44 protein-coding genes and 13 pseudogenes (1 of these 57 running past the window's edge) are annotated in these 57671 nt (G+C 41.9%); 14 read left to right on the plus strand and 43 right to left on the minus strand.

Going from position 1 to position 57671, the window contains the following annotated elements; translation table 11 throughout:
• Positions 1-114: 114 nt before the first annotated feature.
• Positions 115-1004, minus strand: a pseudogene (locus tag PGLA_RS29420) (ISL3 family transposase); the annotation flags it as partial.
• Positions 1005-1266: 262 nt separating this feature from the next.
• Here PGLA_RS29420 and PGLA_RS14780 point away from each other — a divergent pair.
• Complete coding sequence (locus tag PGLA_RS14780; protein WP_161487913.1) at positions 1267-1656, plus strand: hypothetical protein; 390 nt, start codon at positions 1267-1269, stop codon at positions 1654-1656.
• A gap of 904 nt (positions 1657-2560) precedes the next feature.
• Here the strand turns inward: PGLA_RS14780 and PGLA_RS26855 are convergent.
• From PGLA_RS26855 to PGLA_RS29000, 20 genes and pseudogenes are all read right to left on the minus strand, one after another.
• Positions 2561-2680: pseudogene (locus PGLA_RS26855) on the minus strand (ATP-binding cassette domain-containing protein); the annotation flags it as partial.
• Positions 2681-3142: 462 nt separating this feature from the next.
• The gene (locus tag PGLA_RS14785) at positions 3143-3427 is read right to left on the minus strand and encodes a site-specific integrase (RefSeq protein WP_068534027.1); all 285 of its coding nucleotides are present in this window, start codon (positions 3425-3427) and stop codon (positions 3143-3145) included.
• Positions 3428-3620: 193 nt separating this feature from the next.
• On the minus strand, positions 3621-3833 hold the full coding sequence (locus PGLA_RS14790) for a hypothetical protein (RefSeq protein ID WP_145939565.1): 213 nt from the start codon (positions 3831-3833) through the stop codon (positions 3621-3623).
• 271 nt (positions 3834-4104) lie between these two features.
• Positions 4105-5322 (minus strand): annotated as a pseudogene (locus PGLA_RS14795) (macrolide family glycosyltransferase).
• Between the two features lie 69 nt (positions 5323-5391).
• The gene (locus PGLA_RS14800; protein WP_084411137.1) at positions 5392-6756 is read right to left on the minus strand and encodes an MFS transporter; all 1365 of its coding nucleotides are present in this window, start codon (positions 6754-6756) and stop codon (positions 5392-5394) included.
• A gap of 942 nt (positions 6757-7698) precedes the next feature.
• Positions 7699-7911 carry a hypothetical protein gene (locus PGLA_RS28050; protein WP_068534033.1) on the minus strand — a complete coding sequence of 71 codons (213 nt, stop codon included), beginning with the start codon at positions 7909-7911 and terminating at the stop codon, positions 7699-7701.
• Positions 7912-8233: 322 nt separating this feature from the next.
• Positions 8234-8890: a response regulator transcription factor gene (locus PGLA_RS14810; RefSeq protein WP_068534035.1), complete on the minus strand. Its 657-nt coding sequence runs from the start codon at positions 8888-8890 to the stop codon at positions 8234-8236.
• Positions 8890-9960, minus strand: coding sequence for a sensor histidine kinase (locus PGLA_RS14815; RefSeq protein ID WP_068534037.1), 1071 nt, complete (start codon positions 9958-9960; stop codon positions 8890-8892). Before PGLA_RS14815 ends, PGLA_RS14810 begins: the two co-directional genes overlap by 1 nt.
• Before the next feature lie 121 nt (positions 9961-10081).
• Positions 10082-10858, minus strand: coding sequence for a CPBP family intramembrane glutamic endopeptidase (locus tag PGLA_RS14820; RefSeq protein ID WP_068534039.1), 777 nt, complete (start codon positions 10856-10858; stop codon positions 10082-10084).
• A gap of 624 nt (positions 10859-11482) precedes the next feature.
• The gene (secA2, locus tag PGLA_RS14825; protein WP_068534041.1) at positions 11483-13765 is read right to left on the minus strand and encodes an accessory Sec system translocase SecA2; all 2283 of its coding nucleotides are present in this window, start codon (positions 13763-13765) and stop codon (positions 11483-11485) included.
• 39 nt (positions 13766-13804) lie between these two features.
• Positions 13805-14518: an ABC transporter permease gene (locus tag PGLA_RS14830; RefSeq protein ID WP_068534043.1), complete on the minus strand. Its 714-nt coding sequence runs from the start codon at positions 14516-14518 to the stop codon at positions 13805-13807.
• Complete coding sequence (locus PGLA_RS14835) at positions 14515-15360, minus strand: ABC transporter ATP-binding protein (protein ID WP_068534045.1); 846 nt, start codon at positions 15358-15360, stop codon at positions 14515-14517. The genes PGLA_RS14830 and PGLA_RS14835 overlap by 4 nt, the downstream gene beginning before the upstream one ends.
• A 178-nt stretch (positions 15361-15538) precedes the next feature.
• Entirely contained in the window at positions 15539-16474 is a 936-nt protein-coding gene (locus PGLA_RS14840; protein WP_068534047.1) for a LytTR family transcriptional regulator DNA-binding domain-containing protein, read from the minus strand.
• Between the two features lie 400 nt (positions 16475-16874).
• Positions 16875-17383 (minus strand): annotated as a pseudogene (locus PGLA_RS14845) (IS110 family transposase); the annotation flags it as partial.
• A 602-nt stretch (positions 17384-17985) separates the two neighbouring features.
• The gene (locus PGLA_RS14850; RefSeq protein WP_068534049.1) at positions 17986-18759 is read right to left on the minus strand and encodes a sugar phosphate isomerase/epimerase family protein; all 774 of its coding nucleotides are present in this window, start codon (positions 18757-18759) and stop codon (positions 17986-17988) included.
• 638 nt (positions 18760-19397) lie between these two features.
• Positions 19398-19661 (minus strand): efflux RND transporter periplasmic adaptor subunit, encoded by a 264-nt coding sequence (locus PGLA_RS14855; protein ID WP_068534051.1) that lies wholly within the window; start codon positions 19659-19661, stop codon positions 19398-19400.
• An 80-nt stretch (positions 19662-19741) separates the two neighbouring features.
• Positions 19742-19924, minus strand: a complete 183-nt coding sequence (locus PGLA_RS14860; RefSeq protein ID WP_068534053.1) for a hypothetical protein — start codon at positions 19922-19924, stop codon at positions 19742-19744.
• A gap of 78 nt (positions 19925-20002) precedes the next feature.
• The gene (locus PGLA_RS14865) at positions 20003-21430 is read right to left on the minus strand and encodes an ABC transporter substrate-binding protein (protein WP_068534054.1); all 1428 of its coding nucleotides are present in this window, start codon (positions 21428-21430) and stop codon (positions 20003-20005) included.
• A gap of 192 nt (positions 21431-21622) precedes the next feature.
• Positions 21623-21778 carry a hypothetical protein gene (locus PGLA_RS28055; RefSeq protein ID WP_161487914.1) on the minus strand — a complete coding sequence of 52 codons (156 nt, stop codon included), beginning with the start codon at positions 21776-21778 and terminating at the stop codon, positions 21623-21625.
• A 187-nt stretch (positions 21779-21965) separates the two neighbouring features.
• A pseudogene (locus PGLA_RS29000) lies at positions 21966-22121 on the minus strand (transcriptional regulator); the annotation flags it as partial.
• 112 nt (positions 22122-22233) lie between these two features.
• On the opposite strand from PGLA_RS29000, the pseudogene PGLA_RS29755 reads away from it, so the two are divergent.
• The 7 genes and pseudogenes from PGLA_RS29755 to PGLA_RS14895 form a co-directional block, all read left to right on the plus strand.
• Positions 22234-22299, plus strand: a pseudogene (locus PGLA_RS29755) (MerR family transcriptional regulator); the annotation flags it as partial.
• Between the two features lie 243 nt (positions 22300-22542).
• Positions 22543-22997: pseudogene (locus PGLA_RS29005) on the plus strand (EamA family transporter); the annotation flags it as partial.
• 908 nt (positions 22998-23905) lie between these two features.
• Positions 23906-24718 carry a helix-turn-helix domain-containing protein gene (locus PGLA_RS14875; protein WP_068534058.1) on the plus strand — a complete coding sequence of 271 codons (813 nt, stop codon included), beginning with the start codon at positions 23906-23908 and terminating at the stop codon, positions 24716-24718.
• Positions 24693-25106, plus strand: coding sequence for a hypothetical protein (locus PGLA_RS14880; RefSeq protein WP_068534061.1), 414 nt, complete (start codon positions 24693-24695; stop codon positions 25104-25106). The genes PGLA_RS14875 and PGLA_RS14880 overlap by 26 nt, the downstream gene beginning before the upstream one ends.
• 87 nt (positions 25107-25193) lie before the next feature.
• The gene (locus PGLA_RS14885) at positions 25194-26207 is read left to right on the plus strand and encodes an alpha/beta hydrolase family protein (RefSeq protein ID WP_068534063.1); all 1014 of its coding nucleotides are present in this window, start codon (positions 25194-25196) and stop codon (positions 26205-26207) included.
• Between the two features lie 175 nt (positions 26208-26382).
• Positions 26383-27396 (plus strand): alpha/beta hydrolase family protein, encoded by a 1014-nt coding sequence (locus tag PGLA_RS14890; RefSeq protein WP_068534065.1) that lies wholly within the window; start codon positions 26383-26385, stop codon positions 27394-27396.
• Positions 27397-27682: 286 nt separating this feature from the next.
• On the plus strand, positions 27683-28351 hold the full coding sequence (locus tag PGLA_RS14895) for a YqeB family protein (protein WP_068534067.1): 669 nt from the start codon (positions 27683-27685) through the stop codon (positions 28349-28351).
• 66 nt (positions 28352-28417) lie between these two features.
• Here the strand turns inward: PGLA_RS14895 and PGLA_RS29760 are convergent.
• The 3 genes and pseudogenes from PGLA_RS29760 to PGLA_RS14900 all read right to left on the minus strand — a co-directional run.
• Positions 28418-28605 (minus strand): annotated as a pseudogene (locus PGLA_RS29760) (IS4 family transposase); the annotation flags it as partial.
• Between the two features lie 317 nt (positions 28606-28922).
• The gene (locus PGLA_RS29765; protein ID WP_084411121.1) at positions 28923-29057 is read right to left on the minus strand and encodes a DUF418 domain-containing protein; all 135 of its coding nucleotides are present in this window, start codon (positions 29055-29057) and stop codon (positions 28923-28925) included.
• 24 nt (positions 29058-29081) lie between these two features.
• Positions 29082-30002, minus strand: a complete 921-nt coding sequence (locus tag PGLA_RS14900) for a DUF418 domain-containing protein (protein ID WP_084411123.1) — start codon at positions 30000-30002, stop codon at positions 29082-29084.
• A 36-nt stretch (positions 30003-30038) separates the two neighbouring features.
• On the opposite strand from PGLA_RS14900, the gene PGLA_RS26880 reads away from it, so the two are divergent.
• Complete coding sequence (locus PGLA_RS26880; RefSeq protein ID WP_245699948.1) at positions 30039-30227, plus strand: GrpB family protein; 189 nt, start codon at positions 30039-30041, stop codon at positions 30225-30227.
• A gap of 120 nt (positions 30228-30347) precedes the next feature.
• On the opposite strand, the gene PGLA_RS14905 is transcribed toward PGLA_RS26880, so the two are convergent.
• The 5 genes from PGLA_RS14905 to PGLA_RS14920 form a co-directional block, all read right to left on the minus strand.
• Positions 30348-31532, minus strand: coding sequence for a TolC family protein (locus PGLA_RS14905; RefSeq protein WP_161487916.1), 1185 nt, complete (start codon positions 31530-31532; stop codon positions 30348-30350).
• 384 nt (positions 31533-31916) lie between these two features.
• Complete coding sequence (locus tag PGLA_RS14910; RefSeq protein WP_068534071.1) at positions 31917-35042, minus strand: efflux RND transporter permease subunit; 3126 nt, start codon at positions 35040-35042, stop codon at positions 31917-31919.
• Positions 35042-36364: an efflux RND transporter periplasmic adaptor subunit gene (locus PGLA_RS14915; RefSeq protein ID WP_161487917.1), complete on the minus strand. Its 1323-nt coding sequence runs from the start codon at positions 36362-36364 to the stop codon at positions 35042-35044. The genes PGLA_RS14910 and PGLA_RS14915 overlap by 1 nt, the downstream gene beginning before the upstream one ends.
• Positions 36365-37036: 672 nt before the next feature.
• Positions 37037-37150 (minus strand): MerR family DNA-binding transcriptional regulator, encoded by a 114-nt coding sequence (locus PGLA_RS29770; RefSeq protein ID WP_425415384.1) that lies wholly within the window; start codon positions 37148-37150, stop codon positions 37037-37039.
• 163 nt (positions 37151-37313) lie between these two features.
• Complete coding sequence (locus tag PGLA_RS14920; protein WP_068534075.1) at positions 37314-39362, minus strand: serine hydrolase domain-containing protein; 2049 nt, start codon at positions 39360-39362, stop codon at positions 37314-37316.
• A gap of 440 nt (positions 39363-39802) precedes the next feature.
• Here PGLA_RS14920 and PGLA_RS14925 point away from each other — a divergent pair, with 440 nt between their 5' ends.
• Positions 39803-40435: a TetR/AcrR family transcriptional regulator gene (locus PGLA_RS14925; RefSeq protein ID WP_068534077.1), complete on the plus strand. Its 633-nt coding sequence runs from the start codon at positions 39803-39805 to the stop codon at positions 40433-40435.
• Between the two features lie 131 nt (positions 40436-40566).
• Here PGLA_RS14925 and PGLA_RS14930 read toward each other — a convergent pair whose 3' ends face one another.
• The 7 genes and pseudogenes from PGLA_RS14930 to PGLA_RS14960 all read right to left on the minus strand — a co-directional run bounded on the left by PGLA_RS14930 (position 40567) and on the right by PGLA_RS14960 (position 50050).
• Positions 40567-41454 (minus strand): IS30 family transposase, encoded by an 888-nt coding sequence (locus PGLA_RS14930; RefSeq protein ID WP_068534079.1) that lies wholly within the window; start codon positions 41452-41454, stop codon positions 40567-40569.
• Positions 41455-42045: 591 nt separating this feature from the next.
• A complete protein-coding gene (locus tag PGLA_RS14935) occupies positions 42046-44115 on the minus strand; it encodes a serine hydrolase domain-containing protein (protein ID WP_068534082.1) in 2070 nt (689 codons plus the stop codon).
• Between the two features lie 270 nt (positions 44116-44385).
• A complete protein-coding gene (locus PGLA_RS14940) occupies positions 44386-44940 on the minus strand; it encodes a DUF1700 domain-containing protein (protein ID WP_068534084.1) in 555 nt (184 codons plus the stop codon).
• A gap of 120 nt (positions 44941-45060) precedes the next feature.
• A pseudogene (locus tag PGLA_RS14945) lies at positions 45061-46232 on the minus strand (serine hydrolase domain-containing protein).
• A gap of 76 nt (positions 46233-46308) precedes the next feature.
• Positions 46309-47900 (minus strand): annotated as a pseudogene (locus tag PGLA_RS14950) (serine hydrolase domain-containing protein).
• 121 nt (positions 47901-48021) lie between these two features.
• Positions 48022-49308, minus strand: a complete 1287-nt coding sequence (locus PGLA_RS14955; RefSeq protein WP_068534086.1) for an ATP-binding protein — start codon at positions 49306-49308, stop codon at positions 48022-48024.
• 1 nt (position 49309) lies between these two features.
• The gene (locus tag PGLA_RS14960; RefSeq protein ID WP_068534088.1) at positions 49310-50050 is read right to left on the minus strand and encodes a LytR/AlgR family response regulator transcription factor; all 741 of its coding nucleotides are present in this window, start codon (positions 50048-50050) and stop codon (positions 49310-49312) included.
• 373 nt (positions 50051-50423) lie between these two features.
• Here PGLA_RS14960 and PGLA_RS14965 point away from each other — a divergent pair.
• Positions 50424-51276: pseudogene (locus tag PGLA_RS14965) on the plus strand (transposase); the annotation flags it as partial.
• Between the two features lie 156 nt (positions 51277-51432).
• On the opposite strand, the gene PGLA_RS14970 reads toward PGLA_RS14965, so the two are convergent.
• The 5 genes and pseudogenes from PGLA_RS14970 to PGLA_RS29775 form a co-directional block, all read right to left on the minus strand.
• A complete protein-coding gene (locus tag PGLA_RS14970) occupies positions 51433-52005 on the minus strand; it encodes a DJ-1/PfpI family protein (protein ID WP_068534092.1) in 573 nt (190 codons plus the stop codon).
• Positions 52006-52176: 171 nt separating this feature from the next.
• Entirely contained in the window at positions 52177-52308 is a 132-nt protein-coding gene (locus PGLA_RS29425) for a hypothetical protein (RefSeq protein ID WP_281197351.1), read from the minus strand.
• A 16-nt stretch (positions 52309-52324) separates the two neighbouring features.
• A pseudogene (locus PGLA_RS29015) lies at positions 52325-52449 on the minus strand (MerR family transcriptional regulator); the annotation flags it as partial.
• A gap of 683 nt (positions 52450-53132) precedes the next feature.
• Entirely contained in the window at positions 53133-53789 is a 657-nt protein-coding gene (gene vat(I), locus PGLA_RS14980; RefSeq protein ID WP_068534131.1) for a streptogramin A O-acetyltransferase Vat(I), read from the minus strand.
• 156 nt (positions 53790-53945) lie between these two features.
• A pseudogene (locus PGLA_RS29775) lies at positions 53946-54107 on the minus strand (serine hydrolase domain-containing protein); the annotation flags it as partial.
• Between the two features lie 108 nt (positions 54108-54215).
• Between PGLA_RS29775 and PGLA_RS14990 the strand changes: the two are divergent.
• The 3 genes from PGLA_RS14990 (at position 54216) to PGLA_RS15000 (ending at position 56904) form a co-directional block, all read left to right on the plus strand.
• Complete coding sequence (locus PGLA_RS14990) at positions 54216-55028, plus strand: helix-turn-helix domain-containing protein (protein ID WP_068534098.1); 813 nt, start codon at positions 54216-54218, stop codon at positions 55026-55028.
• Positions 55003-55629 (plus strand): GNAT family N-acetyltransferase, encoded by a 627-nt coding sequence (locus PGLA_RS14995; protein ID WP_068534100.1) that lies wholly within the window; start codon positions 55003-55005, stop codon positions 55627-55629. The genes PGLA_RS14990 and PGLA_RS14995 overlap by 26 nt, the downstream gene beginning before the upstream one ends.
• Before the next feature lie 66 nt (positions 55630-55695).
• Positions 55696-56904, plus strand: a complete 1209-nt coding sequence (locus PGLA_RS15000; RefSeq protein WP_068534102.1) for an MFS transporter — start codon at positions 55696-55698, stop codon at positions 56902-56904.
• Here the strand turns inward: PGLA_RS15000 and PGLA_RS26895 are convergent.
• Together PGLA_RS26895 and PGLA_RS27480 are read right to left on the minus strand one after the other, a co-directional pair.
• On the minus strand, positions 56894-57454 hold the full coding sequence (locus PGLA_RS26895; RefSeq protein ID WP_161487919.1) for an alpha/beta hydrolase: 561 nt from the start codon (positions 57452-57454) through the stop codon (positions 56894-56896). The genes PGLA_RS15000 and PGLA_RS26895 overlap by 11 nt on opposite strands.
• Before the next feature lie 26 nt (positions 57455-57480).
• Positions 57481-57671, minus strand: the 3' portion of a protein-coding gene (locus PGLA_RS27480) for a hypothetical protein (protein ID WP_068534105.1). It continues 70 nt past the right edge of the window; the window shows 191 of its 261 coding nt (coding positions 71-261); its start codon lies off the right edge, out of view; it ends in the stop codon at positions 57481-57483.

The following is a 57671-nucleotide window of genomic DNA, read 5'->3' on the forward strand; positions in this document are numbered from 1 at the left end:
TGATGCTAAAATGTGTGTAACCCATGTTGAGATTCTCCTTGTGTAATGGTTGTTGTGGTGACTCCATTTTACACGAATCTTCCATGGGATATTTTCATTTCAAACTGTCGCACTTCATATTACAATCCATCTTATAAAAAAAAAGCTCAAGAGGCGATGGCGATTACATTCTATTAGGATGCCTGCTTTATAGGGACCCGGATTACGCATGAAATAATGGCGACGTTGAAAAGCCTTAATACGGTTATGACGACCTTCTACTGTAGCATTTGTCCAACGACAACGATGGTAATTGATGATCTCTTCTTGCCAATTACGCATCGTTTTTAGTGTGTTTTTAACCGATACGTGGTCGATTTGTTCGCCTAACTCACACCACCTGCCTTCAATAGCAACTTGAACATTCGGTGAATTGTCGTACCATGTGGTAAAGGCTTCTTTCCATTCCCAAGAGTTTCGCAGAACGGATGAGTAAGCCAGCAATTCATCAAGCTCCTTCTTGTTTTCCGCAGATACAGATCTACGGGAGGGTTTAGCAAGCGGTGATTCGCTTTTAGGAGGGCTCTTGCCCGCGAAGAAAGCGTACTTTGTACCGCTTTACGAACTACTTGTAGTGCCTCTATGACATAGCGATGAACATGGAATCGGTCTGCAATTCGAATGGCAGTAGGAGAGCATTCGCTAATCCACGTGTGATAGGCTTGAGCCAAATCCATGACGACAGCTTTAGGTACCAGTTTTTGAAACTCGGGGTGCTGCTGGGCGTATGCCCACAGATCTTCCAGTTTTCGTCCAGGCAAAAGATCGAGCATCGTCTCTCCCCTCAGATCATGGATACCCGTATTGTAGTTATGACCTTTCTTTATGGCGAAGTCATCGACACCCACAACTAACCCATTACTTTGTATGGCTTGCATCCACGCTTGCTCAGAAAGCCGTTCGCACTCTACAGGAATCGCATCGCTATACATCTGTAGTACTGTGCTGGCGGGAGCCTGTTCCATGGGACGATTGCAGCAGCTCGCACTCCTGGCTTCCGGATCGCATCGTTATGGCCACGACACTACGGCCGCAGTGCCGGGATGGGCGCGGATATCCACGCCTTAAGAACCATAAATTAAAAGTATACCAACAAAATAGTTAATTATAATTATTTATATTTTATTGTAATTAATGGTTATATAAAGGTGCTTGGAATATTATAATACTTAATGCACTTATGGTATTAAAAAAATTGAAAAGGAAGTGTGCCGTTCAATGAAAAAAATGTTTGCATCCGTACTTACAACCGCTCTCATAATTACTGGCGCTGTTCCAGCGTTTGCCCAAGAAAGCACTCAAGCTGCTGCACCAGCAACCGTAAGTGTTGTCAATTCTGAGTCGATTTCTGTTCAGTCTTATTTCTCCGCTAATGTTTCTTGGAGAACTGTTCCTGGAGCATCTTACTATGAGTATTTCGTGTATAAAAACGGCACCCTGGTTGAGTGGGGGACTCAGGGTAATTTAGTGAATGGTCAAAACAGAAATGTCGGGATGGAGACGTTAAACGCCTACAAAATAGAAATTAGAGCGACTGATTCAAACGGCAATCAGCTTGCTTGGGGCACAACGAATACCTTTATGGCAGGCCCCACTTCAATTTACGTATCTCTGTAGTCTAATGTTAGGCTGCCGGAAGAAAAGAAGGTCGGAAGTTCCATTTTAGCATCTAAAAGGAATAAATGGATCAAAAGCCTTAGCTGTAGATTTATTGGAAATAATGATACTTCAAACATAACTCAAATAGGCTGCCTATTTGAGTTATTACAGATAAATTTATTAATCATCAAATTTATCAAAGATTATCGCGGATATTAATTGGACAACAATCTTGTCAACTTTCATGTATAGATCGATGTTTTATTAGAAACAATTTGATTTTACTACTCATTCGTTACGTATGATGACAAGCAACCTCATTCAGTGACGATCTTTTTTCAAGTTTTGGTTGTATTCGTTGGCAGATTTCGGTTCGAAGTGGACAACGTCCATAGAAATAGAACGGACATCCACTGTTGCATTTTTTTCTTCACTTTCTCATCTAAAATGAATTCTGACCGATGCTGAATAAAAAAGTTCAAATCAGAGACAACGGAAACTAGCGCTTTCGTATAAGGTTATGACTCGTTCCGATCTCAACAATTTCACCACGATACATGACTGCAAATCCGATCGCACATATATACCGCTGATGTCAAATCATGCGTAATGAACAGCATGGTTAAACACATTTCATGCTTCAATGTTCGTAATAACTGCAATATTCCTATTCGTAAAGAAACGTCTAGCATGGCCGTCGGCTCATCAGCAGCAATTCCACTTTTTCTAACAGTTCGATGACTAGCTTTTTCTTGGTCTCACTGGTCAAATCCTTCTTATGAGCATGAAGTGGCTCTAATAAGAGATCAAGAAAACGTTTATTCTCGGATTTAATGAATCATAAGGATCTTGGGAAATCATCTGCATTTGTTCACGGTACTTATGTATATCTCGGACGTTTATTACGCATAAATCGATACCATTAAACAGAATCTAGGCAGACGTTTCCTTCAATAGGCGCGACCAACCGAGCCATTGTCGTCTTTCCGCTTCCACTCTCTCCTATAATGACCTTAACTTCCCCTTCTTGAATGGACAAGTTAACATCGTGAACGGCATTTACACTAGGTGTTTTACGGTTAAATACAACTCCAGCATACTTTCATCTATTCCGATCCTATACGTAGTTAGTGTAATTAATAACTTTTCCCCTTGTTCCTATATAAATTTAACACCATCATAACTCAGAAAATTACAACAAGCTCAGATAAAATTGGGTAACAGATATGAGTGTTTTAACTGACGAGTATCCGTTTGGGCATTTGTGAAAAAACTCTTTGCGGCAATCGGTACAGGTTCTTGTCCTCTTACATTTGTTGTCCAATGACACTAAAGTGTCCACATTAATGACATTAATCTCCCTACAATGTGTCTCTTCTCATGTCGGATGACAAGAAGTTGATCCGATTCCCTTTCAATCATATCGCATCAAAAAAATTAGCCACTTTAGAAGATTGGCTAATTTTTTGATGCGAACACACTACTTTATACAAAAAAGCACGTTTCAATGATTATTTTCAAGCTTCAATTTCTGTGTAATTTTAGCATAAGTCATGGTCATTTCTGAAGTGACATTGGCTAACAACTGGTGTACTTGTGCCATGTTTAACCCATTCTTTGTTAGATTGATTCCAAAACGATGTCGAAATGCATAGACCGTGAAATGAAAATACTCACCCTTTTCATCCACAATATTCACTCGCTCAGCAAACCGATCAAAGTGTCTTAGTACGGAAATTTGAAGAAGTAGTCGAACAGCTAAATAATATTTAAAGGAATACTCTAACAAGTATTCCTTTTTTCAATAAAATGAGGATCCATATTTTATGTAGTAATTTCTATAAAATATATGAACAAACGTCTTTATTGTATCGCTTCAAATTTCACTCATGGTCGAGCGGTGGAAGTGCTAGCGAGGTTGCAGACTAATTTACAGTGAACCGTGTCATAAATGAATAAGGACCTTTAATAATAGCCAGTTATCAACACTCTCTACTGCCCGTTACTTCAATACAGCCAATTATAATTTTTTCTTTTTGTTTTCTTTCAATAAATATCCAAGTGTAATAAATCAGCCAAAAAACAATAGGAACTAATAACACATAAGGTCTCTGACTTGCTGGAAGAAAGAAAAATAATAACAGCCCAATAATTAGCATAAGTGGCATTAGAATAAAATACTTCTTGTTATACACGTTCATCCCCTCCCTTCTTCAGCATATCAATGGAAAAGAGAAGCTGCCACGTAGCAAGCTCCTCTACGTGTGGTGTTCTTTCTTATTATTTACACGATTCTTTAGATATCTTGGCGAGAGCAGATTTCCGGTTCTGGATCATTTCATTTCAGCGTATTTGTAAAAGCAGAAAATCAGACCATCCGGTCTGATTTTTCCAATTAGTGAGTTAATCCCAAAACCTCTGTTGCTGGAGTCCAAAAGACGTGTATTCGATTATGGAATAAGAAGATTAAACCTTAGCAAAATGATTCATAATCATTTCGGCGGCCCGCTTATAACCGCCGGCCTGCCGTAAAGATTCACCGATGAGGTAAGCCTGCTGTTTATAAAGCGTTTTGCTTAGTACTTCTGCTAATGCCTCTCTCAAATCAGTTGTGCTGAGGTTATGCTTATTTAAAGTGATACCCGCTCCCAACTCCTGTACCCGATTGGCGACAAGAGGCTGATCCGACGTTAATGGAATCATCACCAACGGAACGTTGTAATAAAGTGCCTCACTAGTACTGTTCATTCCGGCATGTGTAATAAAAACATCCGTATGCTGCAGCATATCCAACTGTGCAATGTATGGCATGACGATAAAATTAGGAGGAATTCGATCAGCCAGCGGCTCCATATCCGTGTATCTTCCTGAAGATAGAACCACATTCACCGGCAAATCCCCAAATGCTTCAAAACAAAGCTGATAGAAATCCAAGTTTTTATTTAAAATGGTTCCCATGGCAATGTACACGGTTTGCGGGTATCGTTCACGAAGCAGCTCGAACGAGAAGGTCGGAGCATCTTGACGCGGTATGATTGAAGGACCAGTGAAAATAAAACTACTGTCCAGCTTTTCTGCCTGCGGCTGAAAATAACGGCTTGAATACACAAGTTTTAACCGACCTGCATGTGCCGGAATCTCTTCCATAGCTGGAATACTCACTTGAAACTCTTGCGCTAACTCACGCGTTATCTTCATCGTAGCCTCATACAGTTCCTTCGTATTCGTATCCATCTCCTTCTCATTCATGCCTTCGCCAGCTCCCAAAGGATCTACGAAAGCAAAGGAGGCAATCGAACACACCGCGGGAATTCCTAGTTTTTCTGCAAGAATAGTCCCTCCCCAGCCCATCAGGGAATCAAAGATCAAATAATCGAACTTTTGATTCTCTATCACTCGAAGCACCTCGGGTATAATCCTCCGAATGATACCGCCTACCATCATATAAATGAACTGATAAGAATGCTTGTACTCCTACGGTTTCAACACTGGATCATGAGAGAAGGCATCTTGCGGAAATGGATAGGTAATGAACTGGGCTCCGGTTTGTTCAATTCGGGAGCGGTACTCCTCCGTGCACACATAGACAACTTCCTCTCCACTGTCAATCAACTGAGTAACTAATCCTAACGACGGATTCACATGGCCTTCAGCCGGAGTAATGACAACTAATACACGTGCCATTTTGTCTACCTCCCAATGCAATTTTTCCCCCGTTCTTCGTGATGTTTTTAACGACGCGACAGTCATCCGTTACATGGGAATGTTCTCTTTCGCCTGGCTGATCGGATGATGTTCTTGATGAACGAGTTCGGTGATTCGTAAAGATGCCAAGAAACTGAATAAGACCAATAGTAATTGGAGTGTTAACACCATCACAACTCCTGTCGATATGCCCCACTGTAAAGTTTCTGACAAGGCGATTAGAGCGCCGCCAACTCCGATGCTTACTCCCATATAGAAGGAATCCACGAATTGCAGATTCGCGGACATTTCTCCCTCTTTCCTAGGCGCCGCATGTTGTAAAGCAATGGCCGCAGTTGTAGGATTAGCCAATCCAACACCGAAGCCGGTAATCATTTGAGAGAGCAGGATGAGTATAATTCCACCGTCCGACAACATAAGGGCTAGGATCACAAGTACAGTCCCAGCGATCATAATCCCGATACCCATCATGACTCTGCGCTTTCGGCCACGACCTTGATCTCGTACATCAAGCTTGGCTTGCAACCACGCTGCGGCGGACCAGCTCAAAGAACCTGCTGCTACAATGAGGCCAGCAAGGTCTGCCGATAACCCCTTTACTTCGGTTAGTGCCAAGATCACAAAACTCTCCGTTGTAAAATAACAAGCCACATACAACCCTCTGGAAACCAATGTAGCAGGCAATCCTTTTTTCACCGCAAAAGTGCCCTTAGGCAGAAGTTTTCGCATTTGTGGGATCATGACGAATAAACCACCCAAAGTGAGTACTATTCCTTTCCAATAGGTTATCATACCAAGTCCTGTGAGTAACAGCCCCGTTCCAATGGCAAGTAGAATTGCATGAAGAGTCTTCGAGTCGGCTGTTTGGGCTGGACCTGTCAGAACTTGCCGAAGCTGCAGATCACGGAAAGAGCGGAATGTGAGACTTAATGCCAATCCAATCAGGGGTAAAACGATCCAGAAAACAAACCGCCATGACATATAGGAGGCAATAAAGCCTGCCAGGTAAGGCCCGATTAAGGAAGGCAGGACAAATGCCATGGAGAATGCCGCTAAAATTTGAGTACGAAGAGTATCCGAATAATGCAACGTTACACAGGTATAAACACATGTGATCAGGGCTCCCGCCCCAAAACCTTGAAGGGCTCTTCCTGCAATAAGCATGTGCATATCAAAAGAAACAGCCGCAACCACGGTTCCTAGCACAAAAATACTAAACGACACGAGCATGGATGTAAAAACGCCGCGCTTGTCAACCTGCTGACCCATAACCAGGGTTCCAATAAGCTGAGATAACAAAAATGCGCTGAAGATCCAACCATATAAATGAATACCCTGCAAGCTTTGTGCCATTTTCGCGGCAATTGTCGTAATAGCCAGCCCCTCGAAAGCTACGGTTGTCAGAACCAGCATAATACCAATCGTCAACGCCCTGTGCTGCCTATCAAAAATCCCAATCTGATTGTTGTTTGTCTCCTACACCTCCATAATAGATGAGTTTTATGGTAAAATTCACCTTTTTTATGATCTAAATATACAACAAACACCCTACTTTGTAAATAAAAATGTTTAATAAGTAGAAATGATAGAAAGCAAGCTGAGTACTTCAACTGATTATCATACCGTACATAACGGCAATCGAAGACGGCACAGCCAGGTTGATATCCTTGTAAGGCTGAGGGTTGATGGTACGAACTTGGACATTCTGGGAAATGCGGGACAACTACAAAGTCTTCTCTTCCTAGTTAATACAAATTTGTGTCATTAGTATCGTGTGAGGGGATGTTTGTGTCAATGGATAAGACATTGAAGTCACACTTAGGTCTACGATCGGGATAGCCCGTGTCCGGATGAGTGCACCGTGACCGTCTTATTTAACGCAGTACCTCGCATGCATCCTGCCACACCTGGAGTGAGGATATGTTGGTGTCTCTGTCTTTATTCAGTTTTAAGGGCTAATGGCCCTTCTCTGTCGCTCGGTAATCATTGCTCCAGAGAAGCTTCGCCGTGCGATCCCCTGAAATGACCTGCTTTCTGAAAATAAAAAGATCGCTAATTTTAGCGATTTCGGATGATGCAATATTCTAGTCCCCCGACATTCCTCCTTCCTTGAGAGTTCTCATCGTTTTTAATCTATGCGTAAAACTATTTAGATCAACATCAAATCGGAAAAGGAACAATGTTCTTGTCCTTTACGGCAATGGAACCAAGTTCTTGTCCTCAGCTCAGGACAAGAACTTGGTTCCTTAAAACAAAAAAAGCCGCTAATATAGCGACTTTGTATGGTACTATGTTCTTGTCCCGAAATCACATGTCAAAATAATGTGATGGCAATCAGACTATATTTTTGTCATCTTACAGTACATAAGGACATTTCAATTCTCTCCAATTTATTATTTTAAAAGTGTGCTTTTCAGGCCTGTTTCTTCTCCTTGGAAAAAAAACAATTGAATTGTAATCGTAATCAAAGTTGGGCTTTGGCCTAATCTTTTTCTCAGCGTAAACATCTGCAGTTTTTAACCAATTATCAAAATGGTATGTTGCTAGTTCCCAAACCAAATGACTCATATACCATCTTCTTGATAATATATTGGTAGTTCGAACTGAACTATATTATTCTTTTTAGCGACGTTAATATTATTTAGAAAAGGGAATGTTATAAAAACTCTCTTTCCAAAAGACATAAGAGTAAGCATAGGGGCATATTTCTGGGAAGGGTTCACCTTTTCTTGTGAATAATCCGGTGAACCTTTTAATGCAATGTTTGTAGTCTTTCAATATAGTTTTAAACAAGTATGCCTCAAATGATTTCGTTATTTGAAAGAGTGTTTGACACAAATCCTTGTGCCTCTCATTTATTGTTATTTCATTCCATTGGTTACACTTCTTTTCATGTTGATAAATACCTTTTTAATAACAAGATCGCTTTAGCCCGGTCATTGGTACCGATCTTGGTATAAATGTCACTTAAATAGTTCTTTACCGTTCCCTGAGTCAAAAATAATTTTTCGGCAATTTCCTTTGAGTTGTATCCCTCCATAAGCAGCCTTGCTAGGTCAAGCTCTCTTTGCGTTAGCTCAAGTTCCTTACCTGCTTTTTCAAATCCGCTGTTCTTATTGCGGATATTGAGAGCAAGCTTTTGTGCCACTTTACCAGTAAGCAGCAAATTTCCGGAAAGCGCTTCATCGATGGATTGAACAAGCTTCTCTCCATCGATGTCTTTAAGCAAATAACCGGAAGCTCCGTAGCATAAAGCCTCTATGATATACGCATCATCGTCGAAGGTCGTTAAGATGAGTATGATCACATGCGGGTGGAGCTCCTTAATGGCTTCGGTTGCCTTTACGCCTCCCATACCCGGCATGCGGATGTCCATCAGAATGACATCCGGAACAACCGAGTGAAGCCGTTCAAGCGCTTCTTCGCCGGTTTGAGCCTTCCCAACGATCTCTATCCCCGATCTTATCGAAAGCAAAGTTTCCAGACCTTCAAGCATAAGTTTCTGATCATCCACAAGCATGACGCTGATTTTGCGATCGCTATCCATTAACTGTCCCCCCTTGCAACAGGCATCCGGACATGGAGTGCAAATCCCTTCATAGGCTCACTTTGCACACTTAATTGACCTCCGATGGCCTCAATTCTTTCTTCCATCGATTTCAGACCAAACCCATATATGAATGAATCGCTGCCGCTTCCATTGTCCTTTACCTTAATATGAATCGTATCTTGCTGCTCATGGACAGAGATCTCAATTGTACTTGCTTTGCCATGTTTTAGCGCATTGGTAATCGATTCCTTTATGAAGTTGATCATGACATACTCCTGAAGAGAGATTAGATGGGTGAGCGCCTCATAATGCAAAATAAATTGAACGCCCGTCTGCTTCTCAGTATCGGTCATGATCTTCTGTATTCCTTCCTTAAGCCCCAAGTCGCCAATAGTCCCTTCCTTTGCTTTTAATGTTTTGACAACCTGACGGATGTTGCCGAGTCCTTGCTTCAGCTGCTCGCGTGCGATGAGGATCTTCCGAAGAGATTCCTCCGGTTTTCTAACGAAGAGCAGTTGGGCACCCTCAAGGGCGACGATCGCTGTAGTTAACGTGTGTCCCACAGTATCATGAACTTCTTCCGCAATCCGCGTTCTCTCTTTTAATGCCGCCATCTCTTCTCTCATTCTAGCTTCCTGGATCAAAGATTCGTTTAATCGAAGGTTCATATCTCTTTGATTGAGCAGCAGCTTGGTGCTCCAGATTGGTATTACCAAAAACGAATAGCTCAAAATATGGAACATATTCCGCCATAAATCTTCTCCGCCTGCTGACCACAAAAAAATGTAGGTTAAATATCCGCCATAGGCAAACGGAAAAGCGTACCACGACTTGTAGTGCAGGAGAAGATCAGCAACAAAGAGAACAAATGCGATACTCTCAATTTCTGTTCCGCTTCGCAGGAATAGAAGAAAGAGGAGAACGATTTCGACAAGCGGGGATAATGCTGCAATGAGATGATACTTGGGATGATTTAACACTCGTTTCGTGTGTCTTAAAAAATAGAGCCCTATCAGGATCGCAACAACCATAGAGCCTTTATATTGAGATAATAAAACATAAAGCATTAGCAGGACCACATAAGAGCAAGTCAGCCCATAGAAAAATATTCTCGATACTTTCGTGTTGCTTAATGTATGAACGGTTGAAATATTTATGAGACCACACATCCTTTAGAAATCAATCGCTTTACAGGACTCCTAGAATAGCCGCAACAACACCTAGAAGCAATGGAATGGCTTCCACCCCATGAATGATGACGGCCGGCCAAAAGCTACGATATTTGACATTTAAAAAGCCGTAAAAAATCGATCCAACGAGAATCAAAGGAATATCCGATACTTTATGAAGGTGGTAAATAGCGAACAAAACGCCGTTCATTGCCCAATCCCATCTTCCAAAGGCTCCCTTCATCTTCGGCAGCAGAATACCCCGGAAGAACAACTCTTCCCCCAGTAAATAATTAAACAAACAACTGACAAGCGCAATACCGAGCAGATACCAATCACCGACAAATTCAGGGGCCAGCAGGTTTTGTATTTTTGCATATTCCTGAGGAGCCATAAACGGGAAAATCCGATTGATAGCTTCCCCCACAAACTCGAACAAACCTGAGCTTTCAAAGAAAAAAGCGTACAGAATAATCGGAATCGTGAATGAATAAACGAGTTTGTAGACCTTAAACGTTTTCGGATGAACAGGATGATTTAGCCACAGTCTTTTTTTCAGCTTCGCCCAGCTTAAATTACCCAGTTCTCTTTTCAAGAGGATGACAGATAGTACAAACTGCCAGATCATGCCGATAATCATAAGCATCCAATAGAGAATACCAGGATGTATACTGACGATTGGCACCAAAACCGGCATCAATATGAATCTAATAAAGAACATCGGCAACGTGACCAAAGCCCATAAACCCAATATTTTGCCAACACTATACTGCTTGATTTCTATTTCGTTATTCAACCTTCTCACTCCTTCTCGACAAATATATTTACTGGAGTAAATATATTAAAAAGGACCATCATATGATAAGTGACGATCGTCATAAACCATGGATAGCATCTGAAAATGTTAGAGAAACAAAAAAGCATCGTGCCGAAAGAAGGGAGTTCTCCCCACATTCGGACGGTGCTTCCGCTGGTCAGTTATTAGCCCACCAGATTTTTATATAAGTTACTTGATTATAATTAAGCAGTCTTAGCCAAGTCTGCCGGGGTATAACTAGCTAAGCCTAAGTAAAGATCCCCGCTACTTTCTGAGTGTTGGAATAAGTCGATGGGGCAATAATATCTTCGTATGGCAACCAAACAGAGCCCACAGAGGTTAATAGACGTTGGGAATTAATCAAAAGAAACTAAATATTATTTTCCTTCCGAAGATATAGAACATGTATCGAAGGTTATAAATGTGTTTCGTTAACACAAGGCCCCGCTAGGGATTATCCTGCGGGGCCTTACCATATTACATCATGAAATAAGAGGTACCTTTATAGTAGGCCATGAACCTTAAAGGGAGATTATATTGAGGTTAGTAATAAATAAAAGCTCCGCGCAGGATGAATCGAGCGTTCGCTCGTATTCGTCCCGATCAAAATTTTGACCATCCGAATACCGGCCTCAACATCTTGCGAATCCAATAAGCGATTATCGTCCCTGAGGTCCATGAACTGGGATTCTGCATGTACTCCTTGTATTGATCGTTGATAATATACGTCCTAGTGGAAGTAGGGCTCTTCAGACCGAACTTTTCCCACTTCGCCGGATCATTTGAACCTTCGAGCCTTAGGAGCATATTCGCCGACTCACTATTTATTTTAGCCGGAATTTGCTCGTATGCTTGGGTGATTTGCACATGAAATTCGTCGATCGGATTGCGGCTAGCAAGGCTCTCCAAGTGGATGCCTTCGCGAAGGTAAGAAACGTATGCCAAATGGTCAGCCCAGAACTGGTCGATATAAAAAAGCCGTACCCGCTGCTCCGAAGGGCTCATCTGTTTCTCGCCTTTCAAAATTGCGAGCCGCTCCCCGTATAGAATTCGCCTCTGATCCTCCACCATATCCGAATAACAGTTCAGTTCCTGGCGGATATCGAAGTTTTGGCCCATAATAATGTGCTGAATTTGTCCAATTTTGCTGCGGAGCACCGAATCTTCGAGAGCCTCATCCTGCCTAAGATTGCGAATCGCTTTATTGATACCGAACCGAAGCATTAACTCGTCCTCCAAGCTTACGAAAAATACAGAAGCTCCCGGGTCACCTTGGCGACCCGAACGCCCGCGCAGTTGGTCGTCGATCCGCACGCTTTCGTTCACATGCGTACCAATCACGTACAACCCGCCCAGCTTGGCGACAACTTCCCCTTGCGTGGGGTTGCCGCCGCCAAGCCGAATGTCGACGCCGCGTCCCGCCATATTCGTAGACACCGTCACGGCGCCGATTTCTCCCGCTTTGGCGATGATCTCGGCTTCTTTTGCGTCGTTTTTCGCATTAAGAACATGGCAAGGTACGTCGGCAACCGTTAGCGCCTCCGCCAGCATGTTAGACTCTCCGACACTTGACGTACCAATGAGAATCGGACGTCCCGTCGCATGGGCGGATGAGATTTCTTGTACAAGCGCCTTAAGTTTGGCTTCTTTATGGGTATAAATCCGGTGCGAATGGTCAATCCGTATGTTTGGCCGGTTCGGTGGAATTTGCACGACCTGCAGCACATAAATATCTTCGAAATCCATTGCGGAGGCCTGCGCGGTAGCCGTCATTCCGCAAATCTTCGGATACAGGCTAATGAAGTGTTGAAGGGTAATCGTACCGAGAATTTTCCCGCCGGCTAAGGACTGCATCCCTTCTTTAGCCGCAAGCGCGGCTTGCAGCCCGTCCGGCAAATGCCTGTTCTCCGCCACACGGCCGGTATATTCGTCGATCAGCTCGATATTACCGTCCCGGACGATGTAATCGACGTCTTTTTTCAATAACAATTCCGCATGCAGCGCGCAATTTAACGATATTAACAAATGACTATGATGGCTTTCGTACAAATTGTCGCATCCCAGCAGCGATTCCGCTTTCGCAGAGCCCGTTTCATTCAAATAAACGTTCCGCATGAACTCGTCGAAGTCGTAATGCTCTACTTGCGCGAGCTGCCGAGCCACTTCTGCGAAACGAATGCCGTCGTTGCCGAAAGAGCCCGGTTCGCCGGCGATGACTAGCGGCACCCGCGCTTCGTCGAGAAGCAGTGAATCCGCTTCGTCGACGATGACGTAGTGGAAAGGACGATGCACGGTATCGGCTTCGTCTAGTGCGATCATGTCGCGCAAATAATCGAATCCCGCCTCTTTAGCCGTAACGTAGGTTATATCCTTGGCGTACGCTTCCCGTTTCTCGAACAGGCTCATGCCCGCTTGAACCGAGTTTACCGTTAACCCGAGGAAACGATAGATCGGGCCCATCCACTCCGCATCTCGATTTGCCAAATAATCGTTAAAAGTCAGCACATGAACGCCTTCGCCAGTTAGCGCATGTAGATAAGCAGGCATAACAGCAGAGAGCGTTTTTCCTTCACCGGTATGCTGCTCGATCAAAAATCCCTCGTGCAGAGCGATGGCAGCCATGATCTGGACATCGTAGGGCTGTAATCCGAGCGTTCTCTTTGCTGCCTCACAAACTAGCGCATAGGCATCGACAAGCAGCTCGTCCAAAGGCGTACCCGATTTTGCTTCCTTATTCAGCCAGAGAGATTCCGCTTGCAGCTGCTTTTCGTCCCATGCTTCCAAATTCCGTTTCCTGATGAGCTCCGCTTTGTCCCGATAGCCTTTCAGCTTATGCCGGGTATCGCGGTCTTTGAATTCTCGCATCAACTTGACGGCTAAATTCATCGGAATTTGATCCCTCCTCGGTAGAAATACGCGATTCTATTACTCATCCTTTAACCGTCGTTGATACAAAACAACAGACACAATCGTTAATACAACCGTCCATGCTAAAATAATGAGGAGGGGTTTTAATAAATCACCCGTCGTAAAGCCTATATTCGGTATACCTAGCAAATACACAAGTTGACTGCTCGGTACGTACTCCAGCACTTTCAAGATCGGATAATCATCCACCAGAAACGCTCCCCCTGGCGCCCCAGTGAAGATGACCGCTACAGGAATTATAGATAAGGATGCTTCAAGCACCGTCTGGGAGAATAAACCACATATCGTCCCGGCTGCTGTGTATAGAATAATCGAAAGAATGATTGCTGCCACAAACGCCCATATACTAGCTGGCTCATAGCCAAGTATATACGTAGAAATAGTCAGAACAATAGCAGACATTACAAAGACTAAAGTACTTTTACCGATTAAAACATCCATGGTCGTGGCCGGAGTCATCATTAATGATCGTAAAGTGTTACGCTCCTTTTCTTCCGCAATTAAGCATGCTTGTACGAAACATGGTAGTATCACAAACGAAGTATTAAGAACAATACCGATAGCTCCATGCAACAAAGACGGGGGTGCACTTCGAAGAATAAGTGCAAGGCAAATTGGAAAGAGCAACATAATGGAGACCGCATAATTGCGTGAAAACTCTTTGTAATCCTTCACGAATATCGCTCGAGCACGTTTTAATGAGATACTCATAGTAACTCACTTCCTGTCATTTTAATAAAGATATCACCTAGACTTGGCTCTTTCGTTTCTAATCGATCAATTAACCCTCGTTTCATCCAATCCGCTATTTGATCAGCCGTTCCCTCATCTATCGGGAGCTCGTAGGCTTCCCCATTTATTAAGTCAACACAGACTACGTTTTCTCGATGCTGTCGTTTAAGTTCCTTTGGTGAGCCGATGGTTTGGATTTGTCCTTGATACAAAATCGCTACACGGTTACATATCAATTCTGCCTCAGCCATATCATGCGTAGTTAAAAAAATCGTTGTCCCTTTCTCATTTAAGTAGCGTAAGCCTTTATAAATATGTGATGAGTTTACTGGATCTAAAGCTGAAGTAGGTTCATCTAGAAATAATAATTCCGGCTCATGGATAATCGCGCATGCCAACATGACACGCTGACGCATCCCTTTCGATAGGAGATTGACTTTCTTTTTGCGCTCTCCGCTTAAGTTTACAAACTGCAGCACCTCATCGATCGAAGATCTAGGAAGATTATATAACTTACGATACAGCTCTAGATTTTCCTCAATCGATAATCTCTCATATAGACCACTGTTATCCGTCAAAATGCCAAAGCGCATCTTCTGTGCAGACTGCTGCATCATCTCCGCTGGCTGGTTAAATACACTTGCCTGTCCACTTGTTGGATTTAATTGCGCAGTTAAAATCTTTATTAATGTTGTTTTTCCTGAACCACTCGGACCGAGGAAACCAAAAATTTCCCCTTTCGGAATTGAAAAAGACACATCTGTTAACGCATCCTTATTTCCAAATCTCTTTCGAATACGTTCTACTTGGATAACATCCATTAACACCACTTCCTTAGCGTTGATGCCTTAAGCATATAAAGATTGCATGCTTCCAGCCATCAAAACCCGCCGAAATGTAGCTTCTATAGCCTGAATGGTACCACCCAATGCTTGATTGGTTCGACATTACTCTGGACATGGCATATGCTTACGAAGTTATGTTTGCTTCGCAAACATTTTAAATGTTAAGAAGTGCTTTTAATTCATGCAATTTTGAACGCGATAACGGAACCACGGCATCTTTACCTGTATTTAATCGCAAGCTGTAGCTATTCTTCGTCCATGTAATAATCTCTCTTACTTTTTGCAGATTAACGATGTAGGATCGATGACACCTAAAAAATCCGAAATTTAACAATCTCTGCTCGAGCTCGGTTAGCGTCAAAGCACAGTCATAATTGTCCCCACCCACATGAACAAGGATCGAACCATCTATACTTTCTATAAAATCGATTTCAGGCGGATTAAATAAAATCACTTTGTCATTTCTTTTTGTAGATATCTTCTGCAAGGTTATATTGGCCTCATCTTGTTTCTGTACTTCCTGCTTATCCTCTTCTGAGTCCCGAATATCCAATTGATGAAATCCGAATTCATTCAATCGATAAATGGCATCACAGGAAATAATGGCATCCTCTAAATTCGAAGTTAAAATTAATACTTGCTTTTCTTTCAAAAGGTCATCTAGAATCCGTTTAAATTGACGACGATCTTGCTCTTCTAAGTAAAAATAGGGTTCCTCCAGTACAAGTGTAGGCTGATGCGCAAAATAGACACGTAGCAATGTCACATACATCCTTTTCGATGAGCTTAGATCCTTGATTTTTACCTTCCGTTCTTCTTTTAAAGCAAAATAATCCATTAACAAAGCGACACGCTCATTCCTCTCCGTTACTTTGATTAGAAAAGTGATTAGCTCTTCCACCGTTAAACGCATATACTCGCTTTGTTGAGCTCGAAATAAATAAAATTGGGAATGATCAACTAATTGATTCATTAAAAGCTGCTTTCGCTTCAAGTCCGTTATAATGCCAATCGATTGGTTCGATGTCATATTTAATTCGATCTTCGGTAGAAATAATTCCCCATCATAATACATTGGTTGAAATTGCATGCCGTCCTCCTGGTCAGTGCCGCTATAGGATATATATAACAATTATAATGTTAGGATACTTTTTTGTCAGTTTTTACTGAAAAATATAACGGCATTTAAATACGATAAGAGGGGATTTTTCATGCAACAACGCATTCAAAATTTGGATCGGCTCATTCACTCGCGGTAGATCATAAACGTATTTTTGGGGTGGTTCTGCAAGTGGAATCAGGAGATGGACGACTGTCATTGAGCGGAGGGGCCGGTAATCCATGCCCCGCAAGGAAAGCCGCAAAAAAACTTGCCCTTATTTATGATACGGTTCACCGCAAATGATCTCAAACTATCCTGCCCGGGAGCTTAATAAAAAGAACAGGATACCGAAGCACCTGCTCTTCAATGTGTATTATTCAACTCCCTCGATTTGTCCTTGAACCGCTTTTAGGTCAACAGATAGAAGATCGCGTATCTTTTTCGCCACTCGAAGTTCTGCGTACACTCCCTGTGGAATATTGGGTACAGCATATCTCCCATCTTTGACTAACTGTGCAATTACCCTAGCATCTTTCACATCATTTTTTGTAGGTGAATTGTCATCTAGCTCCTTGCTCTTCTTTACATGCATCGGGTTTACTACGACAAATTGAATACGTTGATCTTTAAGAAAGTGAGCTAGATTGAGCCAGTAGTGACCTGTTGGTTCCATTCCTACAATCACTTTTTCCATCCCTTGATCTTTCATTAGTTGTTGAATCCAACCTAGAAAGTGATTGAAATCTGAGTTCGTATTTTCAAAATGGAAAACCTTCTTGAACTCCTGCCCTCTAAATCCTGTGCGCGTGCAATGTGCTTGTACTTAGCGATATCTACGCCAACTATTATCGTTTGAGAAGTGATTTGAGCTATCTTCTCATTTTGGTTATAATTCATATTATCTGCCTCCTGATATTTGAATTCGTCCCTTTTGCTGGCCAGCTTAGGACAATTCTTATGATATCAAGAGGTCTTTTATTGTTTAAACGTCATTCTTACTCATTACAGGAATGCTGCCCGTTGGCTTAATCATCATCGGCCACCGGAACATATTCTTGAGCTATTTCGGTTAGCGGTACATATTCTTGTCATCCGACAGATGCCGTGTTGTACGGGTACAATTGATTCGAACCTAATTGGTCCAATAAAAAACAAAAAAACGCACCCAAAATTTGAAAAAGTCCCGGTCTTGACTCCGTGGCTAACGGTACAAGTTATTGTCCTCTTTCAAGCCTTCTCATATTTATTATTAACACAACATCCTGTTCCCCGTTTTCGGCAAGGCCATGACACAGCAAAAAACCAGCCAGTCAAGGGTTTAAGAGTGGAGATTTTGCGACAGCAAAATACTACTCGTCCCTTGACTGGTTGGATAGGCGCAGCGGCCTGAATTACGAGCAATTCTGTACTTGCACCTTCTCTTTATTGGGATAAGGCGAAGATGCTGCTAATTACGGTATCCTGCATATATCAAAGATTGTTGCGGATTATTTCTGTTTTCATGGATTATAGAGCTTTAATGCTTCCAGCCTTTTTGCTCGCTCAAACGCTTTATGTAAAAACTCTTTAGCCGATAAATCCTCATAATCCCAATTCATGGCCTCTATTGCAGTCGCGCCTGAATAATCCGTTTCCACAATTTTTTTCATGGTTGTAGACCAATCAATCGTGCCGTCAAAGGGTAACCCGTGTTGGGCATAACTTCCGTTATTATCATGTAAATGTACTGCCATCAACCGGGAACCGTACATGGATAATAAATCATTGCCCTGATAGTAGCGGTAGTGATGTCCACAGTCATAACAGAATCCGATACGCAGAGAATCCACTTGCTCCAGCACATACGCCAAATTGGTAAGGTTCCGTAAATTCTCCAGCGCAACATTGACACCAAGCTGTTCAGCTTTTTCAGTGATTCTCTTGATTCTATCCAGTCCCAATGGGTTATATAGATTGTCTTCGCCCGGCAGGTGCACCACCATTGTCGGAATCTCAAATTCGGCGCAATCTGCAACACATTGCAAATAGCAGTCGGTTAAGGCTTCACCGTCCAGATTGTCAAGCCAGAGTTTGTTTTCGTTTTGGATTGGCGTGTGGATATTTTCTATAAAAAGACCCGCTTCTCGCGCAATTTGTGGCCCGTTGCGGTAATCGTTCCGATTAAAGTCTTCACTCCACCATAATAAAACACCATCAAATCCGGCTTCTTTTATTAACTGATAACGTTCCTTAATCGGCAATTCATAGCCAAACCAATCATAAATAGTAATCATAAGCCGCTTCCTTTCCGGATTTTTCCGTTATAGCTTTTATATAATTCATAGACATCACCCTAACAAAATTCTATAAATCATTTTATACTTATATTGCGGATAAAATCAGATACTTTCAAATTGTCCTCCATATAATATCCCTCCCTTCGACATTATATTTCGACACTCAGGAATATTTTACCTTCTGGCATTTCCCCATGGAACAAAACTGAGAAGTACCTTCCCAACGGCCCCATATACAACTCGCACATTTCGGATTTTGCTCATTTTTGGCACAAAATAGACGAATATTAAATCGGCTTTAGTACCAAGTTCTTGTCCATTATCGGCAATAGGTACAAGTTCTTGTCTTAAGCAAAGGACAAGAACTTGTACCTATAAAATAAAAAAGCCGCGTCCAACGCGGATTCCATTAGGTATATGTTCTTATCCTCTTACATGTCTGTGCATCTGAATTGGTACGGTCTGCATGCAGACGCTTAACCGAGTCGCCGAATGAATCAGCGTTATTGCCTCTCGTAACGATCGTAACACCTCCATCCATACTATAACTTAGGCTCAGTAGACTAACTACTAGGAGTCAGAATTTGTTCTTCCGACTCCTAGTTACAACCCTATTTTCTCAGTCATTGATCCAATTAATGAATGCGAACCTTATCGCCTTCCTGCAGCGGATCACTACTGTCTACTATGATTTGTTGCTCCTCCCATAACCCCTCGACTGCCGATTGAGTTTCATTCGAGTCCAAAATCTTAATATATGTTTTTCTCACGTAAAAATCATTGCCTAGCGGCCCATTTCTTTCCTCAATTCCGAATATATAAGCTTGATCGCCCTCTTTATGAATTGCTTTGTTTGGCACCAAAATGACATCATTGATCGTTTGGTTTAACTCGGTCACCGCCTACTCGCCTTCCTTTAGCGCCTCGTCCTCGATTGCAACGACTAGATGCTTCATCGCTGTAAGAGTTGTTCCATTTTCTACATCGCCTGACGAATTAACGGGATCCGCTGGCCAACAAATGTACCACCAATCGTACTATCCTGGAACGAATATAGAAATCCCATGCCAACCGGAATGAGATAAAAACTAGAGAAGCCTATTAGGCTAGGTGCAAGAAACAGAACTGCAACGGCCCATTCTTTACGTAGCAGTCTGATCATTTTCAAACCCTCCTTGCCATTTTTAAAAAGAGAACGGACCCTATATGTACCTATTAGGGCCCATTTCGATTTGTCTTTTTACTCGTTAATTACAGTGGTCACCCTATTTTGAATGAGCTTTGCCACTGCTTCTGGTGTCTTTTGTCCTGAGAAATAGGCTTTAGACTCCTCCATTAATATCTCAATCACCTTAGAGTCCTTAAACTGTACTGGATATTTAGCGGTTGTCAGAAACTTCTCCAATTCATCAGTATCCTTTTGTGTAATTTCATACATAGCATCCTTTAACGGTCCGAATGGCTGACCTGAATCTACCTTCCCCTTTTTTAGTACCTTCTCCACACCCAATTCGTATGACGCTTTATTTATAGGAAAGCCATATGCGCTTGAGTTTTCCTTCATTTCATCCGATATGACAAACTTCACAAACTCCCATGCTTCCTCCTTCACGTCCGAATTCGCGTTGATACCCATTGTTTGGTATGTTCTAAAAAAACCTCCGGTTTCTTGGCCTTTGGCATTAGGCTTTAAGTAAAGTTTTCGCTTGTAATCAGAGCCGCTCCTATTAGACAGATCCGGGTTCGTCTCTCGAACATAGTCTGATGGCGAGTTAATTTGAACTTGTTGAAAAATATTTTCTCTCGCATCTGGGTCTATCACTTTCTCGTCCAACAGATGTTTTACTTCCTTGAGCAGATCGATAAAGAGTGTAGAATCAAAGTTAGCCTTCCCGCTCTCGCTATCAACAAACTTTGCATACTGGTCTTTTACTAAATTGCTAAGCAAGAGTTCATCTGCACCTTGGATCATTATGGTTGATAAGCTTAATCCGGCTGTATTGTTTTTCGATTTCTTGGATATTTCCTTCGCTATACTCGCAAACTCACTCCAATCCCAACTGCTGTCATCGATTTTCACTCCGCTCTTCTCGATTATCGTTTCATCTCCAATAAGTCCATAGAGGAAGAAGCCAGACGGCATACCATATAATCCTCCGTTTATTTTTACTCCGTCCAAAATATTACTGAAATATTGTTCCTTCTTAAAGGTCGTATCCTGATCGATCATCTCGCCTAGGTTCGCTAGAAGCTTCTTGTTTACATAGTGATCGGTTGGCAATTGATCCATTTCTAGTATGTCAGGCCCTTTACCGGCTAACATAGCTGTTCCTGTCGTCTTTACGAACTTCTCTAGCTTTGCTTCCCCATCGGAGTCATTAGATTCGATATGCTCTATTTCGATTGTAATATGAGGATTTTTGGCTTCATATAGCTTCTTTGCTTCTACAAAAACGTCATTTTTATAAAAGGTTGAGAGCACAATCGTTTTTTTCTCCGTATTATTCTTCTTACCATCCGTCCCATCCTTAGGAGAATTTGTTGCTTTCTCGTCAGTTCCTGTCGAAGTGTTTGCTTGTCCATTCGCTCCATTGCTGCCACTTGGTCTGCTGCAAGCAGAAACGACGACCATTATAATCGCGATGAATATCAGCATCTTTTTTTTCATTGTTGCTCTCCCTTCCTGTACTAGCTGAATTTTCAAAATACAGCTGTACTTCATCAGTATAGGGAGGATATATATGATAAGTTAGAAGAAGTTGTATTGAAGTTGTAAAATTAATTGTCCCAAAATAACAAATAGCCAATCGCATAAACGATTGGCTACCTTGCTATAGTTCTCTATTTATCGTCCTGCTTATTACCACGTATAGTAACTAAGCAGCGCCATTACATCCTTGCTGAACCCGACAACCTTTTCTGATCTCACATCAACCATAACACTATATTTTAAGTCATTGCCATCCTTGCACAGATAATACAATTCCGCAACTTGTTGATCTAGCCAGTGTCGCATAATACAGTCCGCTAGAAATCGAATCTAGATCCGCTTCAAAATTAATTTTTATTTCCGGATATACGACTAGTTCCGGAATGATGACACCTGATTTCGCTTCTGTTAACAGATCTTTAATATAGACTTTGAAGACTTATTATATCTATTATTTGATAAAAAATTTTAATGTGTAGCAAATGGCTCAACCTTAAACTTGCGTTTGCTTTTGGACCATATCTGTCAACTTCGTGTTTTTAAGATGGCTTTCCATTTTCTCTTCCGCTTCCTTCATTACAGCTTGAATCGAGCAATCGTCGCCGTGGACAAAATCACATTCGAATAAGGATGCGGTTCCCTCAATAGCTATGAGAGAATTAAATGATCTGGTTTTAACTAATAATTTTAATACAAGCACTTGACCTTAGGTCTGACCTAAGGTGTATCGTTGAGGATTCCAAGCTATCGGAGTGAATTTTATGAAGAGTGAAATTACGATTAGTGAATTAGCCAATCTTATGAACGTGTCTGTTCATCAAATTCGCTAGTTTGACTGGAGGTCCAGGGAAACTCTAAATGGAGCCCTTCTTTTTAAACTATCTCGGGTAAGTTACATCATCATCGGCGTTGATGCATCGCCTTCCGCTTCCTTCGCCTTTAATGCTTTTAACCTATGAATCAAAGCATTAATTCCTAGCATAACGACAGCGATTAGGACCAGACTTACAACATAGTTCGACTTTCAAGTTGATTCCCAGCTATCAGCAGTTCACGTTTCTGCTTTACCACTATTTGTGATAAGGTTCGCCCTAACACCAGGGGCTACTTCTTCACCGGTCGGTGATGCGTTAATGCTGGCATCTATTATCGTTTGTGGTTACGGTTATGCGGAAGGGGCAATCCTCTCACCGAGACTAGGGGGGTGGCAAGTGATCTCTAGGGCACTCATACTGTCGCTTCCCGTTATGTTACTGCTCTCGTTTATTTACATGCCGGTTTAGTGGGAGGGTGGAGCCTGACTTATGTCTCCCTGTTCAGCATGCTCATCGCCTTCTTGTTCTGGTATCGCGGACTCGCCCAAGGGCGGCATAGCGGCGGTCGGGCAGTTACAGCTCCTCCAGCCTTCTTTGGCCTATTAATTTCAGCTCTCGTTCTGCACGAGTCAATTGGTTGGCCTATCTTTATTGTAAATATTGGTGTCATACTATGCGTGGCGATTGCACGGCGATTTGCATCAAAATAGTTTCTTATGATAATTCCGATTTCGCAGAGTTATCCTTAGTGAGTTAATAAAGCGATATAATAATACTTTCTTTCAAGGTTCTCCATTTCCTTCAGTCACCAGATGGTAACCAGTTGGAACTAGCCCGTTAGTTTAGTAAGAAATTGCTATTGTTAAACTAACACGAAGGATTTCAATCGCTCGTTTTCTCCGGACTCATCCCTAAAATCTTCCACTGTAACCTTCTGGATGCCATGGTCTGCGATAAAATGGGCAAACGTACAGTACGTATCGCAAATATTACCGCTTGCCCCAGTAGAACCTTATTTGCAATTCGTGCGGGAATTGATTCCCGAATCCTGTCATGAGGATGTCTTTTATCACACACCCTTGCGGGTGTTTTCTAAAATCGCCCCGTTGGTCGGGTAGCGGTCGATCTAAACCGCCAGGTCACCTAGGCCGATCAGTAAGCAGTCAAACACACCAACACGGGAGGCGAGCTCCGGCTACTCTTCGCCCGACCGATGTCAGCAAAATATTCGGACGAATGGCTAATGGCCACGTTTGGCGACCTCTACATGATTACCTCCCCGTTATCGTGCCGGCCGTTCAACTGATCGAGCAATACTTGTGGGAACCCGGACAAATCTAGCCCACCCTTGGAAAGGATATTCATAGGTTCACCTCTTCGCTTTTCTTATTTTCACTTTGCAATCAGTTGAAGGCATTACATCGATATACAAAAATTGAGAAACAGTGTCAATCCGAAATTCTTGTATTACCCCTCTATTACCGTGATCGTTCAACCGCACTTTCTTATCGTGAGAATCAAATAATCTGGTTTAATAAATAATTTTATTGCTTGACCTTAGGCCTGACCTAAGGTGTATCGTTGAGATATTCCAACCTAGTCCTTAGGAGTGAACGCTATGAAGAGTGAAATAACAATTAGTGAATTAGCCAAGCTTATGAACGTTTCTGTTCACCAAATTCGGTATTTTGAAGAGAAAGGGGTCCTTGAGCCCGCTTACAAAGATAACAATCAGTATAGAATGTACAGCACCGAGCAAGTGTACCAGCTAGCGCATATTTTGTTGCTTCGAAAATTGGGGGTGCCTGTTCACTCCATTAAAGAATGCATGACTTCTTTCTCAGCGGACCAATATCGACAGCTTCTTCAGCGATCCTTACGGGAAATAGAAGGGGAATTGCTGCGACTCGAACAGCTTCAACAGTTCATCAAAAAAGTATTGCATGAACAACAGAACTCTAGCTCTCGATCCCGCCAATATCAAATAAAGCGTCGAGACACCACCTATTTTACATGTTGGATTGAAATGGATTCGAGTACGATACTTGATGCGAAACTGTTGGCTGAGCAGGCGAAACGTGTTCCAAACTTGTTCGAATCGGACATTCATTATATCTACGATGGTTCGAGCATCGTTAGTTTATACACAGAAACACAAACGCCTGACGATTTTTCCTTGCCTGGAGGGAATTACCTTTCCATGCAGAGCTTAATCAATGAAGAAAATGAGCTTAAACATCTGATAGAACAGTTTTATGACTATGCTGCTGCACAGTCTTATGTCATTTCGGGGCCCCTCATCCTCATTGAGAAATCGTATTTATCCTTATTTAGCAACAACAAGCTTCATTACGAGCTCCAAGTCTTGATAGAGACGGTTGCGACTTCCGAAGGAGGGAATGATCATGACTACGGCACGGATAACGATTGAACCGATGCAGCCCAAGTACAATCCACAAGTCGGACGATTACTTGTTCACGGGTTTCGAGGGAAATTCCAACACCTTACGAACATGAGTGATGATGATCACGCTCTCTTTTTTGAAAAGTTGTTCGACTATTTTCCTACCGAAGCGTCAAACCAAAAAATGATCGCCCTGCAAGAGGGAGAAGTGATTGGAACTTTGTCTATCAAATGGTATGTAAAATCAAACATGCAACAAGAGAAGCAAAATCTTCCTCCGTGGAAGAGCTTTAACAGCTTTGGAATATGGAACTTTCTTAAACTGTTAAGCTTGCCGTCTCAGATAAAAACCGGCGGGCCAAGCATCCGTACGAGAAGTTATCATTCCATACTCATTCAAAAAAAAATAGTATAATGCGTCATTTTTTATTCAGTGAATTGAAATGGCACTTTATGGTCCAGAGATTGAAATAAATGAAAACTGTACACAAGGAGAAATAAGATGAAAAAGAAAATAACGATTGCTATTATGATCATCATCCTACTATTTGGCGGTGCAGGATTTTATATTTTGAAGCAACACAGCTTTGCCATGGTTGAGCAAGCTGTTGAAATCCAGACGCCTCAAGGCAAATTGACCGGTACACTTGTACTTCCTAAAAATTACACCGGTAAAGTGGGTTTAGTGTTGTTCGTCCATGGTGACGGCGAGGTTGATTCGACTCTCGATGGAGATTACCGACACATCTGGGAACGGATAGCTGCCGCGGGCTATGCTTCCTTGTCGTTGAGCAAGCCGGGAATTGACGGCTCGGAAGGGAATTGGCTGGATCAAAGTATCGATGATCGCGTGGAAGAGGCGCGTCACGCTATTGCCTGGGCAAAAGCACAGCCGATGATTGACGCGACAAAAATAGGAACGTGGGGAGCAAGCCAAGCCGGATGGGTGATTCCCAAACTGGCCGGCAAGGAATTGCTTGCGTTTAATATACTCGTAGGACCAGCCATTAATTGGTTGAGCCAAGGGGAGTATAACACGCGCATGGAAATGCAACATCTTGGTTATAGCGAAGCAGACATTGAAAAAAAAGTGGCAAAGGGCAGGAAGGTAAGGGAACTTTTAAGGAAAAAGGCACCCTATGACGAATATGTGAAGCTAGTTGGCGAAAAAGACGCGATGTCAAAAAAGCGGTGGGCTTTTGTCATGAAAAACTTTTTGTCAGATGTAACCGATGATCTTCGCCTTTTCCGTTCCCCTGTGTTGCTGTTTTTAGGTGAGAAAGATATCAATGTGGATTCGAAAGAGACGGAGCAAGTATATCGCCGCCTCGTATCGCCGGAATTATTGACGGTAACTGTTTTCCCTGACACGGAACATAGGATGATGAGCACGCAAACAGCGGATTCAGATTTTCGAGCTTTGATGATAAGTATATTCGCGCCCCGGCAAATTACGGTGCCAGAATATTTGGATAAAATCGAACAATTTCTAAAGGAACTTCCGCAATCAAAGTGACACACTACACTTAGTAGAGTTTTGATTAAATGATTAACTATGTATTAGATTTACATCGATACACAAACTTCCACAAGGATATGGTAAAATAAACCATTCTCTTGTTCGATCAATTGAAATTGCACTTTATGGTCCAGAGATTGAAATAAATGAACTTTACACAAGGAGAAATAAGATGAAAAAGAAAATAATGATTTCTATGATGATTATCGTCCTGCTATTTGGCGGTGCAGGACTATATATTTTGAAGCAAAACAGTTTTGACATGGATGAGCAAGCTGTTGAAATCCAGACGCCTCAAGGCAAATTGACCGGTACCTTCGTGCTGCCTAAAAACTACGTGGACAAGCTGGGATTGGTTTTGTTTATTCATGGTGACGGGCCCATTGACACCTCCCACGATGATGGCTATAAGCCTCTATGGGAGCGGTTAGCTTCCCTTGGTTACGCCTCTTTGTCCCTTAACAAAAGAGGAATTAACGGGTCGGACGGCAACTGGTTGCATCAGAGTATAGATGATCGTGTGGAAGAAGCCCGTCAGGCCATTGCATGGGCAAAAGAGCAGCCGATGATTGACGAGAAACAGATTGGGGCTTGGGGAGCAAGCCAGGCGGGCTGGGTGATTCCTAAGCTTGCCAAGAAGGAACCGCTCGCATTCAGTCTCCTTCTATCGCCTGCCATTAATTGGTTAAGTCAAGGGCAATACTATACACGTAAAGAAATGGAGAAAGATGGGGTCTCTGAAGCGGAAATTCAAGATAAAGAGGCGTATGACTTGAAAGTGCGCGAGCTTTTGGAAAAACATGCTTCCTATGAAGAGTATGTAAAAATCGCCCGCCAAGATAGCTTAATGTCGAAAGACAAATGGACATTTGTCAGCAAAAACTTCTTGTCGGATGCCACTGATGATCTTCGTAATTTCAATTCACCCGTGCTATTGATGCTGGGCGAAGAAGATATGCAGGTCGATGTGAAGGATACGGAACGGGTATATCGCGATATCGTAAAACCTGAGCTGCTGACCGTAGCAGTCTTCCCTAACGCTGATCATGGGATGTTAAGCAAGCAAACGGTTAATTCGAATCTGCGGGCAGTATTCATTAGTCTCTTCGCGCCTAGACAAATTACGATACCAGGTTATATGGATGAAATCGAGAAATTTCTAAAGAAATTTCCTAAACACACATAATCACTTGTGAAATGTATGATATAAATTCGGTTGTTCTTCGTGTAGTAAAACCGCCTTTTCTTCTGGCAGTTAATCACAATCGAGAGCATTTGATTATTAAAAATAAGTGAGAAAAACTTGTGCGTGAATTTGCTAAAGGAAAAGTTCCATCCGTAGGACGATCTCTAGCTTAGACTAAAAATCGGCTACCACATCATAATAAGCTGGAAGCCAAAAATCAAAGCCTTATTGATTCAAATAGATTACGTGATAAAGTAAGTGTATTTTCTAAAAAAGGGTGAATTAAATGAGTAACAATCATACAGTATTAAATTTTTCTAAAACGGATAAGGTTATCTTGTGGCTTGGTTTCCCTCTTATGGGTTTAGTGATTGGTTGGATTCTACCAAGTATTGCTAAATGGGGCAGTTCTTTGCCGTGGGTACCTTTCGAGGGACCTTTAAAACTAATTGCATCCTATAATGGAGCATGGGTAGGCTTTATTACAATGATCCTTGGTTTGATTGCGGGAGTTATATTAACTCTTCTATCTTTTCATGAAAGCCTAGAAATGTCTATATATGATGATAGAGTTATATTAAAACTTAGAGATGATGAAATTATCTTAAAAAAGAAAGATATCTCACTTGTATTTATGGATAAAAAGCAATTAGTGTTATTAGGTATTGATGAGAAAGAACTATTTCGTTGTAAGCAGGAGCTTAATAAAAGCAGAGTAGCTAATGCATTTATAAAACATAATTATCTTTGGAGTGATACGGATCCATTTAAAAATGATTTTAAAACATGGGTTGTGGATTGTCCCGACCTGTCACCTGCTGCGAATGCTCTATTAAAAGCAAGAAAAATAGCAATTGAAAAAGGAGATGATGATGAAGCTTTTCAGTTGATAAGAGAACTTTGGAAACTAGGTGTATCAGTAAAAGAAAACGATAATAGGCAATATTATCGATAAAAATCAGCAGGTATTTCTTTACCTAGATACCAATTCTCATTTTACTTCTAGGTTTAATATTTATGAAATACTCCTTTCCATGTCATAAGTTTGAATGATTTCTTGCAGACTAAGGCAAAGGTCGGTCGAGAGAATGGCAAGCCACTCGTTTTTCTTCGAGCGATGGCAAACAAACACCACCGCCACGGGAATGTCCGGAAAACATGTTTTCGTGCGCGATGGAATCGTAGAATATTGTGGTTTTTTCCTGTCACACCAAGGAATCTTCTTGAACATGAGCGCAATAAAATAAGTGATTGGCAAACAAAAGAGGAGCGAAAACATCTCGCTCCTTCGTTATTTTAATTATTATTTTTTTAATATTAAAACTATGGCTAGTTAACAAAGACTTAAGAGTGTCATTATCATTAAAACAACATACAATTCGAGAAGTAGTTTTCTTCTATCCCCAACCACGGAAAGTAACCCTGACGTTAATTCTATTCTTATCAATAAATTCTTCCCGAATTTCCTCCTGACTTAATAAATCAGTCCCCACGGGGTTACGTGCTTCGAATGCAAAAGTACATCTTTAGCATAATTTTCTCATAAGCCACTCGATCGGCCCTCTCGTCATCCATTTTCTCCATATATACGAAAAAATAATGGTCATTATAAAATATAAGCTTCCGTATATCATTGCAAAAATAAGGGAGCCATTTTCCAAATAGCCCGTTACTTGAAGCGACCCCTATCCGATCACTACATGTCCAATATAATGAGATAACGATAGCTGCCCGGTATTGATCACCGCTTGTGTCAGAATAGATTGCTCAAATTTATCAACTATATAAAGACAAATCGCAATCACTGCTATAGCCGAACAAATTCCGGAAAGAACATACAACATAGTGGGCGGCATCGGTTTCGTACCAAACAAATAATATGCTACATCACTTCCTATTACAGGGGAGGTCCATTTGACCAGGAAGAAGGAAAGGGATTCAAAAACAACCGTTCCTGACAATGAATACAACAGTATCTTCAATCGATTTTCCTTATTCAGCCAACGTCTTCTGCCAATCCACATACCGATGAGGAAGAAGCTCAGCCAAGGAAAGATAGGATGAAATCCGTTGAATAACAGATTGCGAATGAACCCTTCTATTGTCCTAAAATCTATATACTCTTTAAAATTCAAGTCCCACCCCCTACGGTAATCGAACAAGACCAAAAATGACTGTGATGCGAGCAGGATAATGGAAAACAAACTGAGTATTTTATGATCTGACATAGTCATTATGAGCGCTGCTACAAGCATGAATACCGCATAGTAATGCAAAATGTCGGCGTTCCAGTCTATTAGCAGTAAAAGCAAGCCAGCAATAAATAGGAAAGCAGCTCTCCTGTATAGGATACTCCGGTTTTTCCGAATAAGCTCTTCGTTCATAGAGCTTCGAGCTTTTGAGGTCATTAACGATACCCCGATACCAGCCAGTACGACAAACAATGCAGATGCTCGCCCCTCAAACAGACCTGCTATCGCTTGTAACCATCCAAGCCCGCTATACTCTGCCTGCATTGCAACCCTATAATTCACGATAATCATTCCGAAGATCGCTAATGCTCTTGCAAAATCAAGAGCAGTTATTCGTGCTTTCGCTTGACTCATCCACTGTATCCCCCTTAAAATCTACTGATCATTTTAATTTCTAGGCCACTTCTATCCTTTAGAGACTATCTTTGCCACAATCCTGAAGTTTCGAAAGACTATGTTGAATTAAAAAGTGAATTGGCAAAAAAATGTTCTAATGGCATCGAACGTTATGGAGATGGAAAAGATGATTTTGTGAAAAGGGTAGAAAAGCAAGCATTGATCTGTCATTGGACTCGCTAATGCCCTATAAAGGGGGACAAATCAAAACACCTTCAAGAGAATGGTCCTATATCATAAATTATAGAGACAACCTTGGAGGTGTTTTGCATGAATACCGTTATAGATTTATTTAGGTTTCAATTATTGTTCAACTACTGCTACTTCCGTACCACCTGCGAGAATGAATCCTCTTTCCATTGCTTCGACCTTACTTATTATAATGAAATATTGCAGTCGCAATAATATGACTTTCATGTCGGCCTTCTGCCGCAGGTAGCTGGATTGATTCAGATCATGGAGCGGTACGATCCCCAATTGAAAACGGCGCTGCAATGCATCATAATCGGCGGTTGCATCGTTCGCATCCAATTGCGCATTCTTATATTGCTCGTAGGCATTATCTGCCTCGGCGTAAGTGGTGTTAATATATTTGGTCAACTGCGCATTAGCCTGTTCCGTCTGTTTGGACGCAAGCTGCACATTTGCACTCAAATAGCTTTTTCCATCGGAATTAGCTATCTTCGTGTTGCCATGCTCCCAGGAAGCCTGTTTTAACTCATTCCACTTCCGCTTCATTTCGTATGATCGCGCCAATATTTCCTCGGTAACTTTGCGGTTGGTCAACGTAGCTTCATCCAGCGCAATATCCTCCAAAATAATATCCGGATCGTAGCGGATACCTAAATCGAAGCAGAGCTGGAACAAGGCCAGGCGATAGTTGCTACGCTGAACCTCCAATTCTCTCGTCTGTTTGGATATTTCCAGCCGCAGCCCACGGCTATCGTCCGCCGCAGCCACCCCCTGCCCTTGCAGCGCCTGCAGACGACTTCGCTCTTTATCCAACAGTTGAAGCGCTTCTTCATGGAGCTCCATCTGTTTCTGCAAGGACAACAAGTACACGTATTGACCGGTCATCTGCAACTTGATTCCTTCCTTGGCCTCTTCGAGATCAAGCTCCGTATTCCATCCATCCCGCTCCAGCTGCTTGATGGCGACTTCCAATTCATCGCGTTGAGATTTCATCAGATCGTTCATCCCGTTTATTATATCTTTTATGCCACTCATCAAGCCATTTATAACGGTATTCGTCTCTATAGTCGGCCCGAGCCAAAACAGTTGCTCCGGGGTAGCGTCTGACGGAATTTCATAATTCACATTGCCTAATATCTTCTCTGGCGAGTTGGGCAGTGTATAAGAATCTATTGTCTGACTCGTACTGATCCTGTTAGTCTGAGTTTTAAGATCAGATCGCTTGGACTCTAGCGCATAAAGCTTTATTCGCAACAATGCTAAATTAAATGAATCAGTTACGGCCCGCGACTGCACATCAGATAAATTCAGGCGCGTGATCGCAGCTAACTGCCGTGACGCCACGAACGAAGCAGGTAAACTTTTGCCCGTAGTAGCCTGATCCCCTGACGACATCAAGGGCTGAGACGGTATGTTATTCATTGGCGCTTTGCCCTGAGCCGAACTGTCTTCCGTCATTACTTTACCTTGCACCGCATTGTTGCTGGATGATATCGTGCCCTGAATCGTGGCGCTGTCAGCCCATGCCGTTGCAGTCGAATTTGCAAGTAGTGCGAGCATTAATGACGCCATAACTGTATGTTTGTACATTTAACCGTCCTCCCTCGACGTAACAAACTTAATATCTGAATATAAGGCGAGGACAGACGGATTATGAAGCCGTCCCGCCCTGCAAACTTGTTAAATTAATAAATTTTTCTGGCTGCTTTCTTCTTTCCTGAATTGCCGTTCCTGTTTACGCTGCTGCCGCTTCAATTTATAGCGCGCCACTACCAGATACAAGGATGGAACGACGAACAAGGTCAGTATGGTGGAGAAAATAAGGCCAAAAATAATCGTATTCGCCATCGGACGGAACAAAATGTCGCCAATGAGTGCGATCGGGATCATACCGACAATTGCCGTCAATGAAGTGAGCAGAATAGGTCGGAAGCGTGCTGCGGTAGCCTGAATTACCGCTTCCTCCAACTCGGCCCCTGCATGACGGGCGTCTTCTATAAACTCAATCAGTACGATACCGTTACGTACTACAATACCTGCCAGAGAAATAATCCCCATCAAACTCATAAAGCCAATTGGCATTCCCGTTATAAAGATACCGATAATTCCACCAGCCGCCGCCAAATAAACGGTAGTCATCACAATGAGCGGAATGGACAAAGAGTAAAATTGAATCGTAATTAACATCAGAATGAGGAATATAACGAAGATAGACAAACCACCTAAATCTGAAAATATTTTATCCTGTTCTGATGTTTCTCCGCCAATGGCCCAACTGTAACCTTCCGGGAAGGGAATTCCATTCAACTTTTCGCTAATTTCCTCCATCACCGCTGTCGCTGTGCGTCCCTTCACATCGGCATCAACCGTAATCGTACGCGCCAAATTATAATGTTTAATTTGCTGAACCGAGAAGGCCGGTTTGAGTGTAGACAGCTGTGACAATGGAATTTGCTGTCCTGCTGCGTTGGTCACATTCAGGTGATGGAAGAGCTCGTTTGGATCTTGAACTCCTTTTTCTATTAACAACCTGATATTTATAAGATTTCTTCCGGTATTGTATTGACTGGTCGTAATACCGTCGCTTGCCAGCAGCAATGTACGCGTCAAATTCGCATAGGACACCATATATTGATCCATTGCCTGCTTGTTGATATCTATCTCCAGCCCGTATTGTTCGATACCCATATCGTCTTTTACGTTGTAGGTTCCGCTCGTGTTCACGATCATTCCTTTCATTTGCTGTGCCAGTTTCTGCAATTGTTCCATATTCTCCCCTGTAATACGAATAGAAACCGGCTTTCCTACAGCGATACCTAACGAAGGTGTCTTGACCGCTATGGAAGCTTCAGGATACTCTTTTTTGAATCTTTTATCCCATTCCCGAATTGTTGTAGCGAGATCAGCTCCTTCTTTTCTCAATCTCACCATTAAATGTCCTGATGTCGGCGAGGAGTGTCCGCCAGAATCCGCCTCTATATCATAAAACAGTTGCGGTGCCTCGCCGCCGGCACCATATGAATATGCATCCACTTCCTTCTGCTTTCCTGCCCAATCAGCCATCTGGCTGACCATCCGATCTGTTTCTTGCAGCGAAGTTCCTGTCGGCATCGTGACACTAATTGTAAACTCCGGACGTTCAGATTCTGGGAACAGCTCAACGGGGATGAATAATGCTAAAGAATAGGCTGCTGTTCCAATGAATAAGCCGGAAAGACCTATTATTAATGGACGTTTTATCACTCTGCTCATCAACTTTCCGGAATACAAACGCCCTAACGCTTCGATTTGATTACTTAATAAACCAGACTTGGAAGGGTTCGAGATCGTTCGGTGTTGTCTTCGGTTCTCATACCATTCGCGGAAAATCGGAATGATCGTCAATGACATCACCATCGATGCCAGCATCGTCAATGAAATGACGATAGGAATTGGTTTAATAAATGCTCCGATGTCACCCTTCAGAAATATCAATGGAGCAAAGGCGGAAATTGTCGCCAACGTGGCCGTCAATATGGAAATCGCAACTTCCTTCGTCCCTTTAACCGCGGCCGTATGCGGATCTTCCCCCAGATCTGTCACCCGCCGCTCAATATTGTCATTGACGACCACTGCATCGTCAACCAATATTCCGAGCACGATAATAAGTCCAATAACAGAAATCTCATTCAGCGTAACATTCAGAGCTGGCAAAAAGATTAAACCGATTGCGATCGAAATCGGAATAGCCAGCGCTACAAAGGAGGCTGTGAGCAAACTCATTCCGAGCATGCATATCACAATAACTGCAGCGATAGCGATGAGCGTTTCCTTCGTCAAACTGGCGAATATTTCATCGACTCGATCTTTTTGTGCAAACAGGTTAATAAACTTGGCATGGGACGGAAGACTTTTCTTCAACTGTTCGAGCTTTTCATTGACGAGCTTGTTCATCGTCGGCACGTCACTACCCGTTTCAGCACCGACCCCGATCGTCACAACAGGCTTACCATTATAATAGGAAAAATCCTGTGACTTGGCGAAAGTGAACTCCACTGTGGCAATTTCTTTCAAATAGACAGGAGCCCCGGACTGCGACCTCGTCACAAGCAGATTGTTCAAAATGTCAAGATGGTCGGCATCCTTAACAATCAGTTGATAGCTCCTCTTATTGAAGTTAATGCCCCCCGTAGGAACTCGTTGCTTCTCTCCCTCCACCGCCGTTATTACTTGTTCCCAGCTTATTTGATACTGCTGCAGTTTACTGCTATCGACGCTAACATGAATCTCTTGCTTCGGAATTCCATTTAGTTGTACTTTGGCAACGCCAGGAACCGCCCGCAGTTGATCTCTCCAATTCGTCATCAGCTCATTGAGCTTGTACAGGTCTTCCTTGCTCTCGGCAGTGACGGCATATGAACCGATGAAGGAACTCGACAGGTCGTCATTAACTACCGGTGTTTTTACTCCTTCCGGCAATTCCTCCTTAACATCCTGCACGTTTTTACGCAATTTGTCCCATACGTCTTTCGTATCCGCCTCATCTCTCGCTTTAATAACGATGGAAGAGTAGCCTTCGGACGAAATAGACACAATCTCCTTAATCCCTTGAATTCCCTTTATTCTCTGTTCAACGAATTTCGTTACCGTTTGCTCTATTTTTTGGGCGGAAGCTCCAGGGTAGACCGTTGTAATCGTCGCATATTTGATGACGATATCCGGCGCTTCCTGCTGAGGGAGTCCAGCAAAGCTGAACACGCCGACTATCATGGCCATAATGAAAAATAAGAGCGTAATCTTTCGTTTCTTAACCAAGAATTCGATCATCAGGCAGCTCCTTCAGCGGCTTGGATTTTCTCGCCATCAGACAGCGCCTCGGCGCCTTTGGTAACAATTTGCTCGCCTTCTTTCAGGCCGCCGCTTATTTCCAACTGATTGTTCACCATGTGTCCTCCTAATTGAACAATCGTTTTTACCGCTTTCCCTTTCTCTAGCTTATAAACGAAGGGTTTATCGCCATCACTGAGTACGGCCTCCACAGGAATCAAAATTACATCCCGGCCCGATTGATGCATTCCAACCTCGACTACTTGCCCGGGAGACCAGCCTAGCTTCTCATTTTCAATGACAATTTCACCGTTGATCGTTCCGGTTGCCGCATTCGTAAGCGGATAAATTTTCTTGATGATTCCTTTTGTTACCTGACCATACAGACTGACATCGACTGCGGTGCCTTTCTTCCACTGCTTCGCCTCACGATCCGGCAAAGGCAGCAGCACTTTCAATTCATCGACTTTACCTAATGTGTATACAGGCTGGGCTTCTGCTGACAATTCTCCATTATTGAATGCCTTCGCCAATACGACCCCGTCAAATTGCGACACTAGTGTAGTCTTGGACAAGGTCAATTCAGCTTGCTGCTTCGTAGCAAGCACAGTGTTATAGGCAGCAAACGCCTGCTTCTTGGCCGCAATCGTCGCCAATTTTCCTGAATTCGCTTCATCCAACACGCCGGATGCTGCCCGAATTTGCTCGTTCGTTGCGCCTTCTTCCATTTCGGATACAGCGGATTCCGTATCTTTGACTGCATTCTGGGCATTCGTCAGCGCTAATTGAGCATTCTCGTTGTCACTTTGGGACATCAATCCTTGCTCGTATAGACTTTGCGAGCGGTCAGCATCGATTTGAGCTTTCTCGCAAGCGGCCTGAGCCAAAGCCAGCGCGTTCTTCATTCTCTCCCGCTGCTGCTTTCGTGCACCTTTCTTTATTTCCAGCAAATTCGCTTCAGCGCTTTTTACTTGCGCAGTGGACGCATGGATGGATGCTTCGGCGCTATCTAGCGAGGCCTTGGCCTGCGCAACACCCTGAATCGCCTCATCCAATTGAAGATGATATTGATGAGTATCCAGCTTGGCAAGCACATCTCCCTTCTTGACGACGTCTCCGATCTGAACATTGGTTTCCACAATTCGTCCGGGAACCTCGAAGGCCGCAGACATCTCGCTCATCGGCTCCAATGTGCCTGACAGCGTATAATTCATCGTCAGCGGCTGCTTGCTTATCGTGCCAACACCTACCACTCTTCCTTGCGTGTCCTGTTCTTCTACGTTGCCCTGTGTCTTTGTATTCGAGCATGCTACAGCTGCCACACTACAAAAAATTAAAAGCATCGTTGCTATCCCCCGTCTACGCACGGCTCTACCCTCTCCTCTATACATTCTATTTATTTAACATCCAACTCAACTTTCGTGCCTCTAAATACCAAGTAAATCCTTAGTAATAAACCTCGCTTGAACTGTTTGCAACGAAAGTTGAATTATTGATGTGTTCATATTAGTCCCTAGGCCAGACCTAGAGTCAAGCGAAATGATCCATCAGATTGTCCAACTGAATCATATTGATAAATAGATCAACACAAGGCCATGATAAAAATCCTTGAAATGGAATTATTCCTTTTTAGGCGAGCACAGTTAAACGTATGCAAGCAACAAAGACCCCCCCATGTCCGTCAACTAGACGAACATGGGGGGGATCCCTTTTACCCGTGCTATTTATTCCCTTCCGTGTATAATAGGCAGAAAAGGTGAAAAATTAAAAAGTATTGTGAGCATGGTTGTGTGACATAATGTTTTACCCCACCTTCAAACCAAACTTCCATTTCTCTAATGATTATGTAATGAAATCCTATTAAATAGAAGATTTGCTTTATTTAAAACTGATCTATACTTCTCCAATATTTCTACGAAAGTATCTGTCTACCACAGCAACTTTATTTTACTTACCGTTTTAATATCATTGTTTGAATAGTATCTATACCCGATCTATTCATCTTTTCTTGGCTTTAATAGAGATTTCTCATCGTAATATCTAAGCATTCGTTGAGATATTTTATTGACTTTTGCAAATTCACCGATTTTATATAACAACAATATCACCCCTTAACAACGATTTGAGGACGAAAATATAAAAATCTGGAGATGCGGGGGATGTCGCACACACACCTATATAAACAAGAGGAGGATCATCGTAAATTTTGGGATGAGCACAAATATAAGGAAGCCTCAAGAGTTTTGCCCCTTGAGGCTTCATGTAATAAGCTTATTTCATTGTTATTTTAAATTCCAAGTCCGGCGCGCCGGCAAATACGATCGTTCCGTTCTTGGGCAGAGTCACTTTGTTGTTGCCGTTGACAAGGCTATAGTTGACGCATAATCCTTGCACGTCATATACCGCGAAAGCACCTTTCGTTGGCAGCTTGACCGTCATCGTTTTGCCTGCCGCCGCTGCCGGGACAGTATACCATTTAGCATCCCCGTTCGCTGACACCGTGGCCTTGGACTGATTTCCTGCATAGATCGGTTTTACGTTCGCCTCGCTCACAAGTGAGTACCCGTTTACGATCAAATATTCGATGCCGTCTTTCGTGTAGAACCGAGCTTCCGTCGTATCCCGGCCTGCTATTCCTGGGATTTGGATCTGACTCGTCGCCGTATTTGGACCTGTGATTTTTCTATCCACCCAATAACCCGGCAGACCGTCGGCGAGGCTAATTTCGATTGCCGGCTGCCCAAAGAAATACTCTTCGGAGCTGAATTTCTGGTTAACGACATAGAACTTAGCACCTTCCCGTTTTGCCCAAGCTTCGGCGGTCTCCTTCGGCAGCACGTTGTCTTCCAGCTTCTCAGCCGCATACTCTGACGTTGCTAGCTGCCCCAATCCCGGCAACGTCTCATAGGCTCTCTTCCACAAATACGTGCGTCCGCTCTTCTCGGTGACGAAGCTGATCTTGGAGGTTCCGTTCTCGTTGATAAAGCTCCCATCCGAAGTATATATATACTTCGTCTCCGGATCGTTTGCCATGGACAGTTCCCCGTCCTTGGTGATCTCTATCCGGAACTGCGTTTCACTGCTGGCATAATAGCCTGCTTGCTTCACTACATCATTGGGCATCTTGGCCTTAACCGACTTTCCGAATGATTTATCCGGCTTGACGTTCTTGATTTCGCCCTTTTCCTTGAGCGCCAGCAGCAGCATTTCGCTTGCCAGCAGTTGATTCGTGCTACTGCTACCGCCGGATGTTAACACAGCAGCTGCCATCTTTTTCTCAGGAAGCACGACGAGAGAAGCAGAATACTCAGAGATGTCCCCGCCCTTGGCCAAACCCTTTATTTCGTAATCATTGAACGGGTATAGCTTCACACTGTCCCAGCCGAGACCGTAATTGTTACTATCATCCGTATCTTCCGGCCAGATGCCTTTCTTGTATTCCTCCTGTTCCATCGCCCGTACCGACTTGTCAGAAAGGATGTGGCTTTCCTGTCCCATAAATATTTGCGAGAATCGCACCATATCTTCTGCCGTGGAATTAATCCCTCCTTCGGCGATCACATTAACAAAAATATCTGGAAGCTGTGCTTGGTAATCCGGGACATAGAACCCAGCAAGCGTGCTGCCTTTCGATTTGTCCTGCGGTGTCTTCGTATGATCCATCTGCAATGGTTCTGTGAAATATTGATGAAAATATTCGGTAAAGCTCATGCCGCTGACTCTTTCAACGAGAATCTCAGCAAGCGTAAAACCGCTATTGCAATACACCGAGAATGCTCCAGGGTCCGCCTTCAAGGTCTGGTCGGACAAGGTTTGCAGTAAGGTATCATGGGCATAGGTGTCATTATCCTCGAACAAGGAGTCGCCCGTAGATCCAGTACCGCGCAGACCGGAGGAGTGGTTCAACAGCATGCGCGGAGTAATGCGATTATACCGTTCGTCCTTCATCTTGAAATCGGTTATATATTGGACGACGGGAGTATCCAGATCGATTTTACCTTCGTCTACCAATTTCATGACGGCCGCAGCTCCAATTACTTTACTGACCGAGCCGATACCGTATAATGTATCCTTGGTCAGCGGTTTATCGTTCTTGCCCGTCTGGCCAGACACAGTGATTTCCCCATTATCAATCAGCGCATACTGAACGCTAATCGGATGGGTGGATTCGATTAGCAACGTAGCCTTCTCGGCAGCGGTTTTCCCCAATCCTTGGTTATCCGCAACCACAGGAGCGACGATGGAAGCCATTGCTCCGGTTGGTGCAATCATAGTCAACGCAAGTGTAGCTGATAACACCCAAGAAAGTCTTTTTTTCATGATAATATCTCCTATATCTATTTATTATTGACTTCAAGAGAAGCGTCTGATGTACCAAGATAATTATTATGGTCCAAGGAATAACGCTCAATAGAGTGCAACAAGTTGTCCCATTGTGAGCAAACATGTAACTTCTCCCCGAGTAGGCTTCGGTTTGAACGCATGTAATATAACGACTAGGCTTAAAAAACTGTGTAAAGCTTATAAACAACCTCAACAATGCGATCGCAAAAATAAAGTAACTTTCCCTTTTTCTTTTGCTCCACTCCTTTCCTTTTATCAAAAGCTAAATTTCATAAAACTTAAAAACAGTAGATACCCAAAAAAATCTAACCGAACGGTCAGTTTTATCTTACTCAAAACTAACCAATCGGTCAAATATTTTGTTTTATGCTATAATAACTGAAGAAAATGTGACAACCATTCTAGGAGGAACGGTAATGATAGATGGTAGAGAAAAAAAGGGAAACAAAACAAAAGAAGTTTTATTAAACGCTACAATCACTTTAATAGCAGAAAATGGTTTAGAAGCATTAAGCGCTAACAGCATAGCAAAGAAGGCAAATGTTAGTAAAGCAAGCGTATTTCATCACTTTGGTTCTATGGAGACAATTCAACAAGAAGCTTTTATTTTTGCTGATGTGCTAATGAGTGAAGCGCTGGAACAAATTTATCAGGAAGCGAAGGAAACGGATTCTTTTGCGGATATTATGCTCAAATACTTTCTCTTCTTCATCGAAGAAAAAAATAAAGACTACTTAAATTTAATTAATGTTCAAATGCAATTTGTATTGAAGTCTTCATATGATACGGAGTTTGAAGAGATTATCTTTGGTAAAGACAGCGAAAAAACACCGTTTGATTTCTTTGAGATCTTGGTGGGTGATTTTTATGGAGATACGCTAGACGCGAATGACTTGGAGTTAGTAAATGATTTAATAATAATTCTTATAAATGGATTCACAACATTTTTAATCTCTAAGGCAGACAAAGAATGGCTTTTTTCATTATGGAAAGAAAATATTAAAATGATTGAAATCTATGTCCACTCATTAATTGAATCAAATTCATAATATATCATCTAAAAAATAGTAAAAATCCAAATTTGTTATGCTAAAACTATCCAAAAAAACTCGTCCTAAAGGCCAGAGCAGTCGGGTCTCAAAGAATCGGAGTGATACACTTCTTTAGTCTTGACGGATTGTCAAGCTAAGTGCGACACCTGTTCCATAAAAGATTCGTGAGCGGATTTCCAGCCTAGACATTTTCGAGGACGGTCGTTAATGAGATTGATGGCATGAGCCAGTTCCTCATCAATGACCTGCGCAAAGTCGTGACCTTTGGGAAAGAACTCCCGAAGAAGTCCATTCCCATTTTCATTAGATCCTCGTTGCCAGGACGAATAGGGATCGGCAAAGTAAACATCCAGTCCATGAAAGGTTTCTAGAGCGTTATAGCAGGCGAATTCTTTCCCTCGATCTGCCGTAGCCGTTAGAAAGGTATTTTGAGGATACTGACTAGCAATCACCCCAAATGCGATTTCCATTGAATGAGCCGTACGGTCTGGCATTTTTAGGGCTAGATACATCCGTGTCTTGCGTTCGATGAATGTTGCGGCACAGGCACGGCTCTTTCCCCGGCTGGATACAACGGTATCCAGTTCCCAGTGTCCGAAAGACTCTCGTTTGCGCCGTTTACCTTTATGTCTCAGCGCTTTTACTTCACCTGCAACAAGGAGCCTAGCATAGAGCCAACGGTAGATGGTCTTGAAACATACGAATGATTTACCATTTACTCTCCTATGCTCGGCAATTTGTTCGGGTGACCAAGTCTGCTGCTGGTTCGCTTCCAGTTCACTTGCTAACTCGGGTGTAAATTTCCCCTTTGCCTTACAAGATACTCGACGTTGAATGTAAGTAGCCTGCGCAATCTCTGCCGTGTATTTCTCACTGCTACTCCCTCTGTTCCGTTCTCTAGCAATAGTGGAATGATGTCTGCCGAGTTCCTTATCAATCTCTCGATCAGACCATCCTAAACGAAGTAAGATTTCTAGCTGACTGCGTTCAGTTATGTTAAGATGTGTGTAGCCCATGGTTTGATTCTCCTGTGTAATGGTTGTTGTGGTGACTCCATTTTACACGAATCTTCCATGGGTGTTTTTTATTTGTCGCACTTCATATTACAATCTGTCACATAAAAAGCCTTGAAATGAAAAAAAGGCATAACCAAAAAAAATGGCCATACTTTTTCAACCTCAAGGCATATTCTATAAGTTGTCAATTAAGACAACAGCTCCTTCTCCAGCTGAATATAAGACAGCGGAGAAAATGAATGTGTTTCGTAATGAGGTAATTATATCCTAATCATTGTAAGGGGCAATAGCGTAGGCAGATTCTTTCAATCGCCTTCTATTGCCCCATACTTACATTCAGTTTTAAGCTTTTTCTAAAAAAATTTGTTGCTGTTTAAGGAAAGTAAAGGTTTAGATCGACCAAATAATAAAATACGGAAACCATAGATTATAGCCTGTCGATATTTTATTGAACAATAGTGTCCCATCCCTCACGAATAGAATGTGCCAAGCGCAAAGGTAGTGAAAAATAAAACTGGAAGGAAACAACAAGTTAGTCATGGTTGGAGATTCCGTCACGGTGCGAATGCGGCTGTAACGGCCGATAAGAGATTAAGGAACAAATAGAATCTTGTCAATGAAATAGGAGGCTTCTTGGCGAAGCAAAGGTTCTTTGGAGCGGAAATCGACTGAACCGTCAGAATTGGTTATTGTGACTGGATCCGTAACTCCGGCAGCAACAAGCTTGCTTACGGCCTTGATAGCCGATTCATCGGTTTTCCCTGCCAATCGGACCTCATCGCCAAGCGGCCATGGAAGAGGAATGCGCGTTAAGATGACGGCCATTTCTTCCCGAGTTATCGTGCGATCCGGTTCAAATCGGCCTCCGGTCTCCTCCCCCAACCAATGCTGCTCGACCGCTGCCTGTATCTCTTTGAAGGCAAAATGGTGTTCGATATCCATATAACCGGATTTCGATTTGGAGGGCGGATAGCCGAAAGCATGCAGCAGCATTGTGATGAATTCCGCACGGGTCACGGACGCCTTGGGGTCAAAGCTGCGCCCATCTCTTCCATTAATGATATCAAGCGAATGGAGCTTTTCTATAGACGGTTGGTAGGGGCTTTCTTTCGAGACATCGGAAAACAACGCTTTTTCCTGTATTTTGGGCGAATAGGCTATCGGTGACTTGGAGGGTCTATACATATAAGCAATACCGCCATCCTTTTGTTCAAGAAATGCTATTTTCTTCCCGTGGTCATCCATAAACAACAAGGGATCTATCTTTTTCAAAGTAGTCTTGCCATTCCCCAATTTGTATCTGTCTTCCGCTACAAGTTGTCCGTTATTGTACGTAATTCTAGTCACAAATGACGGGGTATGCAGGTCTTTGTATAATCCGACGTAACGCGCGGCTTGCTGTTCTGTCAGAGGTGATACCGATTCAGGCATCTCAGTGCTCTTCGGATAATAATGGTCCATAAAAGCAGCATACAAATCCGAGCGCAATTCGGAATCATTATTATAAATGACGAACATTCCCGTTTTGCGCTCAGGCAGTAGCCATGTAAAAGAGGCATGTCCGGGGATGTTCCCACCTTTGCTGACGACATACTGACCATTCGACAGTTCATTGAAAATACTTTCAAATCCATAGCTTGTAATAGGTATGGCCGGATGAGCGAAAACGGAAAACTTGCTCATTCGTTGAACACTTTGTTCACTTAACATTTGCCGATCTCCGGCCTTTCCTTTTTGTAGAAGCATGATCATGAATTTAGCCATATCGCTTCCGGTGGACAACATTCCGCCCTGAGGCATGTCCGTAGGATAAAGGCCATACTCCGGATATGGCGTGCCTTCCGGATCGTAAGCTGCAGCCATTCGGGCTTTAAGCTCTGGGGTTACAAGATCATGGGAAGAATTCATGCCGAGTGGTTGAAAGATGTTTTTATCCATGTATTCATGAAAAGGGAGCCCGGTAACTTGTTCCACGGCATATCCCGCCAAAGCAAAAGCATAATCGTCATACTGGTAGGCTTCCCCCGGCGTCCGGACGATGGTTGGCATTCGATCCATTAAGAAATCTCGAAGAGAATTCTCTTGATTGAGAAGATCGGGCGAGGCGTCATCGTCTTTTTCATATGGGAAATCGAACCCAGTCATGTGGGTTAGCATATTTTCCAAAGTTAGCAGTTTACCTGTCGAATTTGGTATTGTGATACCTCCGAGATATGATTGGATGTCCTGATCCAGCTTGATCTTCCCTTGGTCTGCAAGCTGCAGCACAGCCGCAGCTGTAAGCGTCTTAGAAATGGAACCGATGCGAAAAACGGTATTGGAATCAACTGGGGTTTTGCTTTCTTTGTTTGCATACCCGTATCCTTTGGATAAAACCACTTGTCCGTCCTGAACGACGACGAACATGGCACCCGGAACATTGAACTTCTTCAGGCTTTTCCCAAAGTAATTGTCCGCGAAGGCCTCCACTTCTTTGGGGTCAACCGGACCGCTTGGAGCAGCAGGAACAGCTGCAGTCTGAATCGCTGTGATTGTTTGCCCCTTAAGAGGTAGCTGTTCCGCACTGACACTATACCCTCCGACCAAAGCAATTAAGTAAGTCACAGCTAGAGACGTGCTTAGCGTTACAGCGAGCACTTTTGAAACTCTTTTTTTACGCATTAGAAAATCCTCCGTCAATGAAATTAGTATAGGCTGGAAGTACCCTCTCAGTGTAATATGATGAATTATTTCCCCACACAGTCTTCCGACTAGTTCATCACCTAGCCTAAGGTCAAGCAAAAAAAGGTCAGACCTCAGCAGCTAACTCCGATGGCTACGGTGTGCCTTTCGATTGTTTCGATTGCGATTGACGATATATGCCTACAAAAAAATAGGCCAGCCAGAAATCGGGGTACGGTTGGTCTATGAATGACCGTCGCGCCCCGTTCATTATATTAATTTCTTTTTCTGACTAATTGCCTGAATATATTTAATAGTAAGCTTCCATAAGACTTTCCCAAACCAAAACATTAACACTCCAATCACAATAGAAATTGGCAAGGAATACATTGGGCTTGGTGTAAATGCTCCCATTTCGATTGTTATTCCCCCAATATCAAATCCCATATGTTGTCCGACAAATTTAAGAATTCCGCCTATCGGCGTAATAACTCCACCAATCATTAAAGCAATGGAAAGAGTACTGATGAACGGCAAGAGTAACATACCACTGACACTTACAAAACTGTTACAAAGAGCAAATATTGCACCAAATTTACGCCAACTAAATTTACTGTTCATTGAAATGGCTTTACCTAAGTATACTTTCGCTAATTCTTTTGGGTTTCCTAACCGTTCGATGATTTGCTCAGTAGATACACCATTATTTTGCAATTCAAGTATTACACTTTTGATTTCTTTTAAAATGTCAATACGCTCGGAATCGGACATCGATTTCAAATAATTTTCAATTTCCATTAGATAATCATTCATAATTTTATCCATAATTTAACTCTCCTTTGATTACTGATATAGCTGTTAATAAATTATCATAATCTTCAAATAAGGGACCAACCCCCTTGTATTGCGCAGAATTTATCCGTATTTTCCACTTTCCATTTTTTCCTACTTGCTAAATTCAGCAAGTAAAATACTTTTAAACGGATTAGGACTGTTATCTCTACCCAAACTGTTCAAACTGACGACCAACGTATGATTGCCTCCAAGTGTACCTCCAGCAATCGTAGAAAACCCTAGAATGCCACCTGTGTGTCCCCATATCGAGACACCGTTTGGAAGCTTAGTTTCAAAGATTCCAAGACCATATCCATCGATTCCTGCTCTTCCTGTAGGAACTGTAGTAAGCATTTGTTTTAGTTGCTGTTTCTTGAGTAATTTGCCACCGAGCAAGGAAGAGAAGAATTTATTTAAGTTATCAGCAGTAGAAATCATATCTCCAGCAGAGCTACCTGCACTTGGATTATAATAAGTAACGTCTTTAATCTCACTTGCTTCGTCTGGTTGGGAATATCCCCGAGCATGCTTGGTACCTGGAATAACACTTGAATTTCCAGGTAGGAATGTATCCGACAATTCAAGCGGTTCAATAATCCGATTTTCAATCTCTTCCGCGTAGCTGTTTCCGGTTACTTTTTCAATAAGAATACCCAGTAATACGTATCCCGTGTTTGAATAAGACCAGCCCTTTCCTGGGACAAAGTCCGGGGGCAGAGAAATCCCCATCTTCACTATTTCATCAGCCGTATACGATTTTTTCGTATCCATAAAATCTGCGCCTTTGAATCTTGAGTATTCAGCGATACCACTTGTATGGTTCAATATCTGCCGGATGGTAATCTGTTTACCATTATATCCGTTTCCTTGAATGACACCAGGCAGCCATTTTTCGATGGAGTCGTCTAGATTTAAGCGGTTCTCTCCAGCTAATTGAAGTACAACCGTTGCGGTGAACGTCTTCGTCACGCTGCCAATGCGAAAGCGAAAATTCTGTTTCCATTGGTTTCTTGGTGCTCAGATTCGCTACCCCAGCGGCATAACCCCACGTTTTTCCACCCTCAGAAGTTTTAAGCAAGTATCCCCGGGAATCCAAGTTGCAATGTATCCCGCATTGCTTGCTTGACGGAATTATGATCTCGTTGAGTGGTTGTTTGTAACGAACTAGATACATTTTGAGTGGGTTCTGCTTTTACAATTGAGCTTGGCGATGTGTATAGCAGGGAACTTCCAGTTATTAAAAGGGCCAGACTTGCAAATGTAATTTGACTACGTATTTTCATAAGGCATTCCTCTTCTCAATTAATATTGTAAGTTTGTAATCATCTTCCTAATTGTTGTTCTACAAAGTTGAGTCGTCTATTTATTCATCAAATTAATTTTAAATATATCGCCCTCATTACCACTAAAAACGATCATCCCACCTTCAGGTAGAACTACCGAATGATTGCTCGTTGCCTTTGAAAAGTTCACAACGATTCCATCTGCGTCATAAACGGCAAATCCTCCACTTACTGGAGTTTCAACGTTCATGACTCGATTGGCTGATTGATCATCAATTTTATACCATACAGCCTGACCACCCGATGGTATGATGCAAAACGAGTCGTTCCCTTCATAAATGGGTCGAATAGCATCTTCACTTATATAGGATTGTCCGTCGATCTTTAAATACTCTTTATGGTTCTCATTATAGAAATTCAAATCGAAAGCATCTCTTCCGTTCAAAGTAGGAATCTCAATTACATTTACTGCTTTATTCTCGTCAACAATTTTAGTGCCGGATGCGTATCCATGGTTGATATCAACGGATATATTTTTGGCCAAAAGCGATTTGCTCAAATACAACATTGAAGTTATCTTTTCATCCAAAGAGTAGTAGTTTTTTTCATTTCTATGTTTCCATATCGTTTTAGTTGACTGATTTAGAGGATCGGAATCTAATTTTTGATATTCGTAGGTTACCGCAACTGTTTGACCTAATCCTGGAGTATCCGTATAAGCGTTAAGTTTTAAATAGGTTGTTCCATTCTTCGGGTGATCAAAGCTTATGGTTGCATTCCCATCGTTGTTTTTAAATTGTCCATTGCCCGTATATACATATTTTTGAGGCGGTATCGATCCAAATCCTAGATCGGGTAAATCAATCTCTCCGTTCTTTATCTCCAGATTTACCGTTTTACCTACGGTACCGTATAATCCAGAGTAAGCAAGCAAATCGGATGGCATGTCCACTTTCAATGGAGGTTCAAATGTTTTTTTAGGTAGGATTTCTTTAATGATGCCTTTGGCTCTTATATATTCTAATAAAATATTAGATGCAAATATACTATTGTAAATACCACTACCTCCCGATGAAAGTACAGCTATAGAAATGTCATGTTCGGGTAGGGTAGTCAAAGCAGCGTGATACATATACGTATCTCCACCTTTGAATAATGCGGTTATTCCGTAATCACTAAATGGTGCTAAACGGACGGCGTATCATTATCATCAAACAAAAAACTATTCCCATAGTGACTACCGTAAATTCCTGAAGAATGATTCATCAACATGCGTGGCGTAATCTCTTTATATCGTTCATCTGCCATTTTAAAGTCCTTAATGTACGTGGTTAGTGGTTGATCAATATCAACTTGATTAGAATCAGCTAGCATCATCGTTGCAGCAGACACATACGTTTTACTTACTGAGCCTATTCCAAACATCGTCTCTTTGGTTATCGGACTCTTGGTCGCTTTATCGTAGACACCAGCGCTATCCGATAAAACAATGGATCCATGATCCATAATTGCATACTGCAATCCACTTGCACCATAATCGGACACGATCTTCGAAGCCAGCTCCTGTGCCTTTTCTTTTACAGTATCATTATTCGTTAGAGCAAAAGCAGGGGTGACTGGTATTGCAAAAAGTATAGTAGTCATTACTACGGAAACCATCTTCTTCATTATTAATCCCTCCTCGTATTCCTTCTAGATGTGACTTACTGAAATCATCATACAAGGAAGAACGCTGTTAGAATGAAAAGCGCCCTGAAACGCAAAAAATAATCCCTAAACAACAGGTTGTCTAAGGATTGTTGGTATATAATGGTATTAGTGCCATATTATTAAATATTTTATGTTTCGTTTCAATGGTCATATGACCACCGTACTTGTCGCAGATTCTAGCTATGTTCGTTAATCCAATACCATGAAATTCCGGGTTTGATTTTTGGCTGTTTAAGTGGGCAACTTCATTCTCCATATGATTCATGATATGAATGAGAAGGGTAGACTCGGTAGAATGTATTTTTATAAGAATGTACCTATCTTCTGCGATCTTCAACTTTTTAGAAGCCTCTATTGCGTTATCTAGCATATTTCCAATGACAACACATAAGTCATAACGGTCAATATGGACTTTTTGTGAACATAAGCTAAGCTTTGTATCTATTCTTATGCCATTGGCTTGTCCAATATTAAGTGTATTTGTGACAAGGGCATCTATAACTAGATTCCCTGTGTTTACCCGTTGATAAGCCCCTTCAACTTTATTTAATGTAGTCTTAATATGTTCCTTTGCTGCTGCTAACTCATTTCGCTCAATACACTCTTCAATATACAAAAACTGTTGATTCGTATCATGAATGATTCTTTTAATGGATTTAAAGCTGTGAACGACTTTTTCGTAATTCGCATCCTGATGGTCCATCTGCTGTTGCAGCTGAGCATTCTCATGCATGAATTGAAATTTATCAATGATATTATCAAAAACATAGAAAATCATAACGTTTAAGAATAGTAATACAATGACGGATATGAAAGAATAGGCGTCCTTATAAGTTAGAATATTCAGTTGGTTTATACTTACGATAGGAATAACCGAAAAAAATATGTAGTAACGATAATGCAAAGAGTAACTTCTACGTTTTGCAAGTAGTCGTATGATCTGAATGATAGCAAACATGATCATGCAACTGAGTAAAATAGCTTTTGTGTAGGTTATTTGATCATGTTCATTTACAGGGTCAAAGCTAAACTCAACTGAATATAGGGTATAAAAAATATAAAGGGATATAAAATTAACGAGAGATATTAAAACACCGTAAAACATAGAAAAAATGATCTTGTCTTTAATTTCTACTTGATAAGATTGTGCAAAACTAAATATCATGAGCAAAGGTAGAATCAAAGATAAAATAGGAGAGATGGGAATAACCAGATACAGGTAATCAAGCAACCCAAATATAATGAAATAAATGAATCGGTTATGTTTTTTAGCTGATTTATCAAACACCGAGTTGAAGAAAAAATTAATTTGAACACCCATCACAAGTACAATGCTAAAGACAATAGGAAAATCATTATGAATCATATCAATCGACCTTCATAATCATAAATTTGGTGTAAGTATCTTTAACCTCATTAATTTTAGAACGACCTATGGGTAATTCCAACCCATTGGACATTAGAACAACTCCGCTAGAAAATTTCTTCACATGAAGCAGATTAATAATAATAGAACGATGGATTTGCAAGAAGTTACAGTCTTTTAAGGCCAAAGCATAATCTGAAATGATGCTTTTGCTTTCATAGGTTTGATTAGTGGTCGTAAAATGTAGTTTGCTTTTTATAGTTAAGCTTTTGGCAGCTTGAATACTAATGAGGTCATCATATTTTAAAACGATTTCTTCATAGGTTAACTTGATAACCATAAACTTTTTATCAAGTGCTTGAAAGTATTGGCATATCTTGATCATTTTCTCCTCCAAGATCGAAGGAGCAATAGGTTTTATCAAATACTGAAATGTCATGACATCAAAACTTTCCACCATATATTCAGGATAGCTTGTCAGAAAAATAATTTGTTCATCTAGGTTATTTAACTCTCTTATTTTTCGGGCTGTTTGAATCCCGTTTATCCCCCCCATTTCAATATCCAAAATTAAAATATGGAATGGAATTTCATAGCGCTCATAATGGGATACCAATTGCTCTCCCGAGCCGAATAATTCAATTTCAAAATCTATATTAGTCTTTATCGACAAAGTAATCAGGATGCTTTTGACAAGCTCTCTTTGTTTTTCCTCATCATCGCAAATAGCCACTCTATACAAAAATGATACACCTCTCATTTTCTATACCTTTATTCTAAAAATCCATATAAACATGATACAACCTTTTGACTTTGTATAGATAGCTTTTGGATGAAATGCAAATTAAAATCCCTCAACACCACATGAACGAATATTTCCTTGACTGCATCTTACCAATTTTCAGAGGTGTTGTGAATGTCTTTTTTATAACATCCATATGGAGTTAAGCTGTAATTCCAAGCTGTTTTAGATCAGGTATTTCCTGAATATAAGGGTGTATTTGGGGGTTTACATTCTGTTGTATCTTTGAAAACATTGTTGACGTTCCCTACCTCAGATGAAGTTCTGAGCGCTGGAGAGGAAAAATTAACAGAGATGATTGCATCTTTATGTGTACGAAGATCCTGTCCGTTTTCATTCCGCAGAATACGAAGAGCTACTAGTCCTTATGGCAAATCGAGAGACCGTTGTTAAGCGGCTTGTAAGCGCAGTTAATCAAATCCACCGCTGGGTCGACATTGTGTTCCCTGAACTTAGACAAGTCTTTAAAATCTTAACTTGCAAAGGTGCATTGGAGACTCTTAGGTTGTTTCCACTCCCCGCCGATCTATCTAAATTAGAACCTAACGATGTGATTGCGGGATGGAAAAAGTCCATGAAACGACACTCAGGTGTGCGAAGGGCTAAGTTGCTCATTGAGCTTGCCAAACAAACCGTTGGTTCTTCCCAGGCAACACAGGCTTACAAACTCCATCTTGAGCATCTTCTTGAGGAGTATGACTTAGCGAACACACAGCTGCGGAGAATCGAAGCTGAAGCCAAAACCGTACTTGAACGAATCCCCTATGCGGCCAAAATCCTAGCCATTATTGGTATAAGTGCGATTGCTTTAGCAGGTGTTTTAGGGGAGTCAGGTGATCTAAGCGGGTTATATCCACGGAAACACACTGCTGCGTCACGCAGGCCTTAATCTGACCGAGGCAAGCTCTGGGAAATGGAAGGGACAGATGACGCTCAGTAAACGAGGACGACCACGCCTGCGGCACTTCCTCTACCTAACCACGATGTGCATGGTCATGAATAACAAAGAATTCTAGGCTCTACATCAACATAATGTCCAGTTTAAAAAGCTTAAAAAAATGAAATCCATCATGAGGTTATGTGGAAAGCTGGCTCGACTTTTAGTAGGTCTGGCACGCAGTGAAGAAGCATACAACCCAAAGAAAGTCTTCGCATTGGCAGCTTAAAAACTATGCATTACTAACGCAAGTTGGCGTATTCGCAGGATGACAAAGAAAGTACAGAGTATCGGGATACGTTACGCAAAAGGGATGAAATCCTGCGAATACACGAGCTTGCGTGAGGAAATTAAATCATATTGAGGGAGCGTAACGTGAATGCTTTTATCTTCTCGGTGTATAGTACGGATAATCCATCTTTTCTTTAACTTGTTGAACCACCTCTTCATTAGTAAGCGATTCTATGAAATATAGACCCAAATCGATGGAAGAAGATACTCCTCCGCCCGTGAAAATGTTACCATCTCTGACGTATCGCTCCTTAACAACTTCTGAGCAATAAGGTGTCAATAATTCGTATGCAGATGGATTTGTTGTTGCTCTTTTCCCATTTAGCATTCCAGCAGCCCCCAGAATTAAAGCTCCCGTACAAACTGACACCTTATATTCTACATTTCGTGCGGTCTGGATCCATGAGATAAAGTCAGTATCATACCTAAGTTGCCTTGTAGGCAACCCACCAGGGATAAAAATCAAATCATAGACTGAAAGGTCTGGGGTAACGTGATTGATTTTTATAGTTAATCCTCTGTCATCGGTGATCTGTTCTTTGTTCGAACAAAAATCCCACGACACATTTTCTTTTGCTTTTAGAATTCCCATCCATGATACAGCTTCATAAAAACCAACAAGATCTAACATAATCATATTGTCGAACAGAATGTAAGCCATCTTCATTACTGAGCACCTGACCTTTCATCATGTGAAATAAAAAAAGTATCTTCAAACATTAGACAAAAAAGTAAAAGCATCACTCCGTATCGGAGCAAATCATAATGACATTGCCGTCCGAATATTTGACTGTAAAGAAAGCCAACTGCTGCCGCCAAGGCGAACTGCATGTTCAACTTAATTCCAGCTCCATTTTTCTTCCAGCACTTCTTTTTCGCCAGCAATGTACACTTGATGGATTAGGAGATTATAGGTTCTATTGTAGTTATCGTTATCATTACGTGTTTTCCCAAAATCGATTTCGTCCACCGCGAAAAATCCCTCGGAGGTTCCGGGCAAGCTGATATACTTGATCAATGCTGTACATTCTGTACTGACTATTATCGATAAAAGCAGGTATAAGGACTCCTTTCTCTTCAAATAACGAATTTGATGAACAGACACGTTCATAAGCTTAGCTAATTCACTATCGAATTTTCGTCTTGATAAGCTTATACTCCTAAAGGAACAGCTTGAATGCCCTAACAATACACCCTAGGTCAAACCTAAGGTCAAGTTATTTGTTCAAGTTTTTTCACTGTTAACGGCATAATTAAACTCAAAACTAATAAAATGCTCTGCTATCTAATCATTCACCCATTAATTTGACCAAAAAAACCTCGTCAATCATGATGGCCGGCGAGGCTACTTATAATATTGCTTACAATTTTTTCTCCATTTCATATTGTTCAATATGGATGAAATTCGTAAAACGTACTCGGTTGAGTTTAAGTAAAAAGTTGTAAATATTTATCTCAAACAAGGTATGGGTTCAAAACCATTGCGAAGGAACTAGGCATCACGCATGCCATATTACAGCGTTGGGTGAGGCATTTTGAGCGAGAAATAACTATAGGGCTGAGGAGAAGCGCGGCGTCACCTCTAAGAGCCCATTGAAAGGAAAACCCCGTACAAAATAACAAAGCGATGAAGTTGAACTACTTCGGCTGTGAGCGGAGAATTCAAATCAATAGTAAACTTGAAACGAAGCATGTGTATTCTGATTTGAATATCGAGCAATGTACTAGCGAGTAGCCATGAATATTAACAGCAGAACAACTACCCGCATAGTTGAAGTCACCGCAATTTATATTTTAGAATTGCTTTTTTATTTTTCTTAATGATTCGATATCCCCGCTTTCGATCGCCTCGATATTCTGATTAATGATTTCAATATCCAAATCCCACCAACTGATTTCCAACAGTTCTTCAATGATCTCCGGCGAATACCGTTTTCGTACTTCCTTAGCTGGATTTCCGCCAACAATTGTGTATGGTTCTACATCTTTTACGACTACAGATTCGGCACCTATTATGGCTCCATCGCCAATTTGTACGCCTGGCATAATGGTTGCACGTCTGCCTATCCAAACGTCATTGCCCACAATCGTATCACCTTTAATCGGCAGTTGTTCTAATGTAGGTGTGTAAACTTCCCAGCCGTTACAGAAAATGTTGAACGGGTAAGTTGAACCATCCATTCTATGGTTACCGCCTCCCATCATAAATCTCGTTTCAGGAGCAATTGAACAAAACTTTCCAATATTCAGTTTCGTTCCTAAGGCTTCATAATGGTATAACACCTGATCTTCAAACGATTCTCCATTTAATGCATCATAGTACGAATAATCCCCAACGATGATGTTGGATTTTGTAATCGTGTTGTTGATGAACTGTACATTTCTATTCCCAGGTATAGGATACTTCTCATTTTTCCAATTTGGATCATATTCTACAACAATGATATTCATTTCTTTGCCTCGCACTATAAAGTAATGTTTTTTTGTTTTCTCGCTCATTCTCATGATTTCAACTGGGTCAATGCTCATAATAATTGTTAAAATCCCCTACCTTTGCCAAGAATATTGAAGATTCCCTTGGTTTTCTTTTTCATAATGATTAATCTATTTTACCAATTCTTCAACAGTTGTATGAACTCCTCCATCCCCTGTATGTTCCCTAGGACTTTCATAGATTCCATATGCTCCTTGTTCATTTTTCAAATATCCACTAGCAATTGAGATCGTAGTTGGATAGCAATCCACAATTGTTGTATGTTTCATATTCAAATAATTTAAATGATCTAGTATTAACAAATAATTTTAATACAAACACTTGACATTAGGTCTGACCTAAGATGTAACGTTGAGGTATTACAAGCTTTAGGAGTGAACTCTATGAAGAGTGAAATTAAGATCAGTGAATTAGCCAATTTGATGAACGTGTCTGTTCATCAAATTCGTTATTTTGAAGAAAAAGGTGTTCTTGGGCCCGCTTACACAGATAACAATCAATATAGAATGTACAGCATTGAGCAAGTCTACCAGCTAGCACATATTCTATTGCTTCGCAAGCTGGGAGTGTCTGTTCAGTCCATAAATGATTGTATGACCTCCTATTCTGTGGATCAATATCGACAGCTTCTTCATCATTCCTTGCGGGAAGTGGATGCTGAGTTGCTTCGGCTCAAAGACCTTCAGCATTTCATCAAAAAAGTTTTACATGAACAGCAAAACTTTAATTCGCAGTCCAACCAGTATCACATAAAGCGGCGAGACACCACCTACTTTGCAAGTTGGATTGAAATGGATTCACACACTAAACTTAATGCCAAACTTTTGGCTGAACAAGCGAAGCGTGTTCCGAACTTGTTCGAATCGGACATTCATTATATTTATGATGGTTCGAGCACAATTACCTTATGCCTAGAAACTCAAGGGCCTGGCGATTTTTCTTTACCTGGAGGCAATTACCTTTCCATGCAGAGCCCAATTCATGAAGATGATGAGCTCGAACAAATGATTGAACAGTTGTACGACTATGCTGCTGCGCAATCATATACCATAGCTGGACCCCTAATCCTTATTGAAAGATCCTATTTATCGTTATTTAGCAAGAACGAGTTGCATTACGAGTTGCAATTCTTGATCGAATCGGCAACAAAATCCGAAAGGGGGAACCATCATGACTGCAGCACCGATAACAATTGAACCTATGCAGGCCAAGTATAATCCACAGGTCGGCCGCTTGCTTGTTCACGGGTTTCGCGGAAAATTTCAAAAGTTGACGAACATGAATGATGACGATCTCGCTCTTTTTTTCGAAAAGATGTTTGAACATTATCCCACCGAACCGGCAAGTCAAAGAATGGCCGCCCTGCAAGATGGAGAGGTTATTGGAACGATATCTATCAAATGGAAGCCCGAATCTGACATAAAGCAAAAGCAAAAGCTTCCTTCGTGGAAGAGCTTCAATAAGTTGGGAAAATGGAACCTGATAAAAATGCTGATCGGGTTATCTTTATTAGATCATAAACCACAGGCTGGAGAATGTTATATTGCAGACATTGTTGTCCATCCGGACCATCGAAGCAAGGGGATTGGAAAGCTATTATTTCAGTGGGCGCAGCATTTTGCGCAAACTGAGCCACACCTAAATGTGCTGAGCTTGCACGTCGTAGGTAGTAACCCACGTGCCAAGCAACTATACGAGCTCCTGTCATTCCAGACTCATTTACAAAAGAATAGCTTAGTGCGGCATCTTTTGTTCAATGAATCGAAATGGGATTATATGGTCTTAAAATTAAAATGATCAGTAAATTTTTTATGAGCTATTTAATGAAAAAGAAAAAGATACATAGTCGGGTGGGGAAAGCGTATGCGTATATTTACTAAAGAAAAAATATCATTAATTGTCATCTTAATTAACTTATTTATTGCCTTTGTAGGGGTAGGCCTTGCTGCCCCAATCATGCCATCCCTTGCAAAAGAAATGCATTTAAGCGGTCAAGTGATGGGGTACATGATTTCTGCCTTTGCATTTGCCATGCTTCTCGTCTCTCCTATTGCCGGGATCTGGGTAGATACGATCGGCAGAAAGAAAATGATTGTACTCGGTCTATTCCTTTTTTCTTTCTCCGAACTATTATTTGCCACTGGTAATCAGGTATGGGTACTGTTTCTTTCTAGAATTTTAGGAGGGATTGGCGATGCCCTCATTATGCCGGCAGTAACTGCTTTTATAGCGGATAGCACTTCATTAGAAGAGAGAGCTAAAGTCATGGGATATCAAGCTGCTGCGATTAGTTTAGGGTTCATCATTGGTCCCGGACTTGGCGGGTTTATAGCCGAATTGGGCATACGCGCTCCATTCTTTTTCGCAGCAGGCTTTGCCCTGGTCACTGCTATCATTTCACTCCTTGTTTTGCAAGAGCCTTTAACTAAGGAGCAACTCGCGAAAAACAGAAAATCGAAAATGAAAGTAAGCTTTTTCTTGGAGATTAAGAAATCATTTCATCTTTTATATTTGGTGCCACTTATCATTGTCTTCGTATTATCTTTCGGACTATCTGCCTATGAAATGATGTTCAGCCTTTTTGTAGATTCGAAATTCGGTTTTACTGCCAAAGATATAGCTACCATTATTACAGTTGGTTCCATCTCGGGTGTGGTAGCTCAATTGTTATTCTTTGATAAGCTGGTAAATAAGTTCGGCGAGAAGAAGCTAATTCATTACATGATTATCGTAGCCGCAATTTTCATTGTTGCTTCTGTGTTTGTTAGTCGTTATTGGAGCATTATGGCAGTTTCCAGCGTCGTATTTTTCGCCTGTGATTTACTTCGTCCTGCCGTAACAACATTACTTTCCAAATTGGCAGGGGAAGAGCAAGGATTTGTTGCTGGGATGAATTCCATGTATACAAGTCTTGGAATTATTATTGGACTGGCATTAGGCGGTATTTTATTTGATGTGAATATTAATTTGCCATATATTTTCGCAGCAGTAGTCCTGTTTGCCGCTTTTGTAATGTCGGTAATGTGGAAAAGTAAAGCAAGAGAATCCATATCAACAGGACTTAATAATTAGTAGAGGGTTGGTTGAAGAAATGCGGACCTCTGTCCGGTTTTTCAAGTGGCTCTATCTCCGATTCTGTATTTTTCACCGAATCGTACAACGTAACCCGCCCATCCGGAAATATCGAAGCCATACTGTCGTAAGTATGATTGATTCCCGCCACAATGTAGCCATGGCTCACCAGCTGCTTGACCTGGAACATGTTCTGGCTCTCGAATCCACGGAACCCGTGTGAAAAAATAATTACCGGATACGCCGCTTCCGCATCGGACAGCGCTGTATGTTCAACCGCATGCGTACGGGCTTGTCCAAGGCTCGTCAAAAACAACTGCGGCAGACCGGACTCCTGCTGAAATGCCTCGGTATACACTTTGGAATCAGGCACATACGGCGCTCGGGTTCCCTTAGCCTCCTTGCTGGCCGGATACCAGATCCGTACTTTCAGTTCCCGCTTGGCCCTGGCTGCCACCAAAGTCGACGTTTCTTTGTGGGTGTTGTCAATCCAGTGATATGCGACCGTGCCAATCCCATACGGGCCTGCCGGTTCATCGAATGTAAACACTGGGAACAACAACGGCGCAGCTACGGTTACCGTCCCGTAGAGAACAGCGGATAATAACGCTGAAATTCTGCGTACGCTTCGCCCTTGAACATCTCCTTGCCCGGCTCGAGTGCGCCGCTGAAAGTCCAACACCAGCGCCGTCCCTCAACCCAGCCCTGTACAACGAGAAGAACCGCCGAGACGGCCAACCCTCCCCACAATAACTGTTGCGGCTTTT

Origin of the sequence: Paenibacillus glacialis, from assembly GCF_001637205.1 — a bacterium.
Classification (GTDB): Bacteria; Bacillota; Bacilli; order Paenibacillales; family Paenibacillaceae; genus Paenibacillus_AQ; species Paenibacillus_AQ glacialis.

Bases quoted from the DNA above. Each gene is read 5' to 3' on its own strand.
- PGLA_RS14780 (WP_161487913.1), top strand. From the start codon at position 1,267: ATGTTTGCATCCGTACTTACAACCGCTCTCATAATTACTGGCGCTGTT.
- PGLA_RS14800 (WP_084411137.1), bottom strand. From the start codon at position 6,756: ATGCTGGTTCTGACAACCGTAGCTTTCGAGGGGCTGGCTATTACGACA.
- PGLA_RS28050 (WP_068534033.1), bottom strand. From the start codon at position 7,911: ATGAGTCATTTGGTTTGGGAACTAGCAACATACCATTTTGATAATTGG.
- PGLA_RS14810 (WP_068534035.1), bottom strand. From the start codon at position 8,890: ATGGATAGCGATCGCAAAATCAGCGTCATGCTTGTGGATGATCAGAAA.
- PGLA_RS14815 (WP_068534037.1), bottom strand. From the start codon at position 9,960: ATGCTTTATGTTTTATTATCTCAATATAAAGGCTCTATGGTTGTTGCG.
- secA2 (WP_068534041.1), bottom strand. From the start codon at position 13,765: ATGAATTTAGCCGTCAAGTTGATGCGAGAATTCAAAGACCGCGATACC.
- PGLA_RS14830 (WP_068534043.1), bottom strand. From the start codon at position 14,518: ATGAGTATCTCATTAAAACGTGCTCGAGCGATATTCGTGAAGGATTAC.
- PGLA_RS14835 (WP_068534045.1), bottom strand. From the start codon at position 15,360: ATGGATGTTATCCAAGTAGAACGTATTCGAAAGAGATTTGGAAATAAG.
- PGLA_RS14840 (WP_068534047.1), bottom strand. From the start codon at position 16,474: ATGCAATTTCAACCAATGTATTATGATGGGGAATTATTTCTACCGAAG.
- PGLA_RS14850 (WP_068534049.1), bottom strand. From the start codon at position 18,759: ATGATTACTATTTATGATTGGTTTGGCTATGAATTGCCGATTAAGGAA.
- PGLA_RS14860 (WP_068534053.1), bottom strand. From the start codon at position 19,924: ATGATCAGACTGCTACGTAAAGAATGGGCCGTTGCAGTTCTGTTTCTT.
- PGLA_RS14865 (WP_068534054.1), bottom strand. From the start codon at position 21,430: ATGAAAAAAAAGATGCTGATATTCATCGCGATTATAATGGTCGTCGTT.
- PGLA_RS28055 (WP_161487914.1), bottom strand. From the start codon at position 21,778: ATGCGACACTGGCTAGATCAACAAGTTGCGGAATTGTATTATCTGTGC.
- PGLA_RS14875 (WP_068534058.1), top strand. From the start codon at position 23,906: ATGAAGAGTGAAATAACAATTAGTGAATTAGCCAAGCTTATGAACGTT.
- PGLA_RS14880 (WP_068534061.1), top strand. From the start codon at position 24,693: ATGACTACGGCACGGATAACGATTGAACCGATGCAGCCCAAGTACAAT.
- PGLA_RS14885 (WP_068534063.1), top strand. From the start codon at position 25,194: ATGAAAAAGAAAATAACGATTGCTATTATGATCATCATCCTACTATTT.
- PGLA_RS14890 (WP_068534065.1), top strand. From the start codon at position 26,383: ATGAAAAAGAAAATAATGATTTCTATGATGATTATCGTCCTGCTATTT.
- PGLA_RS14895 (WP_068534067.1), top strand. From the start codon at position 27,683: ATGAGTAACAATCATACAGTATTAAATTTTTCTAAAACGGATAAGGTT.
- PGLA_RS14900 (WP_084411123.1), bottom strand. From the start codon at position 30,002: ATGAGTCAAGCGAAAGCACGAATAACTGCTCTTGATTTTGCAAGAGCA.
- PGLA_RS14910 (WP_068534071.1), bottom strand. From the start codon at position 35,042: ATGATCGAATTCTTGGTTAAGAAACGAAAGATTACGCTCTTATTTTTC.
- PGLA_RS14920 (WP_068534075.1), bottom strand. From the start codon at position 39,362: ATGAAAAAAAGACTTTCTTGGGTGTTATCAGCTACACTTGCGTTGACT.
- PGLA_RS14925 (WP_068534077.1), top strand. From the start codon at position 39,803: ATGATAGATGGTAGAGAAAAAAAGGGAAACAAAACAAAAGAAGTTTTA.
- PGLA_RS14930 (WP_068534079.1), bottom strand. From the start codon at position 41,454: ATGGGCTACACACATCTTAACATAACTGAACGCAGTCAGCTAGAAATC.
- PGLA_RS14935 (WP_068534082.1), bottom strand. From the start codon at position 44,115: ATGCGTAAAAAAAGAGTTTCAAAAGTGCTCGCTGTAACGCTAAGCACG.
- PGLA_RS14940 (WP_068534084.1), bottom strand. From the start codon at position 44,940: ATGGATAAAATTATGAATGATTATCTAATGGAAATTGAAAATTATTTG.
- PGLA_RS14955 (WP_068534086.1), bottom strand. From the start codon at position 49,308: ATGATTCATAATGATTTTCCTATTGTCTTTAGCATTGTACTTGTGATG.
- PGLA_RS14970 (WP_068534092.1), bottom strand. From the start codon at position 52,005: ATGAAGATGGCTTACATTCTGTTCGACAATATGATTATGTTAGATCTT.
- PGLA_RS14990 (WP_068534098.1), top strand. From the start codon at position 54,216: ATGAAGAGTGAAATTAAGATCAGTGAATTAGCCAATTTGATGAACGTG.
- PGLA_RS14995 (WP_068534100.1), top strand. From the start codon at position 55,003: ATGACTGCAGCACCGATAACAATTGAACCTATGCAGGCCAAGTATAAT.
- PGLA_RS15000 (WP_068534102.1), top strand. From the start codon at position 55,696: ATGCGTATATTTACTAAAGAAAAAATATCATTAATTGTCATCTTAATT.